The organism is Mycobacterium sp. NPDC003323 (assembly GCF_053589535.1).
This window is the reverse complement of sequence record NZ_JBSFSB010000025.1, coordinates 1-55,831: the sequence shown is the minus strand read 5'-3', so window position 1 is coordinate 55,831 and position 55,831 is coordinate 1. Positions and strand designations below refer to the sequence as shown.

Genomic DNA, 55,831 nt, shown 5'->3' with positions numbered 1-55,831 from the left:
GTCGATCGCCTGGCTCCACCGTCGGACGTTGTCCGAGTCGTACTGCTTGTTGGCGGCCGCGGGCGGGACCGGTGCGGTCAGCAGGGGCACGTCGAAGGCCTTGAGGTCGATGACCTCGAAATCGGTGCCCTCGCGCCGCGACGCGTGCTCGTGGACCCAGTGCGCGACGGCCTCGCCGGCGCGGCCCTCACGGATGGTTCCCAGAATGATGCCGATTGTCATATCCAGTACATGCCCAAACTCGGCCGGATTCATCCCGACCGCTACTGTCGTCGATACGGTACGGTCGCCGGTATGCGCAAGGTAATGGAGGGTGTCCGCGTCCTGGAGGTCGCACAGTTCACCTTCGTCCCGGCGGCCGGGGCGATCCTGGCCGACTGGGGCGCCGATGTCATCAAGATCGAGCATCCCGTCCGCGGGGACACCCAGCGCGGATTCATCAACATGGGCGGATTCCAGCTCGACCCGAACCGCCACCCGCTCATCGAGCATCCCAACCGCGGCAAGCGCAGCGTCGGTGTCGACGTGTCCACCCCGGGCGGGCAGGAGGTGCTCTACGAGATCGCCAAGACCGCCGATGTCTTCCTCACCAATTACCTGCCCGCGCAACGGCAGAGAAACAAGTTCGACATCGAGCACATCCGGGCGGTCAACCCGAACATCATCTACGCGCGCGGCAGCGCCTATGGGGACAAGGGACCCGAGCGCGATACCGGCGGTTTCGACGGCACCGCCTTCTGGACGCGCAGCGGTATCGGCCATGCGCTGACCCCGGAACGTCTCGACGGCGCACTGTCGCAGGGGATCCCGGCGTTCGGTGATTCGATCGGCGGGATGAACATCGCCGGGGGTATCTCCGCGGCACTGTTCCATCGGGAACGCACCGGGGAGGCCGTCGAGATCGACGTCTCCCTGTTAAGCACCGCGTGGTGGGCGGCCGGTGCCAGCGTGACGCAGGGCATGGAGACCGGTGAGACCATGCGGTCGGTGATGCCCGACGACGTCACCTCGGTCAACCCGTTCATGGCCAACTACGTCACCTCCGACGGCGGCATCATCAACCTGTGCATCGTCAGCCCGACGGGTTACATCCGCGACGCGTTCGAACATCTCGGCCTGCCGGAGCTGGCCGATGACCCGCGCTTCTGCGAGGTCATGCCGCTGATCCAGAACGCCTCCGACGGTGTACAACTCATCGCCGAGGCCATCCGCAGCAAGCCGTTCGAGTACTGGCGCAATCACCTCAAGACCATGCGTGGTCAGTGGGCGCCGTTCCAGAGTCTGGTGGACCTTGGCGATGACGAGCAGGCGCTGGCCAACGACATGGTGGTCGAGGTCGAACCGGCCGACGGGGGCAGACCGTTCAAGGTGGTGCGCGGGCCGGTGCAGTTCAACCACGAACCGCTGCAGACCACCCGGGCACCGCAAGCGTCCGAGCACACCGAACTGGTGCTGATGGAGATCGGGATGGGATGGGACCGGATCGAGGAGTTGAAGGACTCCGGCGCGATAGCCTGAGCGGTGTGCCAGCGGACATAGCCCTCGAATGCCTACACCGAGATCGACGCGAGGGTCGTCCGGTACGGACTGTCCTGCGCGATCAACGACCCTGATGTCGATCTCGCTCGAGCATGCCCGCGGGTACCTTTCCGGGTCTAGCCCGTCGCCACCCGCGGTGCCTTCGCCTCGGCGGTGTCCAGCACCAGCTCGGCCACCCGATTACGGTGCGCCTCGGCACTTCCCAGCAGCGCGGCGTCGGTGGTGGCCCGCTTGAAGAACAGGTGCGCCTGGTGCTCCCAGGTGAATCCGATGCCGCCGTGCACCTGGATGGTGTCAGTCGCGATGCGACTGAACGCCGCCGATGCCACGGCTTGGGCGATGCCGGCCGCCAGCGCCGGATCGTCGGAGCCGTCACTGAGTGCCCATGCGGCGTGATAGGCCGACGAGCGGGCATGCTCCAGATCGACCAGGTCCTCGGCCAGTCGGTGCTTGACCGCCTGGAAGGAGCCGATGGGCCGCCCGAACTGCAACCGCGACTTGGCGTACTCCACCGACAGGTTCAGCAGATGCTGTGCGGCACCGACCTGTTCGGCCGCCAGCAGCGCCGAGCCGACCTGCAGCGCGTGGGTGATCACCCGCTCGGCCTCGTCTGGACCGGCGATCAGCCGGGCCGGCGCGCCCGTGAGTTCGATGGTGGCTTGTGGCCGGGTCAGGTCCAGGGTGACCAACGGGGTGCGGGTCACCTCGGATCCATCCACGGCGTATAGCGACACGCCATCGGGACCCGTTGCGGCAACCAAGAGTTCATCGGCGGCATCGGCGTCGACGACGCGTTCCACGGTACCGGTGAGCGCGTCGGTTCCGGTGACGGTCACGGCGGTCGCGTCGAACGCACCGGCCCGGTCGGGTACGGCGAACGCCGCAGTGCGGGTGCCCTCGACCAGAGCGCCGAGCAGTTCATCGCGGGCCGGACCGGCCGAGGCCGCCACCAGCGCCGGGATGGCCAGATAGACCGTGCCGAACAGCGGCCCGGTGGCCAGAGCGGCACCGAGTTCCTCGACCGCGACGGCCTGGTCCACCAGGGTGCCGCCGACGCCTCCGTCGGCCTCCGGCACGGACAGGCCGAGCACACCGAGCTCGGTTCCCAGCCGCTGCCAGACCTTGCGGTCGAAACGCGGCTCGGACTCCATGAGTACCCGGGCCGCCTGCTCACCGAAATGTGCTGCACTGAACTTGCTGACGGCAGCACGAAGGGCGACTTGCTCCTCGGTGAACGCGAATTCACTAGCCACGCGGGATCTCCTTCCACGCCATACCGGCATCGGCCCGCAGATCACCGGGCAACCCGAGGATCCGCTCGGCCAGGATGTTGCGCATCACTTCCGATGTCCCGCCCTCGATGGTGTTGGCCTTGCTGCGCAGGAAGCGCTGCTGAATCGGGCCGCGCCAGTCGCCGTCGTCATCGCGGTCGAGTTCGTAGCCGTGGTACAGGATGCCCTCGGGCCCGAGGAAATCCATGCACCACGTGTAGATGTGTTGATTCAGCTCGGCGCCGACCAGCTTGCCGATCGATCCTTCCGGGCCGGGCCCGCCGACGGTCGCGGTGGCGCGTGAGCGCTGCGCGGTCAGGCGCTGGGCCTCCGAGCGCAGCCACAGCTGCGTCAACCGGTCGCGCAGCACCGGGGTCTGCAGATCCGGACGCGAAGCCCACAACCCCACCGCCTCGGCGATGGTTCCCGCGCCGCGCCGCGACCCGCTGCCGCCGAGCGCGCTGCGCTCGTTCATCAGCGTCGTCATGGCCACATTCCAACCGTTGCCGACGTCGCCGAGCCGGTGGGAATCCGGGATCCGGGCATCGGTGATGTAGACCTCGTTGAACTCGGCCTGCCCGGTCAGTTGGCGCAGCGGACGGGTCTGTACCCCGGGGGCGTGCATGTCGAGCACGAAGTAGGTGAGCCCCTTGTGCTTGGCCACATCCGGATCGGTGCGCGCCAGCAACAGACCCCAGCGGGCGCGGTGGGCCAGGCTGGTCCATACCTTCTGCCCGTTGATGACCCAGTCATCACCGTCGCGCACCGCCGAGGTGGCCAGGCCGGCCAGATCGGAACCGGCGCCGGGCTCGGAGAACAGCTGGCACCAGATGTCCTCGGTGCTGGCCAGCGGCCGCAACCAGAACTTCTTGAGCTCCTCGGACTGGGCATGCTCGCGCACCGTCGGCGCGGCCATGCCATAGCCCATCGGGTTGAGCCCCAGAGGCATCGGGCCGCCGGCGCCCTGCAGGATGCCGTCGGCCACGGCCTGCAGACCGCGCGACACCCCGAGCCCGCCCAGGCCCTCGGGAAAGTGCACCCAGGACAGGCCGGCGTCATAACTGGCCGTCAGGAACTCCGGGACGGGCACCTTCTTGGGGTCGTGCTCCTCGACGACCTGCCGGGCCAGATCGGCGACCCGGTCCGCATCAGCCACGCTGCTCATCTCGCCACCATAGGCATACGTGATCGGCGTCACGTATGCGGGTCTACCAACCGGTGGGGCAGGATGTCCCCCATGCATGTGACAGCGAACGCAACCGTCGATGTTCCGATCGAGACGGTATGGGCGACCCTCACCGATCACGTCGGGATGGCGAAGTGGGGACCGGGGATCAGCGTCAGCCTCGGCACGCCGGGCACCCCCGAACCCAATGGCCTCGGCGCGGTCCGCCGGATCAGCACGCCGGGACCGGGCCCGGACATCGTCGAGGAGGTCACCACCTTCGAGGCCCCGCACGTCTTCGGCTACAAGGCGCTGTCGGGCACCCCGTTCCCCGGCTACACCGGTGAGGTGCGGCTGACGCCGTCCGGCGCCGGCACCAGCATCGCTTACACCATCGGGTCGACGGCCACTTTCCCGTTGGTGAAGCTGCCGCTGGCCGCCATCGGCCAGGTGCTGCTGCGACTGTTGATCCGGGCCGCCTCGCGCGCCTGAGCTTCAGCCCAGCCCGGCCACCTGCGCCACGGTCAGCGCCGACGTCAGCTGCAGCAGATCGCGTGGCCGGGCCACCTGTAGACCGGTCAGCTCCTCGATTCGCTTGATGCGCTGGGCAACGGTATTGGGGTGCAGGTGCAGGGCGGCTGCCGTGGCGCGCCGGTCCAGTCCGAGCTCCAGATGGACCCGGGCGGTGCGGATGAGCTCGGTCTGCCGGGCGCGGTCGTAATCGAGCACACCGCCGAGCACGGTGCGGGCGAACACCCGCAGCCGTCGCGGATCGTCGAGCTGCAGCAGCAGGTGGTCGATGGTCACGTCGGCCAGATCGACGACCCTGGTCGCCCCGGCATCGAAGGCGAGAGTGATTGCGCCACAGAGTGTCCGATACGCGTCGGTCAGATCGGCGAGCGGTACGGCCGGTGACACCGCCGCCACGGCATAGTCGATATGCGCTGCGGCCGTGAGCGCTTCGACGAGGCGGCGGGCCAGCGTCGGCGCCGCCGAGCGTTCGGAAGCCGGCCACACCAGCACCAGATCACCGCGGAACACGGCGGCCAGCGGGCGGACCGGCCCGTTAGCGGTCACCCGATCGCCGATGGCCAACGCCCGATCAGCCGTCGGACGGCCCTGCGGCGCCGTGCCTTCCGGCCATCGGACGGTGATCAGCGTCTGCGCACCGGACAGATCCCAGCCCAGCCGCCGGGCACGCTCCAACAGGGCTTCCATCGCGGTGGCGTCACCGCTGTCGGTGGTCAGCAGGTCGGCGATGAGTGAACCGCGCAACCGCTGCTCCACCTCCGCGGCGGTCCGGGCCCGCATCAGCTCCAGCGCCGTCACCACCCCCGCATGCTCGACGGCGCGGACATCCAGTGCCGACAGATCCTCGCTGCCGGCCACCTCGATACGGGCCACGACCGTCCCGTCCAGCACCACACCGGACACCCAGCGACCGTCGGCCGGGGTCACCGCCGCAGTGAGGTCCTCACCGTGGGCATCCTCGATCAGCACCGCACGGTCCAGCAGTTCGGCGAGCGCGTCGGCCACCCCGGCGACACCCTCACCGCGCAACGCGGTCGCCATCAGCAGCCGGTGCACCTCCTCGGCGCGCTGCAATTCGCGGATGGTCGCCTGTTCCTGGGCCCGCAACTGGGCGGTGCCCAGCGCGATGGCCACCTGCGTCGCCAGAGTGGTGACAAGGCTGATCTCGGCCGCGTCGAACCGGTGCGGCCCGGCCCGATATCCGTTGAGCGCGCCGATGATTGCGCCCGCCCGGCGCAGCGGAACGGAGATCAGCGCGCGGTAACCCTGTTCGTGGGCGACACCGCCCCAGCCGAAACCCGGCACCAGGTCGATGTCCTGCAGGGTCACCACCTCTCCGGTCCGGTAGGCGACACTCGTCGGCGCCTCCTGCTCGCCGGCACCGTCGAGCAGGATCGGCCGCTCGGCGTTGACCTGCGCGATGTACTCGCCGGACAGACCGTGTGACCCGACGATCGTGAGCACTTGCTGGGCGTCGTCGGGAAGGAACACCGCGCAGAAGTCGTAGTCGAGCAGGGTGCACGCCGTCCGGGCGACACGGTCCAGCAGTGCGGTGACGGGCTCGTTCCCGCCGACCGCCTCACCGATCCCGGCTAGCGCGTGCAGCCAGCGCTCCAGCGTCGATCGATCCTCTGAAGGTGTATGCATCGACATAGGTGTGAGCCTAAGAGTGTTCGCCGCAACATTGTCGAGCGGTGTGGCTCACCCGCATCGTGTACTCGTGATCGCCATCACAGGAACCCGACTTGTCAGGATCGCCGTTGCGCTCGCTTCGGTGCTGACCATCGCGCTCAGCACGGCCTGTTCGGCCGGACTGGGCGGCCCGGCCTCGTCACGCTCTGCCCAGGACGGCGTCATCCGCTTCACGTTCGCGCCGGACCCGATCTGGGATTACATGCACGACACCGGCGTAATCGACGAGTGGGAACGCGACACCGGCTACACCATCGAGACCAGCGCGACCTGGGACGAGTTCGGGCTGTTCGCCGGCGGCCACGCCGACATCATCTCCTCGGCCTCCTTCGAGGTGCCCGCGCTGGAGGAGCAGACCCAGCGCGACACCGTGATCATCGGGCGCTACAACGCCGAGCGCAGCCGCATTCTGGTGCGCGCCGATGACCCGGCCCGGTCGCTGGAGGATCTGCGCGGCCGCCGGCTCGGCGTATTCACCACCGTCTCGGGCACGCTGGTGTGGAGCGCGCTGGTGCAGCAGATGCACGGGATGAACGTCGTCGCCGCCGGCGGCCGGCCCAGCGACTTCGACGTGGTGGTCGCCGACATCCAGAACTTGTCGAATCTGTTGGCGCGCGGTGAGATTGATGCCTGCATCTGCTACCCGGACCTGTCGGCGCGCGAATTGCGCAGCGGCTCGGTACGTCCGCTGTACGAGGGGAAGTCCTCGGCCGATCTGTTCGCCGATCTGCAGGCACCCGGCCACGACGGCCCGATGGGCAATGTCTTCGTCGCGCGCAAGGACTGGGTGGACGGACATCCCGGTGAGGTCTCGGCATTCCTGGACCTGTGGGACCGCGGCCTCGCCGAATGGCAGACGCACCGCGACGACATGATCGAGCAATACCCGCAGCACTTCGCCGTGGCGACGCCCGAGGACATCGCCTTCATGAAGGACTATGTCGCCCAGCACGACTGGGTGGTCGACGAGGTCCGCTTCGACCAGCAGTGGGCCGACGACGAAAGCTCGATCTTCGACCTGATGCGCACCACCGGCGTCATCGGCAGCGACATCGCCGACCCGCAGTTCCTGCCCGCAGAAGGAGTCCAGCAGTGACCCAGACCGTCATCCGTCCGGCACCGCCTGCCGTCGGCAAGCCCGCTCGCGCACCCATTCAGCATCGCCGCTGGCTGGTGTCGGGTCTGGCGCTGCTCGGCGCGCTCGGTGTGTGGGCGTCGGCCGCGATCATCGTCAACGACCCGATCCTGCCCAACCCGCTCGACGTGGCGCACCGGGTCATCGACATCGTGGTCTCGGGTGCGGCGTTCGCCAACTTCGCGGCCAGTATCGTCAAGATCGCGGCCGGCTTCGCCATCGCCATGGTCGCCGGGCTGGTCATCGGTTTCCTCATGGGCCGTTCGCGTTTCATGACGTCGTACTTCTCACTGCCGCTGTTCGTACTGGGCAACATGCCCGGTCTGACCTACGCGGTGTTCGGCCTGCTGATCTTCGGTGTCGGCGCCGGCGGACCGATCGTGGTGTCGGCGCTGGTGGCCACGCCGTTCATCGCGATGAACGTGGCCGAGGGCGTGCGCTCGGTGGACGGGAATCTGCTGTCGATGTGCGCGGCCTTCGGGCGAAGCCGCACCGACATCCTGCGCCATCTCTACCTGCCCGCCCTGACGACGTTCGTATTCGCCGGGGTGCGTTACGGATTCGCGATGGCCTGGAAGGTCGAGGCGCTCACCGAGGTGTTCGGAGCCAGCAACGGCGTCGGGTTCATGATCCGCAAGGCGTATCAGGAATTCCAGGTCGACGACATGCTCGCCTGGACGGCGCTGTTCATCGTGACGATGGTCGCCATCGAGCGCGGCCTGGCATACCTGGAGACCCGGTTCTTCGCCTGGCGTAAGGAGATCGCATGACCACCATGACCGTTCGGCAGTTGCGTGCCCGAACCAGCACGGCCGCAGCGGTTTCACTGGCCGTCATCACCATCGTCGGTGCCTGGCAGCTGGCGGTGCTGTTCGGCAACCGGGTGCCATCCTTGACCGACAGCATCGGCCGGCTGGGCTCCGAGGCCGCCATCGGTGAGCTGTGGGGGAACCTGGCGATCAGCATGAACCGGTTCCTGCTCGGGCTGGCCGCCGCGCTGATCGCGGGTGCGGCCATCGGTGTACTGATGGGGCTGTCGCGCATCGCCGATCTGGCCTTCTCCGATCTCAACGCGGCCGCCCTGGCCATCCCGGCCGTCATCTGGGCGCTGCTGACGACGATGTGGTTCGGATTCGGCTGGCTGACCCCGGTGGTGACGGTGTTCCTGTCCGGGCTGCCGTTCGTCATCGTCAACATCGCCAAGGCCACCCGCGCCGTCCCCGCCGAACTGGTGCTGATGGCGCGCGCCTTCGGGGTGTCACGGACTCGTGTGCTACGCGAGATCGTCGCGCCCGCTGTCGCCGGGTCGACCGTTGCCGCCGTGCGTTTTGCCATCATGAGCGCCTGGAACGGTCTGCTGCTGGCCGAATGGTTCGGCTCCACCTCCGGGGTCGGTTGGCGTTCGCGCTACTGGTATGACGCCAACCAGCTCGACGGGTTCCTGGCCTGGGTGCTGGTCTTCATCCTGCTGCTCGTCATCGCCGACCTGTTGATCCTCGGACCCATCGAACGGTACGCCACCCGCTGGCGCACCGCCTGAGAAGAAGGAAAACCCATGGCCTCCATCGAAATCCAGAATCTGGTCAAGGAGTACACCGACCGGCGCGGCGCGGTCACCCGCGTCATCGACGACGTCGACCTGACCATCTCCGGCGAGACGTTCGTCTCGGTCGTCGGACCGTCCGGCAGCGGTAAGACCACGCTGCTCAACATCGTCTCCGGTATCGAACCGCGTACCTCGGGCAGTGTGCGACTGCGCTCCGGTGATCGTGACGCCCGGGTCGGCTACGTGTTCCAGGACCCGCGTCTGCTGCCGTGGCGCACCGTGATGGCCAATCTGGGCTTCGTTCAGCACGAGCGCGACGGTTGGCAGCAGCGCGCCGAACACTATCTCGACCTCGTCGGACTCGGGCACTGTGCCAACAGATTTCCCGCGCAGCTGTCGGGTGGGCAGCAGCAGCGCATCGGGATCGCGCGCGCCTTCGCGGTGGAACCCGATGTGCTGCTCATGGATGAGCCGTTCAGCCACCTCGACGCGATGACCTCGCGGACGCTGCGCGAGCACCTGGAACGCATCTGGCTGGAATCGCGGCGCACCGTCATGTTCGTCACCCATGACGTCACCGAGGCGGTCCAATTGTCGGACCGCATCGTCGTGCTGGCGCCGGGCGGACGCATCCACGAGATCATCGATGTCGACCTGCCGCGTCCCCGCAAGGCCTCCGACCCGGCGGTGGCGGTGCTACAGGCCGAGGTGCTGGCCCGCTTCGAGGCGCTGGAGGCGATGGCGGCGGTCTAGATCCTGGGGATCTCGGCGTTGATCCGATCCAGCAGGGCCGGATAGCGTTTGGACTCCGGATGCCCGCCGGGCTTACCGCTGCTGATCACCGCCACCGACAGCGCGCGCTGCGGGTCGGCCCACATCGCGATGTCGGTCAGGCCGGTGTGCCCGAACGCGCCGGTGGCGTCACGGCCGAACGGACCGAACCGCTTGGACCCCAACATGTACCCGGTTCCCCAGCGCATCGGCATCATGCCGGTCGCCAGATCCGGGCGCAGCCGGCGGGCCTCCGCCGACGCCGCGCGCAGGGTCTGCGCGGACAATACCCGGTGGCCGTCGAGTTCCCCACCGCCGGTGAGGATCTCGGCAAAGCGGGAGAGCTCGAACGCCGTCGAGACGGTGTTCGAGGACGGGATGACTCCGGTGAGGAACTCGGGGGTGTTGGAAAACGGGATGATCTGTTGCGGCGTGCCGCCGACGGCGGTCTTGAAGGCCTTGGCGATCGGTGCAGGCAATGGCTTGCCGGTCACGTGACTGGGGGCGACCTTCGCGACATCGTGCGGCGCCACACCGTAATTGGTCCAGCGGAAGCCCAGTGGGTCCAGGATCTCGGTGGCCAGGATGTCGCGGATGCTGCGCCCGGTGGCCGCCGAGATGATCTCGCGCATCAGCGGACCCCACGTCACCCCGTGGTAGATGTGCACCAGTCCGGGTCGGTACACCGGCTTCATCCGGCCCAGCATCTCCCGGGCGTATTCGCTGTCGTCCATCCGCTTGAGGTCGGGTCGGGGGCCGGTGGCGAACGGGATACCGGCGCTGTGGGTGAGGACGTGCCGGATGGTGGTGCGGTCCTTGCCGTGACTGGTGTAGGTGGGTAGGTAGTCGCACACCCGGTCCTCGAGGGAGAACGCCCCGCGCTCGACCAGCATGTGGGTCACCGTGGTGGTGATCGCCTTGGCGGCCGAGTAGACGCAGTACGGGGTGTCGGTGGACACCGGGACCTGTTCGGTCCCTTCGGGATCGGCGGGTCCATTACCCCAGGAATGGCCGATGGCGCGGTTGAGGATCACCTTACCGTTGCGGCGCAGGCACACCTGGATGGCCGGATGCATCCCAGCCGCGTACCAGTGCCGGACCGCAGCCCAGATGCGTTCCACCGCAGCGGGATCGACCTCACCGGCATCCTCGGGCCCACGGTCGGTGACCACGTCCAGATCGGCGGGCACCCGGATGCGGCCGTCGGCGGTCACGATTCGTCCTTGTGCAGCACGGCCGACAGGTGATGCTGCAGCGGTTGGCCGACCGCGGCCATCTGCACGGTGTAGCTCAACTCGTCACCGCGCAGGGTGAACGTGCGCGCCATGGCGCTGACATCTTTGGCCGACGAGGAGCGCCCGATGGTGGAGGTCATCTCCATGGTCAGCGTGCCGTCGGCGTCGATGAGCAGAGTGCCCTCCATCACCTCGACGATGCCGGTGGGATGTGCCAGCACCCACTCGACCCGGCCGGCTTCGGGGATGCGGAGGTAACCCGTCTCGGCGTGCAGCGGCCGACCGTCGGCCCGTGAGCGGGTGTGCTGGTTATAGGACAGGAACGGCTTGCCCACATGCCCGAACGTGATCGACTCGATGTACTCGAAGGACGGGATGGTGGGGTACTCACCGGTGCCCGGGCCGGCCCAGATGCCCAACAGTGGCTCCAGGACCGTCATCGCGGGGTGCAGGTCGACCATTCTCGTCACCCTACGTCGTGTTGTACTTACGCCGATATGACCCAGTATGACCAGCCCCTCGCGGCCGCCGCGCAGCGTCCGCACCCGTCGCGCTCGTCGAAGGCGCTCTATCCGGTGACCGGGTTGGCCATAGCCCGATTCGGCGACGTCGACGCCAACGGCCACCTGAACAACCTGGCGTTGGAATCGCTGCACGAGAACGCCCGCGCCGAGTTCAACGATCGGATCTTCCCCGGTATCTACCAGCCGGCCGCGCGCACCATCCGTCTGGTGTCGGCCAGCAATGTCGTGCACTTCCTGGCCGAGGTGCACTGGCCGGCGAGGATCGAGACGGGGTTGGGCATCGGGCGACTGGGCCGCACCTCCTATGTGGTGTCCACGGCGCTGTTCGTCGGCCAGACCTGCGTCAGCCTGTGCGACACCGTGCTGGTGATACTCGACGACAACGGGCCGACGCCGATCCCTGCGGATGCGCGCACGCGACTCACCGAATACCTACTGGCCTGACGCGGCCGAGAATGACGAAATGGTGGTAGATTCCTGGGGATTTACCACCATTTCGTACATTTGGGCGGACTAGAGCGCGGCGTCACCCTCGCTGAGCGCGGCGTCCAGGATGGCCAGGCCCTCGCGGACCTCGTCATCGGTGATGTTGCAGGCCGGCACGGCGTGGATACGGTTGAAGTTCGCGAACGGCAACAGCCCACCGGACTTGCACGCCGCGATGACGGTGTTCATCGCCGGGCTCGATCCGCCGTAGGGCGCCAACGGTTCCCGGGTCTGCTGGTCGGCCACCAACTCGACCGCCCAGAACACGCCCAGACCGCGGACCTCGCCGACGCAGCGGTGCCGGGCCGCCAGGTCGCGCAGGCCGGGGCCCAGTACGTCGGAGCCGATGCGCTTGGCATTGGCGACCATGCCCTCGTCCTCCATCGCGTTGATGGTGGCCACCGCCGCCGCGCACGCCAGCGGATGCCCGGAGTAGGTCAGCCCACCCGGGTAGGCGCGGTCGGCGAACGTCGCGGCGATCTTCTCGCTGATCGCGACACCGCCCAGCGGCACGTAACCCGAGGTGACACCCTTGGCGAAGGTGATCAGATCCGGCGTCACGTCGAAGTTCTGGATGGCGAACCATTCACCGGTGCGGCCGAACCCGGCCATCACCTCGTCGGCGATCATGACGATGCCGTACTTGTCGCAGATCTCCCGCACACCGGCCATGTACCCGGGCGGCGGCACCATGATGCCTGCGGTGCCGGGGACCGACTCCAGGATGATCGCGGCGAACGACGTAGGCCCCTCGTGCTGGATGAGACGCTCCAGGTACTCCAGCGCGCGCTCGGATTCCTGCTGCTCGTTCTCGGCATGGAACGACGAGCGGTACAGGAACGGCCCGTTGAAGTGCACGACGCCGGCGCTGGCGTAATCGTTGGGGTAGCGGCGCGGGTCACCGGTCAGGTTGATCGCGGTATCGGTGCCACCGTGGTAGGAGCGGTAGCGTGAGAGCACCTTGTAGCGGCCGGTGTGCAGCCGCGCCATCCGCACGGCGTGCTCGACGGCGTCGGCGCCACCGTTGGTGAAGAAGATCCTGTTCAGATCGCCGGGGGTGCGCTCGGCAATCAGCCGGGCCGCCTCCGAGCGCGCATCGTTGGCGTGCTGCGGCGCGATGGTGCACAGCTTGGCCGCCTGGGCTGCGATGGCCGCGACCACCTTCGGGTGCTGATGCCCGATATTGGTGAAGACCAGCTGACCGGAGAAGTCGAGCAGCTTGTTGCCCTCGCCGTCCCAGACATAGGAGCCGTCCGAGGCCACGATGGTCATCGGCTTGATCTGCGCCTGCGCGGACCAGGAATGGAATACGTGGGCACGGTCGAGTTCGTAGGTGCGGGCGGCTTCGGCGCGGGCCTCGTCGACGGTCAGACCGTTCGGGAGGGTCGCGGTGTCGGGGGTGGTCGTCATGCGTCCATCTTTCACTCAGTACGGCGGCGGTGGGTAACGGATTCCCTCCGGCGAGCGTGCGTGAACTCGGGTGCGAGCTCGGCGTGTGGGGGTGCAGACACGCACGCTCGCCGGAGATGGGTCAGGCGTTTTCGGGGAAGCCGAGGTTGATGCCGCCGTGGGAGGGGTCGAGCCAGCGGGTGGTGATGGCTTTGGTGCGGGTGAAGAAGTGCACACCTTCCATGCCGTGGGCGTGGCTGTCGCCGAACAGGGAGGCTTTCCAGCCGCCGAAGCTGAAGTAGGCCATGGGGACGGGGATGGGGACGTTGATGCCGACCATGCCGACCTCGACCTCGTTCTGGAAGCGTCGGGCGGCGCCGCCGTCGTTGGTGAAGATGGCGGTGCCGTTGCCGTAGGGGTTGGCGTTGATGAGCTCGAGGGCTTGGTCGTAGGACTCGACGCGCAGGACCGACAGGACGGGGCCGAAGATCTCGTCGGTGTAGACGCTCATGTCGGGGGTGACGTTGTCCAGCAGGGTGGGGCCCAGCCAGAATCCATCCGCACCGCCGTCGGCCTGTACCTGGCGGCCGTCGACGACGACCTTGGCGCCGTCGGCTTCGCCGGCGTCGATGTAGCTCGCCACCTTGTCACGGTGTGCCTTGGTGACCAGCGGGCCCATATCGGAGTCGAGGGTGCCGTCGCCGATCTTGAGGCCGACGGTGCGCTCACGGATCTTGGCGACCAGCTCATCGGCGATGGGCCCGACGGCCACGGCCGCGGAGATGGCCATGCAGCGTTCCCCGGCGGAGCCGAATCCGGCGTTGACCATGGCGTCGGCGGCCAGGTCCAGGTCGGCATCCGGGAGGATGACGGCGTGGTTCTTGGCCCCGCCCAGGGCCTGCACGCGTTTGCCGGCCGCGGTGGCGGTGGAGTACACGTACTGGGCGATGGGGGTGGACCCGACGAAGGACACGGCCTTGATCTTGGGGTTGGTCAGGATCTCGTCGACGGCGGTCTTGTCGCCTTGCAGGACGTTGAACACGCCGTCGGGCAGGCCGGCTTCCTTCCACAGGTTGGCCAGCCACAGCGAGGCGGACGGGTCCTTCTCCGAGGGTTTGAGGACGACGGTGTTGCCGGCGGCGATGGCGATGGGGAAGAACCACATCGGGACCATGGCCGGGAAGTTGAACGGGGAGATGACCCCGACCGGGCCCAGCGGTTGCAGGATGGAGTGCACGTCGACCTTGGTGGAGGCGTTCTCGGTGAACCCGCCCTTGAGCAGGTGGGGGATGCCGCAGGCGAATTCGACGACTTCCTGGCCGCGGGCGACTTCGCCGAGGGCGTCGGAGACGACCTTGCCGTGCTCGGCGGTGATGATCTCGGCGAGTTCGCCCTTGCGGGCGTTGAGCAGTTCGCGGAAGGTGAACAGGATCTGGGTGCGCTTGGCGAGGCTGGTGTCGCGCCAGGCCGGGAACGCCGCGGCCGCGGCCTCGATGACGGTGCGGGCGTCGGCGACCGAGGCCAACGCGACCTGACCGGTCACCTGACCCGACGCCGGATTCGTCACCGGGGCGGTGGAACCGGAGGTTCCCTCGAAGAAGGTGCCGTTGAGCCAGTGCTGAATGGTGGCCTGCATCGTGATGCGCTCGCTTTCTATCGGGTTTGATCTCAGTCTGCGGCGTCCGCCACCCATCTGCTGAGACAATCTGTCTCGAATTTCGCGCTTCTGGTTACAGTGTGTAAATGCAGCTGACCGTCGCCGAAGTCGTCGCCCTTCCGGTGCTGCAGCGTGGCGCACCCGAGGTCCTCAGCGCGCGCAGATTCGACGAACCCATCCGCTGGGTACATGTCAGCGATATCGCCGACCTGTCCTCGCTGGTCGAGGGTGGCGAGGTGGTGCTGACCACCGGAGCGGCCCTGCGCGCCGATCCGCGCCGGTACCTACAGGGCATGGCGGACGCCGGTGTGCTCGGCGTGGTCGTCGAACTCGGTGGTGCGCAACTGCCCCGGGACGCCGGCCGGTATGCCGAGCAGTTCGATGTGGCGCTGGTGGCGCTGCACCGCCAGGTGCGCTTCGTTGATGTGACCGAGGCCGTGCACCGGATGATCGTCACCGACCAGTTCGATCGGGTGGACTTCGACCGGCGCGTGCACGAGACGTTCACCGACCTGAGCATGAAGCGGGCATCGGTGAGCGGCATCGTCGACGCCGCCGCGGCGATCCTGGACGAACCCGTCGTGCTGGAGGATCTGGCGCACCGCGTGTTGGCGGTGTCGGCGCGCGGGCAGACCGCGGAACTGTTGCGCGACTGGGAACGTCGCTCCCGGCGCGCCGCCGAGACCGAGCAGTGGACGGTGACCGCGGTGGGTCCCCGCACCCAGGAGTGGGGACGGTTGATCGTGCCGCGCACACCCGCCGACGCGTCACGCTCGCAGATGGTGCTGGAGCGGGCCGGGGTGGCGTTGGCGCTGCACCGCATGATCGAGCGGGACCGCTCCGGACTGGCGCAGCAGGCGCAGACCGGGCTGATCGACGATGTCCTGCGCAGCCGCATCACCGATGAGGGTGAGGCCGCCGCGCGGGCGCATGCGCTGGGACTGCGGTCCGCGGCCCGGTACGTTCCGGCCGCGGTGCGCATCGACCGGCGCATCGCCGTGGCTGATCCCGTTGCCGGACAACGCCACAACGTATCGCTACTGGACACCGTGATGCACGCAGTGAACGCGTCCGGGCACAGCGGGCTGTTCTCGGTCCGGCGTGACGGTGAGATCGGTCTGGTGTTGTCGCTGAGCGTGACCCGGCCCGCGGATGCGGCGCTGTCCGCACTCGGCGCCGAACTGCGTCGCGAGATCCGCCGAGTCGAGGGCGTGCCGGACGCCGTGCTGGCGGTGGGTGAATCGGTGAACCGGGTGATCGACGCGATCCACGGGATGGGGGAGGCGGCTCATATCGCCGAGGTAGCGCTCGCGATGGAAGAGTCCACCGGCAAACCGCTGGACTACTACCGCGCCGCCGACGTCCGGTTGCGCGGATTGATCGCCCTGCTGCGTAACGATCATCGGGTGCAGGCCTTCGCCGAGACCGAGCTCAAGGCCCTGCTGGCCGATGACCCCGCCAACATCGCGGTGTTGCAGGAGTATCTGCGGCTGGCCGGGAACAAGGCCGCGGTCGCCGCGCGCCTGCACATCAGCCGGCCCGCGCTCTACAAGCGGCTGGACACCATCGGTGCGGCGCTCGGCGTCGACCTCGACGACGGCGAGTCCCGCACCTCGCTGCACGTCGCGCTCATGGTGCTCGACGCCCAGCGACTCAGCCGACCCGTCGGTGTCACCCCCGAACCGGCTCCCGTCGAGATCATCGATCCCTACACCTGAGCCGCGCACTGCGGATAGGTTCGGACCGTGACCATGCTCGACACCGCACGCAAGGTGCTGCGCTACGAGATGCGGGTCGCGGAGTGGATCGGGCTGTCCGCGCTGCTGGCCATCCCGTATCTCGCCTTCGGGGTGGTCTGGGCCGCAACGCATTCCGGGCCGGTGCCCGGATCGGTGCTGGCCTGGCCGTTGCTGTTGCTCTACAGCCTCTGTGGGCTGTAGCGATGGCGCGTCCGACGGCCATCCTGAGCCGGCCGGTGACGGTCGAGGCGATGATCGAGGTGCTGATGTGGCTCACGCTGCCCTATATCGTGATCGGACTGGTGTTCACCATCGCCAATCCCGATGACGTGCGCGCTCTTGAGGATCAGGTGCAGACCCAGCTGCCCGCCGGCGCGGATGTCGCGGCCTTCGGGGCGACGACCGTACTGTGGCCGATGATGTTGATCACCGGCCCCGTCGAGGAGCATTGCCATGTCCCATGATGATCTCGGCGACTTCGAGCAGTCGGAGTTCACCCACGACGGCAAGACCCGCGCGGTCTTCCGGCGGGGCAGCGGTCCGGCCGTGATCGTGATCGCCGAGATCCCGGGCATCACCCCCAAGGTCCTGGACTTCGCCAGGAAGGTCGCCGATATCGGTTGCACCGCCGTGCTACCGCACCTGTTCGGGGTTCCCGGACGCGACCCGTACCCGAATTACCCGGTGGCACTGCGCAATATGGCGACCACCATCGTCCCGGCCTGTGTCAGCAAGGAGTTCGTCACGCTGGCCACCGGGCGCACCTCGCCGGTGATCGGCTGGCTGCGTGCCCTGGCCCGCGCCGAACACGCACGCTGCGGTGGCCCGGGCGTGGGCGCGGTCGGCATGTGCTTCACCGGTGGCTATGCGCTGGCGATGGCCGCCGACGACGTGCTGCTGGCGCCGGTGCTGTCCCAGCCGTCCATGCCGCTTCCGGTGACCCCGGCGCACAAACGCACCATCGACATCTCGCCGGCGGACCTGGACATCGTCAAGGCACGCTGCGCGCGTGGGCTGACGGTGCTCGGATTGCGCTTCGACTCCGACAAACTGGTCCCGCCGGAACGGTTCGCCTTCCTGCGCGAACAACTCGGGGACGCGTTCGTGGCCGTGGAACTGTCCGAGGCGGATGCCAACCCCGAGGCGCTGCTGTCGGCGCATTCGGTGCTCACCGAGCATCTGATCGACGAACCGGGCCAGCCCACCAGGGCGGCCCTGGATCAGGTGCTCGACCTCTTCCGTGACCGTCTTTTGACGGCCTGACCGGGCGGGATGACTGCGCGGCGGTCGCGTGTTGTGGTGATCATGTTGACCACAAGGCGTTTCGTCCAGTCGCTCGTCGTGTCGGTGGCCGCGCTGGTGGCCATGGCGATACCGACCGTCGCGCTCCTGCAGGACGGCGAGGTGCCGTTCCCGATCCAGATCACCGTCACCGTCCCCTGACGGCGGGCCGCCGGTCAGTCCCGATGGCCGGTCACTGACGGATCGTCGGGATCATCACCGTCGGTGGTGGCCAGCGTCGGCGACAACAGCAACCGGAACTGGTTGCCGCCGGACTTGCGCGCCTCGTACATCGCGCCGGTGCCGATGGTCAGCAACTCGTCGAGCACGTCGTGGGAGGCGTGCTCGGTCAGCGGCTTGAGCGGGGTGCTCACCACCCCCAGGCTGGCGGTCAGCTGAAACGGTGCCGACTTGATGGTGCCCAGGATGCGTTCGGCCAGTGGGGTCGGATCCGGGGTGGTGAACACGTCGGCCACCCAGAACTCCGAGTCGCCCTGATGCCCGACCACCGCGTCCCCGCGCACCGTCTCACGCAGACGCTGCCCGATGGCGACGCGCGCCCGGTTGCCGCCGGTCTTGCCGGACATGGCGGTCAACAACGAGAAGCTGTCCAGATTCACCACGATCAGGATGAGATAGCGGTCGTCGTAGCGGCTGCGCGAACCGATCAGGGTGGCGACGCTGTCGTAGAACGTCTCGCGGTTGAGCAGACCGGTCAGCGGTTCGATCTCACCGTGGAAATTCTCCGCGCCGATGATGCGCAGCACCAATTCGCAGGCAAAGGCCATGAACGCGTTGATCAGCGCCACGAACACCACGCTGGCCAGCGCCAGCGCGTAATCGACCGCCAACAACCGCCAGGCCAGCACGATCAGCGTCGCCAGTTGCACCGCCCAGATGCCGACCAGCCACCGCCGGGAGTGGAACAGCACCGCATAGCCGGTCGTCACGGTGAACGCGGCCGAGCCCAACAGGCCGAGGACCGGATCGGGATCGGACATCGCCGTCGCGGCGATCAGTCCGGTACCCGCGATGAGACAGATGTGGGACTGCCGACGCGAGGGCCAATCCGCACGTAGCCAGATGACGACCATGGCGGCGCACACCACGAACAGCACTGCCGCCAGGGCGAAATGGTAATTCTGCTCGCGCCCGAATGATGCCGCGGTGACCAGGACGGAGACGACGCCCAGGCTGGCGATGATGCCGGCGACGACCCGGGATGTGGCGACCTGAAGATCCCGGGCGGCCAGGAATGCGGTCAGCCAGTCATAGTGATCGCCCTGGTCCCGACCCCAACGCATCAGCGAACGGTACCAGGCACGGGCCCGTCTAGCCTGGGCCTATGGCAACCACATGGAACCCGGCCCGCCTGCAGGACATGACGGGCAAACGCGTGATCGTGACCGGTGCGACCAACGGTGTCGGGCTGGCGACCGCCGCCGCACTGGCCGAGGCCGGCGCCCATGTGGTGATGGCGGTGCGCAACACCGATCTGGGCGCCCAGCGCGCCGAGGAGATCGGCGGGCAGGTGTCGGTCATCCGGTGCGATCTGTCTGACCTCTCCTCGGTGCGGGCCTTCCCCGGGCTGCTCGACGATGCGGGCATCGACAGCATCGACATCCTGATCAACAATGCCGGCACCCTGATGCAACGCCGCACCGACACCGCCGACGGTTTCGAGGCGACCATCGCCACCAACCTGCTCGGGCCGTTCGCGCTGACCAACCTGCTACTGGACCGGGTGCGGTCACAGATCATCAACGTCGGCTCGCAGGCGCACGAGTCGGCGACGCTGCGACTGTCCGACATGCACCTGCGCACCCACAAATGGACGGTGATGGGCGCCTACGCGGCCTCCAAACTCGCCGTCATGCTGTGGGGTCTGGAACTGGACCGGCGACTCCGCGCGGCCGGGTCGCCGATCGTCAGCCAGCTCACCCACCCGGGGTGGGTCGATTCGAACCTGCCCGCGCTGTCGGAGACACCGCTGATGGGTGTCATGGCGCGCGGGGTCAAACTGGTGGCCGGAGTGCTGGCCAACGACGCCGCCGCCGGCGCGGCGACCACGCTGTACTGCATCACCGAACCGATACCGCCGGGCAGCTACGTGGGGGTCGACGGCCGGTTCGGGCTCAAGGGCGTGCCGGTGCTGATCGGGCGGTCCGCGGTGGCCTGCGATTACGCCATCGCGGCGCGGGTCGTCCAGTTCGCCGAGCAGGAAACCGGGACAACACTCACCCTTTCCGTTGGTCGGTAGATAACGGAGCCGTCACCTGCCGATGCCACAGTGAGGGCGTGACGGTCGGATCGGCGCCGAACGGCATCATCGAACGGTTCCACCGGTTCTGTGAGGCCGTGACCGCTCGGCTCCCGTTCGGGCTGAGTTCGCTTGTCGCGCCGACCTTTCTGGGCTTCGCCCTGATCGCGGGTTTCACGTTCAGCATCGACATGGCGCTGCTGACGCTGCTGTACAGCGGCTTCGGGGTGGCGCTGCCGGTCGCGCTCACCGTCGGCTACGTGTGCGCCTTCGCGCTGGCCTACCTGTTGAACCGGACGCTGAACTTCCGGTCGCACGCCCCGGCCGGCCCGCAGGTGGCCATCTACATCGTTGTGGTCGCCGTCAACTACGCCGCGTTCATCGTCGCGCTGCCCACCTCGCTGGTCGACGCGGGATTGCAGTATCACCTGGCCCGCCTGGTGGCCGGCGGCTGCGAGGCGATCTACATGTACACCGCGCTGCGGCTGGTGGTCTTCCGGCACTGACCGGCGGCGCTGCGGTCACAGTCCGGGTCGATTCGATGGTCAGCGCCGCGATGGTCGTTACCATCAGCGCTCGTGGCAGAGGACAGGGGCGCACAATCCGGCGGCGGTGCCGCCGAAACCCCGTGGTACGAGGAATCCTGGGCCGTCGTCACCGCGGGTGTGGCCGGGCTGCTGGTGATCGGCGTGCTGATCTACGCCGTGGTGCAGACCGCGCAGAACTCCGTCGACCCCTCCGACGGGCCCGGGTACTACAGCACCTACCCGACGAGCACGTCGTCGTCGACGACGACCTCGCGCACGATCAGGTCCTCGACCACCACGACGACCACGACGTCGGAGACCACCATCACGGAGACGGCCACCTCGGAGACCGCCACCTCGGAAACCACCGCGACCACGGAGACGACCACCACGGAAACGACCGAGGACGAGACGACCGAGGACGACACCACCACCACGACGGTGCCGACGCTCGGCGACGACAACCCCTTCATCTTGAACCCGTTCGACGAGGGGTAGCCAGCACGGCCCGATTAGCTCAGGATGGGATCGTCTGACAGAATCGGCTCCGAGGGGAGTACTCCTGCGCTGCGGTGTCGCCATCACGTCATCTGAAATCGGATGACCGGTGCCGTGGGCCCGCGTTCACGTTGCGCAGGCGGAAGAGACCTCGGCCGTTTCATCGACGACCGGAGGTTTTCGTATACATGAACGTGTCCACCCTCGAGTGGGGGATCACCCTCGCCGTCACCCTGGGCGTCCTGCTCGTGGACGTGCTGGTGTTCGGCAGACGACCACATGAGCCGTCCACCCGGGAGACCGCGATAGCGCTGACGTTCTACGTCGGCCTGGCCATCGCGTTCGGCATCTGGACCACGATGTTCCACGGCAGCCAATACGGTGTCGAGTTCTTCGCCGGTTGGCTCACCGAGTACAGCCTGTCGGTGGACAACCTGTTCATCTTCTTGATCATCATGGCCAGCTTCAAGGTGCCGCGCATCTATCAGCAGCAGGCGCTGCTGGTCGGCATCATCCTGGCGCTGATCTTCCGCGGCATCTTCATCGCGCTCGGCGCGGTCGCCATCGAGCAGTTCTCCTGGGTCTTCTACCTGTTCGGCGCGTTCCTGATCTACACCGCCATCAAGTTGGCCAAGGACACCGATCACGACGACGACGGTGAGAACGGCGTCGTCCGGTTCGCCCGCAACTACTTGAACACCACCGACAAGTGGCACGGCCTGAAGCTCACGGTCAAAGAGGGCTCCAAGCGCGTCATGACGCCGATGTTCCTGGTGATCGTCGCGTTGGGCACCACCGACCTGCTGTTCGCGCTGGACTCCATCCCGGCGATCTACGGGCTCACCCAGGAGCCCTACCTGGTGTTCACCGCCAACGTGTTCGCCCTGATGGGTCTGCGCCAGCTGTACTTCCTGCTGGGCGATCTGCTCAAGCGCCTGGTGTACCTGTCGCAGGGTCTGTCGTTCATCCTCGGGTTCATCGGCGTCAAGCTGGTGCTGCACGCCCTGCACGAGAACGAGTTGCCGTTCATCAACGGCGGCGAGCCCGTGCACGTGCCGACGATCCCGACGCTGGCCAGCCTGGGCGTCATCATCGTCACGCTGGTCATCACCACGATCGCCAGCCTGTACAAGACCCGGTCCGACGCCAAGAAGGCCGACGAACCCTCCGAGCAGAAGACCGACTGACCCGCCTCATGTCGGGCGGTGGCGACAGCCCCGCCACCGCCCGACTAAGCGCCTTGCTCAAACCCGTTATCCCGCGGGGCAATTCACTAACGTAGGTCGGCATGCCGACCGCTCATTCTCGTCGCCCGGAAACAGCGGCCGTCCGTAAGGCCGTCATCGGTGCATCCATCGGCAATGCCGTGGAGTGGTTCGACTTCGCCATCTACGGGTTCCTGGCCACCTATATCGCCGCGAACTTCTTCCCGTCCGGCAATGACACCGCGGCGCTGCTGAACACCTTCGCGATCTTCGCCGCGGCCTTCTTCATGCGCCCCCTCGGCGGTTTCGTGTTCGGCCCGCTCGGCGACCGGATCGGCAGGCAGAAGGTGCTGGCCCTGGTCATCCTGCTGATGTCGGCGGCCACGCTGCTCATCGGCCTGTTGCCGACCTACGCCGCGATCGGGGTCGCCGCTCCGATGCTGCTGCTGGTGCTGCGGTGTCTGCAGGGCTTCTCCGCCGGCGGTGAATACGGCGGCGGTGCGGTGTACCTGGCCGAGTACGCCCCCGACCGCCGGCGCGGATTCATCGTCACCTTCATGGTGTGGTCGGGGGTGCTGGGCTTCCTGCTGGGATCGATCACCGTGACGGTCCTGCAGGCCGCGCTGCCGGCCGCCGCGATGGACAGCTACGGCTGGCGCATCCCGTTCCTGCTGGCCGCACCGCTGGGGCTGGTCGGGCTCTACATTCGGATGCGCCTGGACGACACCCCGGAGTTCACCGATCTGAGCCGCGCCGATGACGTCGCCGAACAACCGCTGCGGGAGGCCGTCACCACGTCGTGGCGCCCCATCCTGCAGGTCATCGGGCTGTTCCTGATCTTCAACGTCGGCTACTACGTCGTGTTCACCTTCCTGCCGAACTATCTGATCAAGACACTGCAGTTCGACAAGACGGCATCGTTCGTGTCGATCACCCTGGCCAGCCTGGTGGCCCTGGTGCTGACGCTGCCGCTGGCGATGCTGTCCGACCGCATCGGGCGACGGCCGATGCTGATCGCCGGGGCGGTGGCCTTCGCGGTGCTCAGCTACCCGTTGTTCCTGCTGCTGACATCGGGTTCGCTGGTGGCGGCCATCGTCGCGCACTGCACGCTTGCCGCCATCGAATCCATCTACATCTCCGCAGCCGTCACCGCGGGCGTCGAACTGTTCGCCACCCGGGTGCGCTACAGCGGTTTCGCGGTGGGCTACAACGTGTGTGTCGCCGTCTTCGGCGGTACCACCCCCTACGCCGTCACCTGGCTGACCGCAGCGACCGGCAACCCGCGGGCTGCCGCCTTCTATCTGGTGATCGCCGCGGTGCTGTCCCTGGGAACCGTGCTGACACTGCGGGAATCGGCAGGCAAGCCGTTGGCGGCGACCAACCTGCAATGATGTCGAGATGAACGCGCGGCCGACGAAGGCGGACGTGGCTCGGCTGGCCAACGTCTCGTCGGCGACGGTCAGCTATGTGCTCAACAACGTCAAGGGGCAGACGATATCGGCGCAGACCCGCGCCGCCGTGCAGGAGGCCGCGCGCCAACTCGGGTACCGCCCGAACCTGGCCGCCCGCAACCTGGCCCGCGGCGCCAGCGGTGTGGTGCTCTACGTGGTGCCGCGATTCTCGTTGGGGGAGTTGCTGCTGGAGGTCGGCAGCAGACTGACCACGGAACTGGGCAGGCACGGCATCGTGCTGTCACTGCAGTTCGAGACCGACGACGGCCGCAATGTCGTCGACGCCGTCGCCGACCTGAACCCGATTGCGGTCACCAGTGTCTTCCCGCTCTCCGGTGCGGCGGCCGAAGCGGTTGTGGCAGCACGGGTTCCGCAGATCCATCTGGGTAGCGCGCAGCTGCACGCGATGGGAGATCTGCACCTGAGCGTCGGTGCGATGCGGGTTCGGCATCTGGTGTCGCGTGGGCACCGCAAGCTGGCGTTCGCCTATGCCGAGGCCGCGGCGCTGCGCCCGCTGGGGGATTACTGGCTGTCGGGGCTGCAGGTGGCCGCCGCGGAATTGCCCGAGATCGTCACCGGCGCGGTGGCCGCCGACGGCAGCGATGCCGCCGCTGTCGTCTCGGCGTGGGTGCGCGCCGGCGTGACGGCCGTGTGCGCCCAGAGCGACGAGACGGCACTGGTCGTGCTGCACGGCATCCGGGAGGCCGGCCTGCGCTGCCCGCAGGATCTGGCGGTCATGGGTGTGGACGCTATACCGCTGGGCGCGGTCAGCGGACCGCCGCTGACCTCGGTCGGCTTCGACGCCAAGACCATCGTCGAGGTGTCGGTGGCGGCGATGATGTCCGAGCTCGGCTACCCCCGCGGCCGGGAACCCAGCGCCGCCAACGTCGCTCATCTGATCCAACGCGCCAGCACCTGAGGTCGGCTTTCGGCCTGGGCGGAATCCGCACTTGATCGAGATGCTGTGACCCGCGTAACTTACGCGAGTAAGTAATCGCGGTGTGGAGAGGTGGCAGATGACCGTCGAGGCAACCAGGGGCGTGTACTTCGACCCGTACAACGTCGAGATCAACGCCGATCCCTACCCGGCGTTCGCCCGGCTGCGCGAAGAGGCGCCGCTGTACTACAACGAGGAATTCGACTTCTACGCGCTGAGCCGGTTCGCCGATGTGAACAAGGCGCTGATCGACCACGAGACCTTCAGTTCGGCCCGCGGGGCCATCATCGAACTGATCAAGGCGAACATCGACATCCCCTCGGGCGCACTGATCTTCGAGGACCCGCCGATCCACACCACGCACCGCAAGCTGCTGGCCCGGATGTTCACCCCACGCAAGATCGCCGCCCTGGAACCCAAGATCCGCCAGTTCTGCGCCGACGCGCTGGACCCGCTGGTGGGCAGCGGGAAGATCGACTTCATCACCGACTTCGGCGCGATCATGCCGATGCGGGTGATCAGTGCGTTGCTCGGGATCCCCGAGGACGACCAGGAGATGATCCGCGATCACGGTAATGACCAGATGCGCACCGAGGCGGGCCAGCCGATGAAGGCCGCCAAGGAGGGGTTGATCGACGGCTCGATCTTCGAGACATATATCGACTGGCGCAAGGACAACCCGTCCGACGACATCATGACCGACCTGCTCAACGTCGAATTCACCGATGAGCACGGCGTGACGCGCAAGCTGACCCGCGAAGAGTTGCTGATCTACATCAACGTCGTCGCCGGTGCCGGTAACGAGACCACCACCCGGCTGATCGGATGGGCGGCCAAGGTGCTGGCCGAACACCCCGACCAGCGCCGTGAACTCGTGCAGAACCCGGCCCTCATCCCGCAGGCGATCGAGGAACTGCTGCGTTTCGAGCCGCCCGCGCCACATGTCGCGCGCTACGTCACCCGCGATGTCGAGTACTACGGCCAGACCGTGCCCGAGGGCAGCGTGATGATGATGCTGATCGGCGCGGCGGTCCGCGACAGCCGCCAGTTCCCGCCCGACGGCGAGATCTTCGACATCCACCGCGAACAGCGTCAGCACCTGGCCTTCAGCGTCGGCACGCACTTCTGCCTGGGCTCGGCCCTGGCGCGGCTGGAGGGCCGGATCGCGCTGGAGGAGATCCTCAAGCGGTTCCCGCAGTGGTCCCCGGACCTGGCCAACGCCGCCCTGTCGCCGACCTCGACGGTGCGCGGCTGGGATTCGATGCCGGCGTTCATCCCGTGACCGCCGCGCTGAATGTCCCGACATCGTGGGAGGGCATCGGCGCCGACTGGATGACCGATGCGCTGGACCGGGACTTCCCGGGCGTGCGGGTCACCGAGGTCACCGTCGCCATGCGTGACGACGGGACCAACCGGCGGGCCCGACTGCAACTGCGCTACGCCCCCGGCCCGGCGGGCCCGGCGACCGTGTTCGTCAAGGCCGTCGACCCCGACCACCGCGAGCTGATCAAACTGACCAGCGGTCTGCTGCACGAACCGCGACTGTTCAACGCCGATGTGGATCTGCCGTTGGAGCACCCCCGGGTGTACGCCGCGGCCATCGACGAGGCCGCCGAGGACTTCGTGCTGGTCATGGAGGATCTGACCGCTCGGGGTGCCGACCAGCGCGATGGCACCCGACCGCTGACGATCGAACAGGCCGCTGCGGCGGTGCGCGGGCTGGGCCGGTTGCACGGCAGGTACTGGGGAGCGCGCATCGCGGCGTCGCCGGGGCTGGACTGGCTGGAACCGTTCTTGCCCTGGGACGGTATGCAGTACGCACCGCTGCCCGCCGCGCTGGAACGCCTGGGCGCCGACGCGCCGGCGTCGGTGCACGCGCTGACCATCGACGAGTTGGTCGAGGGCATCTGGAAGCCGTTCATCCGAACCCTGACCGCCCCGGGTACCGCCCAGACCCTGCTGCACGGCGATCCGCACATCGGCAACACCTACCTGACGCCGAGCGGTGACATCGGGTTCCTGGATTGGCAGGTGGCCAGACGCGGCAACTTCTCGGTGGATCTCGGCTATTTCCTGCAAGGCGCGCTGGTGACCGAGGACCGCCGCATGAGCGAACGGGACCTGCTGGCCGAATATCGCGACAGCCTGGGATTGCCGGCCGACGAGATGCCGACGGTGGAGGAGGTTTGGCTGCGGTATCGCGCGTCGGTCGCGCACGGGCTGACCACCTGGCTGGCCACCGCCAGCGCCGGTGAGCTGTGGCAGCGCCCGGACATCGCGCTGGCGCTGGCGCAGCGCTACAGCTCGGCGTATGAGGACCTGCAGACGGCGGAGGCGTTGCGTGACCTGAGCACCTAGGGTGGTGGCGTGACGAGAGGGCCACGCCGGTGATCGACCAACTGCTCGTCGTCGTCTTCGCGTTGTGCGCAGCCGTTTTCGCCGCCGTCGGCATCGTGGTGCGGCAGCGCGCGACGCTGGACGTTCCCGAGGAGCACGGCGTCAGCACCGTCATGTTCGCGACGCTGCTGCGCCGCCCGCTGTGGTGGGCCGGTACCGCCGCCGCGGTGGCCGGGTTCGTCTTCCAGGCGCTGGCCCTGGACAACGGGTCGCTGATCGTGGTGCAGCCGCTGCTGGTGTCGGCGCTGTTGTTCGCCCTGCCGCTGAGCGCGCGGCTCGCGCACCGCCGGGTGACCCGCGGCGCCTGGCTGTGGGCCGTGCTGTTGACGGTGTCGCTGGCGGTCTTCGTGCTGCTGGCCCACCCGCGGGTCAACGATCAGGTGGCGCCGGCACCCACCATCACCGTCGTGGTGGCGGCCTGCTCGGTACTGGTGATCGGCTGCGTGATCATCGCGGTGCGCACGTCCGGGTGGAAGCGGGCCGTGCCGCTGGCGGTGGCCGTCGGAGTGATGTTCGGTCTGGTCGCGGTGCTGACCAAGATCCTGATGTTCCTGCTGGAGCGCGGCAGCGCCGCCGACGTGCTGGCCACGCCGGTGCCGTACGCGCTGGTGTTCCTCGGTGTGGTCGCGACACTGCTGCAGCAATCGGCGTTCCATGCCGGATCGCTGCAGATGTCGGTGCCCACGATGATCGTGATCGAGCCGATGGCGGCGGTGCTGCTGGGGGTCTTCATCCTGGGGGAGACCCTGAACGCCAATCGGTGGGAGACCGTGGTGCTGACCGTGGCCGTGGTCGCCATGACGGCCGCCACCATCGCGCTCGGCCGCGACGAGGGCGCGTACGAGGACGAGTTGGAGGCGCAGATCCAGCAATCCTGACCGGCCGCGGCTGCCCGCTGCGATCGCACTGTCAGGCTGACATTGCGGGGCGCTTTCACAGGAAATCTGCAGCTGAGACACAGCGCGGCATATCTTTAGTTTTGCTAACGTTGTATTCGGTGGCCGGTGCGGACGTCGAGGTCCCCGGCCATTCGAACCGTCAGCCAGAACCGAGGAAGTGCCATGTCCGCCCACACTCTCGACCAGCAGCGCCTGGCCCACCTGTACGCAACCGACCCGGAATTCGCGGCGGCCGCCCCCGACCCGTCGGTGGTCGACGCCGTCAATGCGCCCGGCCTGCAGCTGCCCGACATCGTGCGAACCGTGCTGACCGGATACGCCGACCGTCCGGCGCTGGGCAGCCGGGCCGTCGAGTTCGTCACCGATCCCGCCACCGGCCGCACCCGCACCGCCCTGCAGCCCCACTTCGACACCATCACCTTCGGCCAGTTGTGGGACCGGGTGCGCGCCGTGACCAATGCGTGGCGGGCCGCGGGCGTCCAACCCGGTGACCGGGTCGCGATCCTCGGGTTCGCCAGCGTCGACTACACCGTGGTGGACATCGCCCTGACCCAACTGGGCGTGGTGTCGGTGCCGCTGCAGACCAGCTCGGCGATGACCGCGCTGGCGCCGATCATCGCCGAGACCGAACCCGTGCTGATCGCCGCCGCTGTCGACCACCTCGAGGATGCCGCGACGCTCGCGCTCGGATCGACCGCAGCCACCGTGGTCGTGTTCGACCAGCACGAGCAGGTCGACGACCACCGGGATGCGATCGCCGCCGCCCGCGCGCGCCTGGGTGAGCACATCGGTGTGCAGACCCTGGACGAGGTCATCGCGCGTGGCGCACGGCTCCCCGATGCCGACACCGCAGTGACCGAGCAGAATTCGCTGGCCCTGCTGATCTACACCTCCGGCAGCACCGGCGCGCCCAAGGGCGCGATGTACCCGCAGGACAAGGTCGCCGACATCTGGCGGCCCGCCGCCCACGCCCACTGGGACGACAGCCAGGGCCGGGTGCCCTCCATCGTGTTGAGCTTCATGCCGATGAGCCACGTCATGGGACGCGGCATCCTCTACAGCGCGCTGGCCAGCGGCGGTACCGTCAACTTCGCGGCGCGCGCCGACCTGTCCACGCTGTTGGATGATCTGGCACTCACCCGGCCGACGCAGTTGAGCTTCGTCCCGCGCATCTGGGACATGCTGTTCCAGGACTATCAGAGCCGGATCGCCCACGGCGCCGATGATTCGGCGGTGCTGGCGGACATGCGCGATAACCTGCTCGGTGGTCGGTTCATCAGTGCGCTCACCGGATCGGCACCCATCTCCGCAGAGCTCAAGACATGGGTGGAGCGGCTGCTGGAGATGCACCTGGTCGAGGGCTACGGCTCCACCGAGGCCGGCGCGGTGTTCGTCGACGGCCGTATCAGCCGCCCGCCGGTGCTCGACTACAAACTCGTCGATGTGCCCGAATTGGGTTATCACCTCAGCGATGTGCCGCACCCACGCGGTGAGCTGCTGATCCGATCGGACCAACTGTTCCCCGGCTACTACAAGCGCCCCGAGGTCACCGCGGCGGTCTTCGACGAGGACGGCTTCTACCGCACCGGCGACATCGTCGCCGAACTCGGACCCGATGAGGTGGCCTATATCGACCGTCGCAACAACGTGCTCAAACTGTCCCAAGGCGAGTTCGTCACGGTCTCCAAATTGGAAGCGGCGTTCAACACCGCGCCGCTGGTGCATCAGATCTACATCTACGGCAACAGCTCCCGCCCGTACCTGGTGGCCGTCGTGGTGCCCACCGACGCGAACGCCACCAAGGCCGAGATCGCCGCATCGCTGAAGGCCACGGCCAAGGCAGCACAGTTGCAGTCCTACGAACTACCCCGCGATTTCCTGATCGAGACAACGGCATTCAGCACCGAGAACGGCCTGCTCACCGGTATCCGCAAGCTGGCGTGGCCGAAGCTCAAGGAACGCTACGGTGCACAACTGGAAGCGCTTTACACCGAACTGGCCGACGGACAGGCCGACGAACTGCAGGCACTGCGGACCAGCGGGGCGCAGGCGCCCGTGCTGGAGACCGTCGGCCGCGCCGCCGCGGCGCTGCTGGGCGCCGCGAGCACCGATATCGCCCCGGATGTGCACTTCACCGATCTGGGCGGCGACTCGCTGTCGGCGCTGACGTTCGGCAATCTGCTCGCCGACATCTTCGGCGTCGAGGTTCCGGTGAGCGTGATCGTCAGCCCCGCAGCGGATCTGGCCTCCATCGCCACGCACGTCGAGGCGCAGCGCTCAGGTACGGCGCTGCGGCCGACCTTCGCATCGGTGCACGGCAAGGATGCCACGGTGGCGCGCGCCGCCGAGCTGACCCTGGACAAGTTCATCGACGCCGAAACACTTTCTGTCGCAAACAGGTTGGCGGGGCCGGCCGATAATGTCAGGACCGTGCTGTTGACCGGCGCGACCGGATTCTTGGGTCGCTATCTGGCACTGGAATGGCTGGAGCGGATGAGCCTGGTCGACGGCAAGGTGATCTGCCTGGTGCGGGCCCGCTCCGACGCCGAGGCCCGGGCCCGGCTGGACGCCACCTTCGACAGTGCTGGACCGAACAGCGGGGGCGACCCGAAACTCGTTGCCCACTATCGAGAGTTGGCGGAAAAGCATCTGGAGGTGCTGGCCGGCGACAAGGGTGAGCACGACCTGGGCCTGGACCCGCAGACCTGGCAACGCCTGGCCGACACCGTCGACCTGATCGTTGACCCGGCCGCGCTGGTGAACCACGTGCTGCCGTACAACGAGTTGTTCGGGCCGAACGTCGTCGGCACCGCCGAATTGATCCGGGTCGCGCTGACCACCCGCATCAAGCCATTCGTCTACGTCTCGACGATCGGTGTCGGCGCCGGTATCGCGGCGGGGCGGTTCGTCGAGGACGCGGACATCCGCGAGATCAGTGCCGCCCGGGTGCTCGACGACTCCTACGCCAACGGCTACGGCGCCAGCAAGTGGGCCGGCGAGGTGTTGTTGCGCGAGGCACACGAGAAGTTCGGGTTACCGGCGTCGGTGTTCCGTTGCGACATGATCCTGGCCGACACCACCTACGCCGGCCAGCTCAACCTGCCGGACATGTTCACCCGGATGATGCTGAGCCTGGTGGCCGCCGGTATCGCACCGAAGTCCTTCAACGAACTCGACGCCCACGGCGAGCGGCAACGCAGCCATTACGACGGGCTGCCGGTGGAGTTCATCGCCGAGGCCATCTCCACCCTCGGCGCCCAGGTGGCCGACGGCTTCGAGACGTATCACGTCATGAATCCGCACGATGACGGTCTGGGCATGGACGAGTTCGTCGACTGGCTCATCGAGGAGGGCCATCCCATCCAGCGTATCGACGACTACCGGGAGTGGTTCGACCGGTTCGGCAACACCCTGCGCACCCTGCCGGACCGGCAACGCCAGGCCTCGCTCCTGCCGCTGCTGCACAATTACGCCACCCCCGGTGTCCCGGTCAACGGTGCGATGGCGCCGACCGACGTGTTCCGCACCGCGGTGCAGGACGCGAAGATCGGGCCGGACAAAGATATTCCGCATGTCAGCCGCGAGGTGATCGTCAAGTACGTCACCGACCTGCAGCTGCTCGGGTTGCTGTAGATCAGGCGTGCCAGGAGGCCCAGTGGTGCACCGTGATGGTCACCACTGGGCCGTCCAGCGCGGTGCGTTCGTATTGAACGTATTTGCGCCGCAGCAGGCCGTATCCGATGGCCATCTGCTCGCCCTCGTGATGCACGGCGGCCACCCCGTCCGCGCGTACCCACCACAGCTGCTGCCAGTCCTCGGTGTAGTGGTCCACCAGCAAGCTCACCCGCGGGTTCACGGCGATGTTGGCCAGCCGCCGCAACCGTTGGGTGGATTTCCGTTTGGCGTCCACCGCGGTGTACACGGTGTCACCTTCGACGGCGAAGACCACCGGAACCAGATGCGGCACCGCCTGAGCGTCGGCGGTGGACAGCGCGGCCACCGGTGCGGCGGCGAACAACTGACGTGGATCGGCCATCCCCCGATGGTAGAACCGGTAGCGTCGAGCCTCGTTCACCGAGATGTCAGATCACGGCCACCAGCTGGTCGTCTGTCCATCGGAAGGTTCGCACATGTTGAATTCGATGGTCGGTTCCGCCGCCGCGGTCGTGCTCCTCGCCTCCGGACTCGTCGCCTGCGCCCCGCCGCCGGCGCAGGAACAGTCCGATGGTGGCAGCGATGCCCGTACCGCCACCTCGGCCGCCGATTTCGGCGGTATGGAGGGGCTGATCGAGGCCGCCAAGGCCGAGGGTGAACTCAACGTCATCGCCCTTCCGCCGGACTGGGCCAACTATGGCGAGATCATCGAGACCTTCAGCCAGAAGTACGGCATCAAGGTCAACTCGGCGCAGCCCGGCGCCAGCAGCCAGGAGGAGATCAACGCCGCCGAACAGCAGAAGGGGCGCAGCACCGCACCGGATGTCTTCGACCTCGGACAGTCGGTGGCCCTGGCCAACACCGACAAGTTCGCGCCCTACAAAGTGGAGCACTTCGCCGAGATCTCAGACTCCTTCAAGGATCCCGAGGGCCGGTGGGTCAACGACTATGGCGGCTACATGTCCATCGGTTACGACTCGACCAAGGTGCCGGCGATCGCCGGTGTCGACGACCTGCTCAAGCCGGAGTTCGCGGGCAAGGTGGCGCTCAACGGTGATCCGACGCAGGCCGGTGCGGCATTCTCCGGTGTGATGATGGTGGCCGTGTCCCAGGGCGGCTCGCCCGAGGACATCGCTCCGGGCGTCGACTTCTTCCGAAAACTCAAGGAGGCGGGCAACTTCCTGCCGGTGGATCCCACCCCGGCCACCATCGCCTCCGGCCAGACCCCGGTCGTGCTGGACTGGGACTACCTCAATGTCGAACAGTCCAAGAAGGTTCCGGGCTGGAAGGTGGTCATCCCGCCGAACGCCGCCGTGGCCGGCTACTACTACCAGGCCATCAACGCCGATGCTCCGCACCCGGCCGCGGCCCGGTTGTGGCAGGAGTTCCTGTACAGCGATGAGGGACAGAACCTGTATCTGGCAGGCGGAGCGAGGCCGGTGCGCGCGGACTGGATGGTCACCCACGGCACCATCGACCGTGAGACCTACGGCACCCTGCCGCCGGTCGACGGAGCCGCCACATTCGTGACCGTCGAGCAGAACGCGGCCGCGACCGAGTATCTGGAAGCCAACTGGGCCAAGGCCATCGGCTGAGGCGTGCGGTTCCTTCGGCGCGTCCCGGCACTCCTGCCGCTGCTGCCCTTCCTGGCAGTGGTCACGATCTTCCTGCTCGTCCCGACCGCAACCGTCATCGTCAACGCGTTCGTCGTCGACGGACGGTTCTCCCTCGCCCTGATCGGTGCACTGTTCGAGGCGGCACCGCTGAACGCGTTGTGGCGCAGCGTGCTGCTCTCGGCGGTCAGCGCGGTGATCGGTGCGGTGGCCGGAGCGGTGCTGGCCTGGCTGATCCTGAGCAGCCCACCCCGCTCACTGGTCCGTCGCGCTGTGCTCGCCCTGAGTAGCGTGCTGGCTCAGTTCGGCGGTGTGGCACTGGCATTCGCGTTCCTGGCCACGATCGGCATCAACGGTGTGCTGACACTGTGGCTGCAACACCTGCTCAGCATCGACATCGCGCCCGGCGGGTGGTTGTACAGCCTGCCCGGATTGATCCTGGTGTACACCTACTTCCAGATCCCGCTGATGGTCATCGTCTTCCTACCCGCGCTGGAGGGGCTGCGCGAACAGTGGCGCGAGGCGGCGGTCAGCCTGGGCGCGGGCACCTGGCAGTACTGGCGTGAGGTCGCGCTGCCGCTGTTGACGCCGGCCTTCCTCGGATCGATGCTGCTGTTGTTCGCCAACGCCTTCGCCGCCTATGCGACCGCGGCGGCGTTGGTCAGCCAGGGCAGTCCGATCGTGCCGCTGCTGATCAGGGCCGCATTGACCAGCGAGGTGGTGCTGGGACAGGCCGGCCTGGCGTATGCGCTGGCGCTGGAGATGATCGTCGTCGTCGCGCTGGTGATGATCGTCTACAACATGCTGGTGCGGCGCACGTCGCGGTGGATGCGATGAACCGTGTTGTGCGCGTCGCACTCTGGCTGACGTTCGGCGCCTTCTTCCTGTTCCCGCTCTACGCGATGGCGGATTTCGCCACCCGTGACCCATTCGGCGGGGGCCGGACGATGGCGGCCTGGGCCAATCTGGTGACCGAAGATGCGCTGTTGACCGCGATCGTCACGTCGTTGCTGCTGGCCGTGCTGACCGTGACGGCCATGCTGGCACTGCTGGTCCCCACGATGATCTGGGTCCGCCTGCGCGCCCCGTGGGCAAACCGGATCGTCGAATTCCTGTGCCTGCTCCCGCTGACGATTCCCGCGCTGGTGGTCGTCGTCGGCCTGCGCAACGTGTACCTGTGGGTGACGTATCTGCTCGGTGAATCGGCGTTGACGTTGACCTTCGTCTACATCGTGCTGGTGTTGCCCTTCGCCTACCGGGCGCTGGATGCGGCCCTGTCCTCGATCGACCTGAAGACGTTGTCGGAGGCGGCCCGGTCGCTGGGGGCGGGCTGGACGTCGACGATCGTGCGGGTGATCGTGCCGAATATCGGCACCGGAATCCTGTCGGCGGCCTTCATCTCGATCGCCGTGGTACTCGGCGAATACACCGTCGCCTCGTTGTCGGGGTTCCAGACGCTGCCGGTGCAGATCGTGGAACTCGGTCGCAGCGACGGTCCGACATCGGTGGCGGCATCGCTGGCCACCCTGATCTTCGGCTTCGGACTGCTGGTGGGGCTGTCGTTGCTGACCGGACGGAAGAGGCGGCGCTGAGTGTCTGTTGCTGTTGAATTCAATGATCTGACACGCACTTTCGGCTCGGTACACGCGCTCGACGGATTGAACCTGCGGATCGAGCCGGGTGAACTGGTGGCGCTGCTGGGCCCGTCGGGCTGCGGCAAGACCACCGCGATGCGCATCCTCGCGGGACTGGAGGAGGCCACCTCGGGGTCGGTGGTGGTCGACGGGCGCGATATCAGTCGGGTCCCGGCCAACAAGCGCGATATGGGCATGGTGTTCCAGGCCTACAGCCTGTTCCCGCATCTGACGGTGCTCGACAACGTCGCCTTCGGTCTGAAGATGCGCGGTGTCGGCGCATCCGAGCGCCGTAACCGGGCGGCCGAGATGTTGGATCTGGTCGGGCTTTCCGCGCAGTCGGGTCGGTACGCCGACGAGCTGTCCGGTGGCCAGCAGCAGCGGGTGGCCCTGGCGCGGGCGTTGGCGGTGCGGCCCCGGGTGCTGCTGCTCGACGAACCGCTCTCGGCATTGGATGCCAAGGTGCGCACGCAACTGCGCGACGAGATCCGCCGGGTGCAGCTGGAGGTGGGGACGACGACGCTGTTCGTCACCCACGATCAGGAGGAGGCGCTGGCCGTCGCCGACCGGGTCGGGGTGATGAACGCCGGTCGGCTGGAACAGCTGGCGTCACCGTCGCAGCTGTACGCCCATCCGGCGACCCCGTTCGTCGCGGACTTCGTCGGGCTCAGCAACAAGGTGTCCGCCATGGTGCGCGGCGGCACGGCAGCGCTGCTGGGGTGCTCGGTGCCTGCGCTGCCCGGGTCGGTCGGCGGTGCCGGCGTGGCGATGGTCCGGCCAGAATCGGTGACCGTGCACGCCGACCCCGCGGGGGCGGCGACGGTGGCCTCGGTGGCATTCCTGGGTGCGATCTCGCGGGTGAACGTCACGCTGGCGGACGGCTCGGCGCTCTATGCCCAGATGAACAGCTCGGCGGCCCGGGCCTTCGCGCCCGGCGACCGCGTCACGGTGGGGCTGGAACCGGGCGGGGTGCTCGTCGTCGCGGGATAGGGCCCGGCCGGCCCGCCGAGATTGACGTTCTGCCCGATCGCACTCGCAGTTTTTCGCCGAAACGTACAACTGGGCGGTAGTCAGACCGCCTTGACGGGGTCGATGCCCAGGTCCTGATAGGTGACAAGCGCGACGAACGGCACACCGAGCCCGCCGAACAGTTCGGTGGCGACGTCACCACGGTCGACCATCGGGATCACGCCGGACACCGTCACGCCGACCTCCAGGACACGGTCGTAGGCCTTCTTCGTCGAGCCTCCGGTGCTGATGACATCGTCGACGAGCAACACCCGGTCGCCGGGTTGCAGCCTGGTGCCCTCGATCCACTGCTCGCGACCGCGCTGCTTCTGCTCCTTGCGCACCGAGAACCAGGCCGCGCCGGTCACCATGGCGATGCCGTGCGCCAACGGGTCGGCGCCCATGGTCAAGCCGCCGACGGCGTCGAACTCGATACCGTGCGCCGCCGCCAGGTCGGCGACCGCCCGGCTGACGGTCGTCAGCCGCTCGCCGTTGTCGATGGCGAACTTGCCGTCGATGTAGTCGTGGCTGAGTTGCCCGCTGACCAGCTTGAACGGCTGCTCGCGGCGCTCGTGGGCGCGGGTGCGAATCAGATCGAAGGCGGCCTGCCAGCTGTCCGGACGTTGCATACCGCGATCGTATTGCACGCCGTCGGCGCCGGTCAGCCCTGCCGCGCGCGCCGGGTCAGTTCCACTGCCGCCGAGCGCAATTCGCCGATCGAATCGATGGGCGCGGCGTAGCCGGCGCGGGTGTAGGCGATCCCCCGGGGAGTGTCGACGCGCAGGTCCAGGCCGTAGCGGTCCGCTGCGGTACAGGTCGCGGCCGTGGCGTCGGGGTATCCGCCGAGCTTTTGCGCCATGGCCGTCAGCGCATCGGCGTGGTCGGCGTTGAGGTGCGCGACGGCGCCTGCGGCGTGCGGTGCGACCGGATCCGGCGTGGCCGCGGTGTAATCCGTGCCCGTGGTGGAGTCCATCCGGCCGTACCCGCCGACCCAGCGCACCCGCGCCACCTGCAGCACCCACAGGGTGAAGTCGCTGTAGTCGCTGTAGTACTTCGCGGCGGGCACCGCGTCGAGGTGCGCCTGCCGGGCGGCGTCGAGGTCCGCGCCGGTCGGGCGGGTCACCACCCCGGCCAGCGTGATGCGTCCCGACGCGAGCGGGTCATCCACGGATTCCGGCGCCACGACGGCGATGCTGGCACGCTGGTCGCCGGCCAGGTTGCGGCCGTGTTCGGCCAGGTTCGACACGCACAGCACCGGGGCGCCGTCGAGCAGGCCGTAGGTGACCAACGACGCCCACGGATCCCCGTCACCGGTCAGGGTGGCCAACGTGCCGGTATTGGTGGACGCGGCGATGGTGCGGGCCTCTTCGGCGGCCGACGGCCGTTTCGGATTCTGCACCGGGGCCAGCGGAGGCGGCACCGAAGGGGCGTCCCCCGGATCGCCGTGATCACGCAGCACAGAGTCAGCCATTGGCGCACCATACCGAACCGGATCCGGGCCGCGGGTGTACGCCGACGCGCACCCGGGTACGAGATTCACAGGGTCGGCACCAGGCTGCCCGCACGAGTACGTTGGAGAAGCGATGACGTTGCCGTTCCACCAGTGGCTGCCCCGACAGCGGTGGTATGCCGGCCGGGGCCGTGAACTCACCGGCGTGCGCCCGACGTCGGTGCAGCTGGCCGCCGACCTGGAACTGATGCTGTTGCAGGTGGACTACGCCGACGGTTCCGCCGACCGCTATCAGGTGGTGGTGCGCTGGGACACCGGCGCTGAACACACCGCCATCGGAACCGATGCCGGACGCACGGCCTACGACGCGATCGGCGATCCCGAGGTGGCCGCCCGGCTGCTGGGGCTGATCGCGGAATCGGCCGAGATCGGTCCCGTGTCGTTCCGGTGCGAGCCGGGTGCCGAGCTCGGTCCCGCCGGCCCGGTCCGCACCATGGGGGCCGAACAGTCCAACACCAGCGTCGTGTTCGGTGACCAGAGCATCCTCAAGGCGTTCCGACGACTGACCCCCGGCATCAACCCCGATATCGAGTTGACCCGCGCGCTGTCGGGCAACTCGCATATCACCGCCTTGCTCGGATCATACGAGATCACCTGGGACGCAGAGCAGTACACGCTGGGCATGGTGAGTGTGTTCGCGCGGGACTCCAGGGACGGATGGTCGGTGGCCGAGACCAAGACCCGCGACCTCACCTCGCCCGACGCCGATTTCGCCGACGAGACGTACCGCCTCGGCGAGGCCGTCGCCTCGGTGCACCTGTCGCTGGCCGAGAAGCTGGGCAGCCGGATGTCGGCGTTCCCGGCCGAGACCTTGATCGAGCGGGCCCGGTCGGTCGCGGCGCTGGTTCCGCAAGTGCGCGAACGCATCTCGCAGATCGAGCAGCGCTACCGGCAGGTTGCCGACGAGCCGACGGCCGAACAACGCGTGCACGGTGATCTGCATCTGGGACAGGTGTTGCACACGCGGGCGGGTTGGCTGATCATCGATTTCGAGGGTGAGCCGGGCCAGCCGCTGGCCGAGCGTCGGCGCCCGGACTCGCCGCTGCGCGATGTCGCCGGCATGCTGCGGTCCTACGATTACGTCGCCTCGCAGCGGCTGCTTTCCGACCACGGCGGCGATCTGACCTCCGCCGCGCGGGACTGGGTGCAGCGCAACCGCAAGGCGTTCTGCGACGGGTATGCGTCGGTCGGCGGGCTGAATCCCTGGGATTCCGCCGGTGTCCTGCTGGCCTACGAACTGGACAAGGCGATCTACGAGGTCGGCTACGAGGCGCGTTACCGGCCGACCTGGCTGCCCATCCCGTTGGGCGCGGTCGACCGATTGCTGGGCAACTGAAGTCGACACGGTGAGGGCGCGTTCGGTGCCATGATGTGCCCGGACCGAAGGAGCGCCCCGTGTTGCCGCAGTACCGCACGCTGCTGACCACCGTCGAGGACGGTGTCGCCACCATCACCCTCGACCGGCCCGAGCGGCGCAACGCCGTGGGCGACGGCATGCGCGACGAACTGGCGCACGCCCTGACCGCGTGCAACGCCGCCGACGATATCCGGGTGGTGGTGCTGACCGGGACACCGCCGGCCTTCTGCGCCGGAGCGGACCTGGGCGCCGGTGAGCACACCTTCACCGGCCCGACGGAAGGTTTCCGCGCCGCCGGTTTGGCCGTACCGGCCTGGACGCTGTCCAAACCGGTGATCGCCGCAGTCAACGGGCATGCCATCGGTTTGGGGCTGACACTGGCGCTGCAGTGCGATATCCGGTTCTTCGCCGCCGATGCCCGCTACGGGGTGGTGCAGGTGCGTCGCGGCGTGGTCGGTGATGCCTACGCGCACTGGGTACTGCCGCGGCTGGTCGGTATCGCCAATGCCGCCGAGATCCTGCTCACCGGAACGACTTTCGACGGGCACCGCGCGGTGACGCTCGGGTTGGGCAGCAGGGTGCTGCCGGCCGAGGACGTGCTGCCCGCCGCGCTGGAGGTTGCCGCCGAGATCGCGACGTACACCGCGCCGATGTCGGTGGCCGCCAGCAAGCGGCTGCTGTGGGATTCGTTCGACATGACCCGCGAGCAGGTGGGGGACCGGGAAACGCAGATCCACCTGGCGTTGATGGCGCATGACGACGCGGCCGAAGGGATGCGCGCCCGGATCGAGGGCCGGGCGCCGCGATGGACGGGCCGGCCGGTGGACCCTACTCGCTGACCTCGACCCCGCGGGCCCGCAGCAGCGCCACCGCCTCGGTGGTGGATTCGGCCGCCACGCCGGCGCACAGCGGCAGCAACACCCGGGTACGCAGGCCGGCCGCCGCGGCGTCCAGCGCCGTCGCGCGCACGCAGTAGTCGGTGGCGATGCCGACCACGTCGACCGCGCCCACCTGACGCTGGGCCAGCCAGTCGGTGAGGGTGGTGCCGTCGGCGTCGGTGCCTTCGAAACCGCTGTAGGCCGCCGAGAATTCGCCCTTGGTGAAGACTGCCTCCACCGCCGCGGGGTCCAGGTTCTCGTGGAAGTCGACGCCGGGGGTGCCCACCACACAGTGCCGGGGCCAGGACACCCGGTAATCGGGCTCATCGGAGAAGTGCTCGCCCGGATCGATGTGAAAGTCCATCGTCGCCACGACATGGTCGTAGTCGTGCTCGGCGAGCAAGCCGGTGATGGCGCTGGCGACGGCGGCACCGCCCTCGACGGCCAGCGATCCGCCCTCGCAGAAGTCCTTCTGTACATCGACCACGATCAGCGTGCGCATCCCTCAACCGTAGTCCTGATCAACCACCGAAGAGCAGGTACAGCCCCAGGAACGTGTAGCCGACCATCACCAGCATCATCGCCAGCTGGCCGGTCATCTGATGGCCCTTGGGCAGGATCCGCAACGCCCGGTCGTGCGCGGCGATCACCCCGGCGACGTGTCCGGCCAGCACGAAACCGACCTTGATGGACGCCAGTAACGACGGATGCGTCGACAGCAGGTAGTACACCTGCGCGTCGTCGAGCCACAGCAGCGCGTGCACGGTCTGCTGGCCCTTCTCCACGAGATAGGTCAGGTAGTGGGCGAATACATAGCCGATGACGATCGGGATCAGCGAATGTGCCATCAGTCCCGGCAGTTCCCGGCGGCGTCGGCGATCGACCCCGCCGGTGGCGGCGGCCGCGAGGCTGAAGGTCACGCCCACGGTCAGCACGAACACCAGCAGTCCCACCGTCTTGATCGCGCAGGCCTGCCACACCGTCGCGGCGTGCTCGTCGACGAAGCCCCGCCACCCGGGTATCGCCGAGAAGCTGTCGAATGCGGTCGAGCCCAGCAGCACCGCCAGCACGGCCACCACACCGGGACGCACCGGCAGCGACAGCAGCCGGTTGAACGGATTGCCGATCGCGATCCGGCCGTCGGCGTTGCGCTGCCAGGGTGCACAGCGCGAGGCCACCATGCTGTACACCTCGAACGGGTCGGCACGCGCGCACCAGCGCGGGCCACACACCAGCGCGCCGGCCAGGGTGACGGCCAGATAGACCAGCAGCCAGGTCTTCACCGCGGACAGCGAGCCGGGGTCCGGGCTGGCCAGTTCGAGCCAGACGAAGGCGAACAGGCCGGCCGCGGCGGGCCAGTACCCCAGCCGCGCGGGATAGCCATCGCGGCGGGCGCGCAGTATCCGCAGCACGGCGCGTACCGGGGATATCGCCGGCCAGACCGGACCGCAGAACAGCGACAGCGCAACCACACCGACCCAGAGCAGGACGTAGAACACGCCGGGCAGCGCATTGGCCGAATCCTGCGGACCGAGCACCGCGGCGGCGGTCACCCAGATGACGAATCCCAGTCCCGCGGCGGCGGCCGACCATCGGGTCACCGGGGCGTCGACGATGCGGGTCACCCGCATCGGCAGCGGCCGTCCCGGAGCATCGGCGTCGAACCGTGGTGTCCGCCAGGCCAATGCGACGACCGCGAAGGTGAAGGTGAGGGTCCAGGCCGCCCCGACCACGGCATAGCTGAACGGGATGGGCAGATCGGTCGATCCGCCCAGGCCGTGTGCCAGTACGGTCACTGCACCGTCACGGTGGCCACGACCCGATGTGCATCGTGCAGTTCGACGTCGACCTTGCCCGGTACCTCCACGGTGAACTGGAAGGACTGCAGCGGTTCGGCTTTCACCTCGAAGGTGTGCTCGGGTGAGGCGTGCACGTGCAACTCGTCGGGCGCGTCGCTGCTGACCCGGACCAGGATGGGTTGGCCCACGCTCGCCTGAATCTGCTGATTGGTCGGGCTGACCTGACCACGCTCGATCGTCACGTCGATGACGACGCGGTCCGGGGGATCCTGTCGGTCGGTCATCGCCGGAATCCCGGTGGGGGACGCGGTCTGCGTCGTCGCGGTGGGTTCGGAACCCCCACATCCCGCGGTCAGCAGCGCGGCGGCGGCCAGCACGAGCAATGGCTTCACGTCAGGTCCTCATCTTCGGTGTCGTCGGGACTCTCGGGGGTGCGCCGGTCCCTGATCGCGACCCATGCCACCACGCCGGCGACCACCACCGCCGGAGCGAAGGCGGGAAGCGCCAGCAGCAGCGAATGGTCGGCCAGAAAGGTCATCGGGTTGGTCAGAGTTGGGGCACCGGTTGTCTGGGCGTGGATCGGGTGTCGGCACGCATCTCCCGATCGTTGATCCGGCCGGCACCCCAACTCAGCGCGGCGATCAGGAGCAATGAGCAGAACAGCACCACGAACGATGCCGCGGTGAACAACCAACTCGGCACGTCGAGATTGCGTTCCCGTTGCAGCACACTGATCTCGGCGGTGAACTCCCGGTCCATCGACTGCTCGGCCGGCAGTTCGGTGGCGCCGATACCCGGGTCGGCGGGCAGGAACACCGGCACGGCGGCCATGGTCCGGCCATCCTGCACGCGGATCAGCGTCTTCCAGGTGCCCCACACCGGCATCGGTCGGGTGGTGCGGTAGTGCCCGGGGCCGAGCCGTTCCAGCTTGTCGACGATCAGGCCACGGTCGTTGTCCGGCCCGCCCTGCCAGGACAGCATCGACACCCATTCGGGATCGTTACTGATGAGATCGGCAGGGGTGACGCGGATATCGGCGCTGACCAGTCGCTCACCGGCCGGGCTCGGCAGCTCGGTGAGCGTGATCTGCGCGCGGGCGTTCTGCGGCACCGAGATGTTCAAACCGTTGCCCACCGCAGCCCCGATGGTCAGCACGGTCGCCACGATGACGCCGATGCTCATCGACCGGCGCGGCAGCGGCCGCCCCGTGAGCACGATGGCCAGCAGGCCACCGCACATGCCCATCAGGACGGCGACCGGCACCGAGGTGATCAGCGCCTCGGCCCACATCGACGACGGCCACGGGTACATGAAGACCGCGTCGATCCAGAACGACTCCAGCCACAATCCCACGGTGCCGATGCCGGCGCCGGCGACTGCTCCGAACAGGATGGGCCGCTTGATGAGTGGGGTGAGGGCGAGCAGTTCGACCACCAGGGCCGGCCCGAGATAGAGCGCGAACCAGCTGTACGGCGCACTGAGGACCGGGCCGACGGCCAGCGCGACGATGCCGCGGATCAGCAGCGCGAACAACACGGCCGCGATCGCCGCTCCGCGACCCATGGTGACCCGGGCGGCGATGAGCGCCAGCGCGGCCGCCGCGGCCACCAGCATGGGGTGCAGTACCAGGCGGAATTGCTCGATGCCGAAGTCGTATTCGACCGGGAACACCGACATTCCGATGACCAGGCCGCCGAAGGCGAAGTACCGCAGGATCTTCGGGAATTTGCTGTCGTCCTCGCCGGTGCCCGCGGCGAGTCGACCCTCGTGTTCGAGCAGCAACACCGCCACCAGCGACAGGCCCGCACCGCCGATCAACATCAGGTGCGTGGGCCCCCACAGGGTGACGTCCTGCCCGAAGATCCGGTGCCAGACATCGTCGAGGGGGAACCCGATGAGGGCGTACAGACCGCACGCGGCCATCAGCACCCCGCCGACCGGGGCGTACCAGGTCCGCGTGATCTTGATGGCGGCCGGGCCGGGCTTCTCGTGGGGCATGATGATCGCCATCGATCCGGCGATGAACAGCAGGAACAGCCCGATCAGGATGAAGTAGTGCGCCGGGTTGGCCAGCGGGCCGGAGTCACGGCCCTTGCCGATGTGCAGGCTGACATCCCAGATGAAGCCGAACATCGCGCAGATGATGGTGGAGGTGAACAGCAGCGTCGGCAGCGCCACCCAGGACGGCCGGTTCATCTTGGCGCCGACCTTGTTGCCCAGGGTGTCCAGCCAGGTGATCCGGCGGGTCCGGTGCAGGATGCCGATCCACAACAGTCCGGCGGTGATGATGCCGGTGGCGATCGAGATGCCGATGATCTGATCGAGATCCGCACCCCCGCCCTCGGTGGCCTCCACTGCCAAGACCGACAACGTGCCTGCCACGCCCACCCCCTGGTATCCGTCCCCGTCGGCGACTTCTTACTGGCCGGTAATGTTGCCAGAATCGAGTATCCGAAACCAGGGGTACCGCGGCCGAATTAGCCTGGACCGCGATGAAGCCTGCCGGTTACCGACTACGGCAACGCGATGGGATCAGCTGCGGACCCACCGTGGCGGTGGTCGCCGGCGCGTTGCTGGACGGGCGCTATCGACGGGGCCTCGACGCCGGGCCGGACTGGTTCGCGGCCGAACAGGACCGCGTGCATCGTCGGGTGAACCGGCTGTGGCCGCGCCGGCTGGGCATGACCCCGGCCGGTCTGGCGGCCGCGATCGACGCGCGCGCGGTGCTGCGATACCGATGGCGGCTGTGCCGGGGGCTGTTGCCTCTGCGGCGGGATGCACTGACCGACGTGCTGGCCGCGGTGCGCGCCGGTCACCCGGTGGCGATGCTGATCGGGCACGTCATTCCGCGGCACTGGGTGCTCATCGTCGCGGCGGCCGATGACCGGCTGCGGTGCTTTGATCCGGCATCGGGGAATCACCGCGAGGTGACGGTCGCGGCGGTCCGGCATGCGCAGATCACGGGGCTCGGATTCGACAGACCGTTCGCTTTCGTGCTGCCGCGACGGCCCGGGACGCATTGCGTCCCCTAGTTCGTCAAACTATAGTCTGGACACATGTCCAGTGTGCTTCCGCCGCAGTTCAGCGGATTGAGCTGACGTGCGTATCGCCTTACTGTCGTATCGCAGCAAGACCCATTGCGGTGGCCAGGGTGTGTACGTGCGGCACTTGTCCCGCGGTCTGGCCGAACTCGGCCACGATGTCGAGGTGTTCTCCGGTCAGCCCTATCCCGACGGGCTCGACCCGCGGGTGCGGCTGACCAAGGTGCCCAGCCTGGACCTGTACCGCGAACCCGACCCGTTCCGCGTCCCGCACCCGCGCGAGATCCGCGACCGCATCGATCTGCTCGAGCTGGCGACCATGTGGTCGGCCGGGTTCCCCGAGCCGATGACGTTCTGCATGCGGGTCAGACGGATCATGGCCGAACGCCGTGACGAGTTCGACGTGGTGCACGACAACCAGAGCCTCGGTGCGGCCCTGCTGGACATCGCCGATCTGGGGCTGCCCCTGGTGGCCACGGTGCACCACCCGATCACCCGCGACCGGGTGCTGGAGGTGGCCGCCGCGAAGTGGTGGCGCAAGCCGCTGGTGCGCCGCTGGTACGCCTTCGCCGAGACGCAGAAGAAGGTGGCCCGGGCGATTCCGGACCTGTTGACCGTCTCGTCGACCTCGGCGGCCGATATCGCCGAGGACTTCGGGGTCAGCGCCGACCAGTTGCACGTCGTGCCGCTCGGGGTGGATACCGAGCTGTTCAGGCCGGCGCAGCAGCGGGTGCCGGGCCGGATCATCGCGATCGCCAGCGCCGATGTGCCGCTCAAGGGCGTGGGCAACCTGCTGCACGCGGTGGCGCGGCTGCGCACCCACCACAATCTGGACCTGCAGTTGGTGTCCAAGCTCGAGCCCAATGGCCCGACCGAGAAGCTGATCGCCGAACTGGGCATCTCCGATATCGTGCACATCTCCAGCGGCCTGTCCGACGAGGACCTGGCCGATCTGCTGGCCTCTGCTGAGATCGCGTGCATTCCTTCGCTCTACGAAGGTTTCTCGCTGCCCGCCGTGGAGGCGATGGCCAGTGGCACGCCGATCGTGGCCAGCCGTGCCGGGGCGCTTCCCGAGGTGCTCGGCGAGGAGGGCGAGTGCGCCCGCCTGGTGCCGCCGGCCGATGTCGATCAGCTGACCGGGGTGCTCGGCGAACTGCTGGACTCGCCGACCGAACGGCACCGGCTCGGGGCGGCGGGCCGCCGCCGCGCTGTCGAGGTGTACAGCTGGGAATCCGTTGCGGCGCAGACCGTCGCCGTCTACGAGCGGGCCGCCGAAAGGCTCCAGAAAGGACGTGCAGCGTGCTGACCGTCGACTACGACCGACTCGGCATCGGGCCGGGCACCTCGGTGATCGATGTGGGCTGCGGTGCCGGACGGCATTCGTTCGAGGCCTACCGGCGCGGCGCGGATGTCATCGCCTTCGACCAGAGCGTCGAGGATCTCAACGATGTCGACGCCATCCTGACCGCGATGAAGGAGCAGGGTGAGGCGCCGCCCGAGGCGCGTGCGGAGGCCGTCAAGGGTGATGCGCTGGACCTGCCCTACGCCGACGGCACCTTCGACTGCGTGATCGCCTCGGAGATCCTGGAGCACGTGCCCGCCGACGATGCGGCCATCGCCGAACTGGTGCGCGTGCTCAAACCCGGTGGTGCGCTTGCCGTGACCGTGCCGCGCTGGCTGCCGGAGAAGGTGTGCTGGCTGCTGTCCGACGAATACCACGCCAACGAGGGCGGACACATCCGGATCTACCGGGCCGACCAGTTGCGCGACAAGATCGTCGGCCGCGGGATGCGCTTCACCCACAGTGAGCACGCGCATTCCCTGCACTCGCCGTTCTGGTGGCTCAAATGCGCTGTGGGCGTCGACAAGCCGGATCATCCGGTGGTCACCGCCTATCACAAGCTGCTGGTGTGGGACATGATGAGCCGGCCGTGGGTGACCCGGCAGGCCGAGGCCGTGCTCAACCCGCTGATCGGCAAGAGCGTCGCCCTCTACTTCGAGAAACCTGCGGTGTGAGATGGCAGCCCCCGAGATCCCCGGTGTCCGTGGTGTTCTGACGCCTCAGCAGTGCCGTCAGACCGCGGTGTCCATCGCCGAGACCCAGGAATCCTCGGGCGCCATTCCGTGGTCGGTCGGCGGCCACACCGACCCGTGGGACCACGTCGAGAACGCGATGGCGTTGACGGTGGCCGGCCTGCTCGAGCCCGCCCGGGCGGCCTTCGAGTGGTGTCGCACCGCGCAACGCGCCGACGGATCCTGGCCCATCCAGTTGCGCGACGGTGTCATCGAGGACGCCAATATCGACAGTAACTTCTGTGCCTACATCGCGACCGGAGTATGGCATCACGTGCTGATCACCGGGGACCGCCGTTTCGCCCAGCTGATGTGGCCGACGGTCACGAGAGCCATCGACCTGGTGCTCACCATGCAGCTTCCGGGCGGTGAGATCGCTTGGGCCAAAAGCGATGCCGGCCTGATCGAAGAGGCGCTGCTGACCGGATGTGCCAGCATCTACCACAGCATCCGGTGCGCGTTGGCGCTGGCCAATTATCTCGACGAGCCGCAACCGGAGTGGGAGGTGGCCCTGGGGCAGTTGGGCCACGCCATCGTCGAGCATCCGGAATCGTTCACCGCCAAGGACACTCACGCGATGGAGTGGTACTACCCGGTGCTCGGTGGCGCCTTGCGCGGCCCGGCGGCGCAGGCGCGGATCGAGGAGCGCTGGGATGATTTCGTGGTGCAGGGACTGGGCATCCGCTGTGTGGATCACCGGCCCTGGGTGACCGGCGCGGAGACCTGTGAACTGGTGATGGCCCTGGACGCGATCGGGGACCGCACGCGGGCGCGCGAACAGTTCGCCGCCATGCAACACCTGCGCGAAGAGGACGGCTCCTATTGGACCGGACTGGTTTTCGCCGACGGTAAGCGCTGGCCCGAGGAGCGCACCACCTGGACCGGTGCCGCGATGATCCTGGCCGCCGACGCGTTGTCGAACACGACACCGGCCGCCGGGATCTTCCGGGCCGCCGATCTGCCGCGTGGGCTGGAGGGCGAGTTCGACTGCGCCTGTGATCGCGTCTAGACCCGCTCGAGCAGTCGCAGCGAACCCGTCGCCGAGACCTCGGTGAAATCACCGGAATCCAGAGCACGGCGGTAGATGTGAAACGGTGCCTGCCCGCCGTCGTTCGGGTCGGGGAACACGTCATGGATGACCAGGCCGCCGCCGGGGGCCACCCACTTGGCCCAGCCGTCGTAGTCGCGCTGGGCGGCCTCCTCGGTGTGCCCCCCGTCGATGAACAGGAACTGCACCGGGGTCGCCCAGACCTTGGCCACCACAGGGGATTTGCCGACGATGGCCACCACATGGTCGTCCAGACCGGCCAGGTCGAGCGTGTGCCGCATGGTCGGCAGCGTGTCGAAGCGGTTGGTGACCGGATCCACCAGCGTGGTGTCGTGGTACTCCCAGCCCGGCTGGTGTTCCTCGGAGCCGTGGTGGTGGTCGACGGTGTAGATGACCGCGCCGACCTGGGCGGCGGCGGCGCCGAGCAGCACCGTCGACTTGCCGCAGTACGTACCGATCTCGACGCCGACCCCGCCGGCCAGGTACCGCACCGCGGCGTCGTAGAGCGCACGGCCCTCGTCGGCGGGCATGAACCCGGTGACCTGCTCGGCGAACGCGAACAGTCGGGCGGCCTCGGCGGGCAGGTCGGTCTGCGCGGTGCTCATGGCAGACAACCTACCGTTGCTGGTGACCGGGGGTTGCAGTAGTGTCTGGACACGTGTCCGATGCGGCTCTGGAGTCGACTCGTCGCCGGCTGAGCGCCAAACAGGCCGATACCGTCGACCGCCTCGGCAAGGCCGCGGTCGACCTGTTGGGTCGCGAGGGGTTTGCGGCGTTGACCGTGCGGCGGGTGGCCGCGCAGGCCGGCGTCGGGGCGGCCACCGCCTACACCTACTTCTCGTCGAAGGAACACCTTGTCGCCGAGGTGTTCTGGCGCAGACTGGCAGATTCCCCGCCCGCCGAACACGAGTCCGCGGACCCGGCGACCCGGGTGCTGGAAGTGCTCGAACACATCGCCTCACTGGTGGCCGGTGAACCCGAGTTCGCCGGTGCGGTGACCAACGCGTTGTTGGGCAAGGACCCGGACGTGGACGTGCTGCGCGGACGCATCGGCGCCGATATCCGGGCTCGGTTGGTCGCCGCGCTGGGACAGGCCGTGGACGCCGATGTCATCGAGGCCCTGGAACTGCTGTACGCGGGCACGCTGGTGTGGGCCGGGATGGGATACGAGGCGTATCCGGATATCGCCCACCGGCTGGTGAAATCGGCCCGGCTGATCCTGGGCTAGGTGTACTGGCAGCTAGGTGTCACGAACTCCGAGCACGGCCCCGGCCGCAGTGATGGCGGGTTCCAGGATGGTGGCCACCGGCCGGTCGTCCTCCACCGTCAACGCGGTGAGTTCGCGCAGGCCGCCCAGCAGGATGACCGCCAGTTCCGGTCGGACCGGCGCCAGTCCGGACCGCCGGAAGCCCGGACTGCTCGACAACTCGACCAGCATCTCGGTGAGCCCACTGATGGCAAAGCGCTGAATGGAACGCACCGTGGTCCCGAGCGCCGGCAGTTCCCGAATCCAGCTCAACGTGACGGCCGGCCGCGCCCCGATGTGGTCGACATAGGCCGTGGCGGCCTGCTGGATCTGGGTGCGCCACGGCGCCTCGGGATCGACGGCACCACGGATCTCGGCGATCAGCCGCTCGTGGTCGGCGCGCAGCAGTTCGACGAAACACTGTTCCTTGTCGCCGAATTCGCTGTAGAAGGTGCGCTTGGAGGTGCGGGCGTGGCGGACGATATCGGCCACCGTGGTGGCCCGGTAACCGCGTTCGGCGATCGACGCGGCCAGCCCGTCGAGCAGTCGGGCGCGGAACGACGTGTCGTCACGCATGCCCACTCCCGTTCAAAACACCTATTGCCCCTGCCGGTACCACGGAGTACCGTAACCCACACACCATTGGTACACCGCAGTACCAACAGCCGTCTGGAGCGTGTCTCATGAGCGAAGCAACCGCCGAGCGGATCGACATCCCGGAAGTGAATCTGCCTCCCGGTCCCACCTTCAACAGAGCGGTCCTCGGCATCGGGTTCGCACTGTTCCGCCGCCCCGTGGTGGCCCGCCTGGCCACCAAGTACGGACCGGCGTTCAGCATGCAGCTGCCGGTCTTCGGGCCCACGGTCATCGTCTCGGACTCGCAGCTGGCCAAACAGCTGTTCGCGGCCAACACCGATGACGTCGGCAACATCCAGCCCAACCTGTCACGCATCCTGGGTCCGGGTTCGGTCTTCGCGCTCGACCGCACCGAACACCGACGCCGGCGCAAACTGCTCACACCGCCCTTCCACGGCAAGAGCATCAAGAACTACGAGAAGATCTTCGAAGAGGAGACGCTGCGGGAGTCGGCGAACTGGCCGGTGGGTCAGGAGTTCGCGACCCTGGAGCCGATGATGCGCATCACGCTGAACGCAATCCTGCGCGCGGTTTTCGGCGCCGACGGTGCGCACCTGGACGAGTTGCGCCGGATCATCCCGCCGTGGGTGACCCTGGGTTCGCGATGCGCCACGCTGCCCACTCCCAAGCGCGAGTACGGCCGCTGGCACCCGTGGGGACGGCTGGCCGAGTACCGCCGCCGCTATGACGAGGTGGTCGGCCGACTCATCGACGATGTCGCGGCCGACCCGCGGCTGACCGAGCGCGATGACGTGCTGGCGCTGTTGTTGCGCAGCACCTACGAGGACGGCACCGCGATGTCGCGCAAGGACGTCGCCGACGAGCTCTTGACGCTGCTGGCCGCCGGCCATGAGACCACCGCCTCGACACTGGCATGGGTGTTCGAACAGATCAGCCGACATCCGCGAGTGCTTGCCGAGCTGGTCGCCGAGGCCGAGGGCGAGTTGAATGAGTACCGACAGGCCGTCATCCTGGAGACGCAGCGGGCCCGTACCGTGATCGACTTCTCCGGTCGGCACGTCTACGCCCCGACCTTTGAACTCGGGGAATGGGTGATCCCGCAGGGACATTCGATCGTCGTCAGCCTGTCACAGCTGCACGAGCGGGAGTTCGACGATGCGGACCGCTTCGACCCGCAGCGGTTCATCGGCAACCGGCCCCCGCTGGCGTGGGTGCCCTACGGCGGCGGCACGCGCCGCTGTGTGGGTGCGGTGTTCGCCAATGTCGAGATGGACGTCGTGCTGCGCACCGTGCTGCGGCATTTCACCATCGCCACCACCACCGCGCCGGGGGAGAAGGTGCACTCACGCGGAGTCGCCTTCACCCCCAAGCGCGGCGGCCGGGTCGTGCTGCACCGGCGGGCAGGAGCGTAGCGACCGGAAAATCGATCCGGCGCTAGTCAGACCTCGGCGCGCTTGGGCAGCTTCCAGCCCGCACGCGGGAAGTGGCACGTATAGCCGGTGGGGTAGCGCACCAGATAGTCCTGGTGTTCGGGCTCGGCCTCCCAGAAATCGGCCTCCGGCACCACCTCGGTGACGACCTTGCCCGGCCACAACCCGGACGCGTCGACGTCGGCGATGGTGTCCAGTGCCACGGCCTTCTGATCGTCGTCGACATAGAAGATCGCCGACCGGTAGCTGGTGCCGACATCATTGCCCTGGCGGTTTTTGGTCGACGGGTCGTGGATCTGGAAGAAGAACTCCAGCAGCGCCCGGTAGTCGGTCTTGGCCGGGTCGAAGATGATCTCGATCGCCTCGGCGTGGCCGGGGTGGTTGCGGTAGGTCGCGTGGGCGTTCTCGCCGCCGGTGTAGCCCACTCGGGTCGACACCACGCCGGGCTGCTTACGGATCAGATCCTGCATGCCCCAGAAGCAGCCACCTGCCAGAATTGCCTTCTGGAAGTCGCTCATGCGCTATCCCTCCTTCGCGTCGGTTCAGCCTCCATTGTGCTCCGCCGTTACGGTGGAACCCATGCCTAGAGCTGTAACAACAGCGCTGGTCTGCGTAATCCAGGCAGGTGTGCTGGTGGCGGCCGGTTTTCCGACGGCGTCGGCCGAACCGACGGATCTTCCGCCGGAGGTGCCCGCCGATCCGAGCCGGACCGTCTTCGTCGACGACCCGCAGATCCTCAACCCGCACGCCACCCATGTCGAATCGTGGAGCCGCAGCGGTGAGGGCCTGATGGTCAACTTCGCATCCGGGGCGCCGGACTGCTTCGGGGTGCATGTGCAGGTGCGCGAGACTCCGGAGGAGGTGACCGTCGATCTCAGCGGCGGCATGCCGCCCCGGTCGATCGGCCGGATGTGCATCGCGCTGGCGGTTCCGGGCAGCGTCGCCGTCCCGCTGCAGGGCCCGCTCGGCCACCGACGCGTGGTGGCGGTGGCGCACGGTCTCGACAAACCCAGCTAGAACGTGTTCTAGTTCATGATGTGACGTCGTTCACCCGTGACGAATTGACCGAGGCGTACGCCACCTTCGAGCAGACCGTGGCGCGCGCCGCCCTCACCCGGGACTGGGATCCGTGGGTGGACCAGTACACCGCCGACGTCGAGTACGTCGAGCACGCCGCGGGCACCATGCGCGGCCGCGACGAGGTGCGCCCGTGGATCTGGAAGACCATGGAGAGCTTTCCCGGCAACCGCATGACCGCATTCCCGTCGCTGTGGTCGGTGATCGACGAGTCCACCTCGCGGGTCATCTGCGAACTGGACAACCCGATGCGCGACCCCGGTGATGGCACCGTCATCAGCGCCACCAACATCTCGATCCTGACCTACGCCGGTGACGGCCTGTGGCGGCGTCAGGAGGACATCTACAACCCGCTGCGGTTCGTCTCGGCGGCGATGAAATGGTGCAAGAAGGCACAGGAGCTCGGCACGTTGGACGACGACGCCGCCGAATGGATGAAGGGTATGGCCCGATGAGTGTCCTCGTCATCGGGGCCAACGGTTACCTGGGCTCGCACCTGACCCGGCAGCTGGTCGCCGACGGTCAGGATGTCCGGGTGATGGTGCGGCAGGGTGCCAACACCATCGGCATCGACGATCTGGACGTGCACCGCTTCGTCGGCGACATCTGGGACGACGACGTGCTGCGTGCGGCGATGACCGGTGCCGAGGTCGTCTACTACTGCGTCGTGGACACTCGAGGCTGGTTGCGTGATCCGTCCCCGCTGTTCCGTACCAACGTCGAGGGCACCCGCAATGTGCTCGATATCGCTGTCGAACCCGAGATTGCCGCCGGCTTACGAAGATTCGTCTTCACCAGTAGCTACGCCACCGTCGGCCGGCGTCGCGGCCGGGTCGCCACCGAGAACGACATCATCGGTGGACGCGGTCTGACGCCATATGTCCGTTCGCGGGTGCAGGCCGAGAAAATGGTGCTGTCGTATGCCCGTGAGCGCGGTCTGCCCGCGGTCGCGATGTGCGTGTCGACGACATACGGCGGGACCGACTGGGGTCGCACGCCGCACGGTGCCATCATCGCCGGTGCCGTCTTCGGGAAGCTGCCGTTCGTGATGAGCGGTATCGAGCTGGAGGCCGTCGGGGTCAACGACGCCGCCCGCGCAATGATCCTGGCGGCGGACAAGGGCCGGATCGGTGAGCGATATCTGGTCTCGGAGAAGATGATCAGCAATGCCGAGGTGGCCCGGATCGCCGCGGACACCGCCGGGGTGCCGGCGCCGGCCCGTTCGATCCCGTTGCCGCTGACCTATCTGCTGGCCACCATGGGAACCCTCAAGGGCAGGCTGCGCAAGACCGACGAACGGCTGTCGTTGGCCTCATTGCGGCTGATGCGGGCCGAGGCGCCGGTGGACTGCAGCAAGGCGCGCAACGAACTCGGGTGGACGCCAACGCCGGTGGAGCAGTCCATTGCCGAGTCGGCCCGGTTCTGGATGGGCCTGCGGGATGCCCGAAAGCGATGACCAGGTCCGCGTCGACCTGACCGGCGCGCCTGCCACGATGCTGGCCACGCTGTACGCGAAGGCTCTGGATTACGGTCTTCCACAGCCTGTGCTGGGTGACCGCTGGGCGGCCGAGATCGTCGCGCGTATCGACTACGACTGGGCGCAGACGACCATCGACGCGCGCCGCTCCCCGGCGGTGACCACGCGCAGCGCCCACTTCGACACCTGGGTCCGCCAGTTCCTGGCTGTGCACCCGAATGCCGTTGTGCTGCATTTGGGTTGCGGTCTGGACAGCCGGTACCTGCGGGTTGCGCCGAGCCCGGAGGTGGAGTGGTTCGATATCGACTACCCCGAGGTGACCGGGTTGCGGCATCGGTTGCTTCCGCCCGGCGGCCGAGGTCATCACACCGTGGCGGCCTCGGTCACCGATCCCGGGTGGCTGGCCGACGTCCCGGCGGACCGTCCGGTGCTGGCGATCGGCGAGGGACTCACGATGTACCTGACCCGGGATGACGGGGTGGCACTGCTGAACCGGATCGTCAACCGATTCGATCGCGGGGAGTTGCAGTTCGACGCCTTCAACCGGCTCGGCATCCGGGCGCAGTGGACCAATACGGTGGTGCGCCGCTCGGGTGCCACGTTGCACTGGGGTATCGACGATCCCGCCGAGATTCTGGCGGCGGTGCCGGGAACGCGTCTGCTCGCACGGGTCAGTGCGTTCGACGCGCCGTCCTTCGAGCGGATTCCCGCCGGTTACCGGGCGATGGCGCGGGTCATGTCGATGCTTCCGGCGCTGCGCTATATGGCGTCATATCACCGCTACGCATTCTGAACTGACTCAGCCGTTTTCGTCGTCTTCGGGGTGGCTGAGGAGTTCTTCGGGGTGGAAGTGGTGGTTGATGGTGTCTTGGCCGGTGTCCATCAGTGGTGGTGGGTGCCAGTGCACGCGTCCGGTGTCGGGGTCGATGCGGGTGGTCCAGCCCAGTTCGGCGAGTTGGTTGTCGGGCCCGCAGCCCAGTCCGAGGGTGTCGGCGTCGGTGAGCCCGCCGTGCGCCCAGCTGGGGTCGGCGTGATGGGCCTGGCAGTGGTTGGCGCATTTCGTGCAGCCTGGCCGGGTGCAGCCGCGGTCACGGTTGTACAGCAGCAGGCGCTGGGCTTTGGTGGCCAGGCGTTTGGTGCGGCCCATGTAGAGCGGTTCGGCGGTGTGTTGTCGATACACCACCAAATAGTGATGGGCGTGCTCGGCCAACCGGATCAGGTCCGGCATCGGCATCAAGGTGCCGGTCCCGGTGACCGCGATCCCGGCCCCGGACTCCAACTCACCCAAGGTGGTGGACACCACCACGGTGACCGGGAGCCCGTTGTGCTGGCCCAGGCGCCCCGAGGCCAGGATCTCGCGCAGCACGGCTTTGAGTGCGTCGTGTTGGCGCTGGGCGAGGGTGCGGGTGTCGCGGAAGGCGGGCCCGGTCAGCGGCGGCAGCGACGGCGCCGGAGTCTGCGCGGCCGCGGCGGCGGCCTCGACCGCGTCGATGCGCTCGGCGAGCTCGTCGAAGGTGGTGGGCAGCGGTAGCTGTTCCCACACCGACGCCGGATCATCACACGGTGCGGGCGGTGAGGACGGTGGGTTGTGCGGCTCGGGTTGCGCCTCGGCATCGTTCTGCGGCGCCTGCGCTTCAGCGGCAGCCGTCTCTGCGTCCGCTTCCGCGTCGGATGCGGGAGTTGCCTGCGCTTCCGCCTCGGCTTCGGCGTCGCTCTCCGGCGCTTCCGGTTCGGTGCCCGGCGCTGCCGGCTCGTCGGCTTCAGCCTCCGGCTCGGGGTTGGCCGGTGAGTCCGGGTCCTCGGGATTGTTGATCCCGGGACGGGCCCAGGTGTCATTCACCGTACCCAGATAGGCCGCCAGCTCCGGATCCACCCAGCCGGTGATCCGGGTCAACCCGTCGGCATCCTGCTGACCGATGCTGATACCGCGCTTGTGACGCACGATATCGGGGCCCGAGCCATTCTGATTCATCAGATACAACGCGGACACCGCGGTGGCGTGCACCGTCTCGGGCGGGCTGGCATGGGCCAGGGGCACCAGGATGGCCTCCAACTCCGCACACTCGGCGGCATCGACATACTTGGCCGCCAACCGCACCGCCTCGGCGATCACCGCCACATGACCCTCACCGATAGCCCCCTGCGCCAACGCCTGGGCACACAACCCCAACGCCGGCTCCAGCGTCTCCCCCGTGATCGACTGCCTGGGGGCCAGTTCTTCGGCGCGGCGCACCCGGCGGGCGGCCTCGCGCCC

General features: G+C 67.8%; 59 protein-coding genes (1 of these 59 cut by a window edge). 38 read left to right on the top strand and 21 right to left on the bottom strand.

The genetic code is table 11. The annotated features are described in order from the left end of the window. Positions 1-222, bottom strand: partial view of an NADPH-dependent FMN reductase gene (locus ACWDUN_RS28750; RefSeq protein WP_449934132.1) — the 5' portion only. 336 nt of this gene lie to the left of the window's left edge; only the first 222 of its 558 coding nucleotides appear in the window; the start codon lies at positions 220-222; the stop codon falls past the left edge of the window. Positions 223-294: 72 nt separating this feature from the next. Here ACWDUN_RS28750 and ACWDUN_RS28745 point away from each other — a divergent pair, with 72 nt between their 5' ends. Beyond that, positions 295-1,518 (top strand): CaiB/BaiF CoA transferase family protein, encoded by a 1,224-nt coding sequence (locus ACWDUN_RS28745; RefSeq protein WP_449934131.1) that lies wholly within the window; start codon positions 295-297, stop codon positions 1,516-1,518. Between the two features lie 137 nt (positions 1,519-1,655). Here the strand turns inward: ACWDUN_RS28745 and ACWDUN_RS28740 are convergent, their stop codons facing one another. Both ACWDUN_RS28740 and ACWDUN_RS28735 read right to left on the bottom strand, forming a co-directional pair. After that, the gene (locus ACWDUN_RS28740) at positions 1,656-2,822 is read right to left on the bottom strand and encodes an acyl-CoA dehydrogenase family protein (protein WP_449934129.1); all 1,167 of its coding nucleotides are present in this window, start codon (positions 2,820-2,822) and stop codon (positions 1,656-1,658) included. Continuing rightward, complete coding sequence (locus ACWDUN_RS28735; protein ID WP_449934128.1) at positions 2,785-3,975, bottom strand: acyl-CoA dehydrogenase family protein; 1,191 nt, start codon at positions 3,973-3,975, stop codon at positions 2,785-2,787. Before ACWDUN_RS28735 ends, ACWDUN_RS28740 begins: the two co-directional genes overlap by 38 nt. 72 nt (positions 3,976-4,047) lie before the next feature. Here ACWDUN_RS28735 and ACWDUN_RS28730 point away from each other — a divergent pair, with 72 nt between their 5' ends. Further along, entirely contained in the window at positions 4,048-4,467 is a 420-nt protein-coding gene (locus ACWDUN_RS28730) for an SRPBCC family protein (protein ID WP_449934126.1), read from the top strand. Between the two features lie 3 nt (positions 4,468-4,470). Here ACWDUN_RS28730 and ACWDUN_RS28725 read toward each other — a convergent pair whose 3' ends face one another. Beyond that, positions 4,471-6,153 (bottom strand): helix-turn-helix domain-containing protein, encoded by a 1,683-nt coding sequence (locus tag ACWDUN_RS28725; protein ID WP_449934124.1) that lies wholly within the window; start codon positions 6,151-6,153, stop codon positions 4,471-4,473. A gap of 73 nt (positions 6,154-6,226) precedes the next feature. On the opposite strand from ACWDUN_RS28725, the gene ACWDUN_RS28720 reads away from it, so the two are divergent. From ACWDUN_RS28720 to ACWDUN_RS28705, 4 genes are read left to right on the top strand one after another with little or no spacing between them, the layout of a single operon-like run. Beyond that, positions 6,227-7,294 carry an ABC transporter substrate-binding protein gene (locus ACWDUN_RS28720; protein ID WP_449934123.1) on the top strand — a complete coding sequence of 356 codons (1,068 nt, stop codon included), beginning with the start codon at positions 6,227-6,229 and terminating at the stop codon, positions 7,292-7,294. Then, on the top strand, positions 7,291-8,103 hold the full coding sequence (locus tag ACWDUN_RS28715; protein ID WP_449934121.1) for an ABC transporter permease: 813 nt from the start codon (positions 7,291-7,293) through the stop codon (positions 8,101-8,103). The genes ACWDUN_RS28720 and ACWDUN_RS28715 overlap by 4 nt, the downstream gene beginning before the upstream one ends. Beyond that, a complete protein-coding gene (locus ACWDUN_RS28710; RefSeq protein ID WP_449934119.1) occupies positions 8,100-8,873 on the top strand; it encodes an ABC transporter permease in 774 nt (257 codons plus the stop codon). Before ACWDUN_RS28715 ends, ACWDUN_RS28710 begins: the two co-directional genes overlap by 4 nt. A 15-nt stretch (positions 8,874-8,888) precedes the next feature. Then, entirely contained in the window at positions 8,889-9,632 is a 744-nt protein-coding gene (locus ACWDUN_RS28705; RefSeq protein ID WP_449934117.1) for an ABC transporter ATP-binding protein, read from the top strand. On the opposite strand, the gene lipE is transcribed toward ACWDUN_RS28705, so the two are convergent. Together lipE and ACWDUN_RS28695 are read right to left on the bottom strand one after the other, a co-directional pair. After that, the gene (gene lipE / locus ACWDUN_RS28700; RefSeq protein ID WP_449934115.1) at positions 9,629-10,864 is read right to left on the bottom strand and encodes a lipase LipE; all 1,236 of its coding nucleotides are present in this window, start codon (positions 10,862-10,864) and stop codon (positions 9,629-9,631) included. The two genes, ACWDUN_RS28705 and lipE, sit on opposite strands and share 4 nt — an antisense overlap. After that, positions 10,861-11,346 carry a peroxynitrite isomerase gene (locus ACWDUN_RS28695; protein WP_449934114.1) on the bottom strand — a complete coding sequence of 162 codons (486 nt, stop codon included), beginning with the start codon at positions 11,344-11,346 and terminating at the stop codon, positions 10,861-10,863. The genes lipE and ACWDUN_RS28695 overlap by 4 nt, the downstream gene beginning before the upstream one ends. Positions 11,347-11,382: 36 nt before the next feature. On the opposite strand from ACWDUN_RS28695, the gene ACWDUN_RS28690 reads away from it, so the two are divergent. Then, positions 11,383-11,853 carry an acyl-CoA thioesterase gene (locus ACWDUN_RS28690; protein WP_449934113.1) on the top strand — a complete coding sequence of 157 codons (471 nt, stop codon included), beginning with the start codon at positions 11,383-11,385 and terminating at the stop codon, positions 11,851-11,853. 69 nt (positions 11,854-11,922) lie between these two features. Here the strand turns inward: ACWDUN_RS28690 and ACWDUN_RS28685 are convergent, their stop codons facing one another. Continuing rightward, positions 11,923-13,305 carry an aminotransferase class III-fold pyridoxal phosphate-dependent enzyme gene (locus ACWDUN_RS28685; RefSeq protein ID WP_449934111.1) on the bottom strand — a complete coding sequence of 461 codons (1,383 nt, stop codon included), beginning with the start codon at positions 13,303-13,305 and terminating at the stop codon, positions 11,923-11,925. 121 nt (positions 13,306-13,426) lie between these two features. After that, the gene (locus tag ACWDUN_RS28680) at positions 13,427-14,920 is read right to left on the bottom strand and encodes a CoA-acylating methylmalonate-semialdehyde dehydrogenase (RefSeq protein WP_449934109.1); all 1,494 of its coding nucleotides are present in this window, start codon (positions 14,918-14,920) and stop codon (positions 13,427-13,429) included. A gap of 107 nt (positions 14,921-15,027) precedes the next feature. On the opposite strand from ACWDUN_RS28680, the gene ACWDUN_RS28675 reads away from it, so the two are divergent. Genes ACWDUN_RS28675 through ACWDUN_RS28655 form a run of 5 tightly spaced genes read left to right on the top strand, consistent with a single transcriptional unit; the run spans position 15,028 to position 18,123 of the window. Continuing rightward, positions 15,028-16,659 carry a PucR family transcriptional regulator gene (locus tag ACWDUN_RS28675; protein ID WP_449934107.1) on the top strand — a complete coding sequence of 544 codons (1,632 nt, stop codon included), beginning with the start codon at positions 15,028-15,030 and terminating at the stop codon, positions 16,657-16,659. A gap of 33 nt (positions 16,660-16,692) precedes the next feature. Next, on the top strand, positions 16,693-16,881 hold the full coding sequence (locus ACWDUN_RS28670) for a hypothetical protein (protein WP_449934159.1): 189 nt from the start codon (positions 16,693-16,695) through the stop codon (positions 16,879-16,881). A 2-nt stretch (positions 16,882-16,883) separates the two neighbouring features. Continuing rightward, complete coding sequence (locus ACWDUN_RS28665) at positions 16,884-17,144, top strand: hypothetical protein (protein WP_449934106.1); 261 nt, start codon at positions 16,884-16,886, stop codon at positions 17,142-17,144. Beyond that, entirely contained in the window at positions 17,134-17,943 is an 810-nt protein-coding gene (locus tag ACWDUN_RS28660; RefSeq protein WP_449934104.1) for a dienelactone hydrolase family protein, read from the top strand. Before ACWDUN_RS28665 ends, ACWDUN_RS28660 begins: the two co-directional genes overlap by 11 nt. Before the next feature lie 42 nt (positions 17,944-17,985). After that, positions 17,986-18,123 (top strand): hypothetical protein, encoded by a 138-nt coding sequence (locus tag ACWDUN_RS28655; protein WP_449934103.1) that lies wholly within the window; start codon positions 17,986-17,988, stop codon positions 18,121-18,123. A gap of 14 nt (positions 18,124-18,137) precedes the next feature. Here the strand turns inward: ACWDUN_RS28655 and ACWDUN_RS28650 are convergent, their stop codons facing one another. Next, the gene (locus tag ACWDUN_RS28650; RefSeq protein ID WP_449934101.1) at positions 18,138-19,265 is read right to left on the bottom strand and encodes a GGDEF domain-containing protein; all 1,128 of its coding nucleotides are present in this window, start codon (positions 19,263-19,265) and stop codon (positions 18,138-18,140) included. Positions 19,266-19,306: 41 nt separating this feature from the next. Here ACWDUN_RS28650 and ACWDUN_RS28645 point away from each other — a divergent pair, with 41 nt between their 5' ends. The 10 genes from ACWDUN_RS28645 to car all read left to right on the top strand — a co-directional run bounded on the left by ACWDUN_RS28645 (position 19,307) and on the right by car (position 31,768). Further along, on the top strand, positions 19,307-20,221 hold the full coding sequence (locus ACWDUN_RS28645) for an SDR family NAD(P)-dependent oxidoreductase (protein WP_449934099.1): 915 nt from the start codon (positions 19,307-19,309) through the stop codon (positions 20,219-20,221). A gap of 38 nt (positions 20,222-20,259) precedes the next feature. Then, on the top strand, positions 20,260-20,727 hold the full coding sequence (locus ACWDUN_RS28640) for a GtrA family protein (RefSeq protein WP_449934097.1): 468 nt from the start codon (positions 20,260-20,262) through the stop codon (positions 20,725-20,727). Positions 20,728-20,799: 72 nt separating this feature from the next. Further along, the gene (locus ACWDUN_RS28635) at positions 20,800-21,246 is read left to right on the top strand and encodes a hypothetical protein (protein WP_449934095.1); all 447 of its coding nucleotides are present in this window, start codon (positions 20,800-20,802) and stop codon (positions 21,244-21,246) included. A gap of 188 nt (positions 21,247-21,434) precedes the next feature. Next, positions 21,435-22,433 carry a TerC family protein gene (locus ACWDUN_RS28630; protein WP_449934093.1) on the top strand — a complete coding sequence of 333 codons (999 nt, stop codon included), beginning with the start codon at positions 21,435-21,437 and terminating at the stop codon, positions 22,431-22,433. A gap of 101 nt (positions 22,434-22,534) precedes the next feature. Continuing rightward, positions 22,535-23,842, top strand: coding sequence for an MFS transporter (locus ACWDUN_RS28625; protein WP_449934091.1), 1,308 nt, complete (start codon positions 22,535-22,537; stop codon positions 23,840-23,842). A 7-nt stretch (positions 23,843-23,849) separates the two neighbouring features. Next, a complete protein-coding gene (locus tag ACWDUN_RS28620; protein WP_449934090.1) occupies positions 23,850-24,821 on the top strand; it encodes a LacI family DNA-binding transcriptional regulator in 972 nt (323 codons plus the stop codon). Between the two features lie 97 nt (positions 24,822-24,918). After that, positions 24,919-26,121, top strand: coding sequence for a cytochrome P450 (locus tag ACWDUN_RS28615; protein WP_449934088.1), 1,203 nt, complete (start codon positions 24,919-24,921; stop codon positions 26,119-26,121). A gap of 50 nt (positions 26,122-26,171) precedes the next feature. After that, entirely contained in the window at positions 26,172-27,197 is a 1,026-nt protein-coding gene (locus ACWDUN_RS28610) for a phosphotransferase (protein WP_449934157.1), read from the top strand. Positions 27,198-27,226: 29 nt separating this feature from the next. Next, positions 27,227-28,114, top strand: a complete 888-nt coding sequence (locus ACWDUN_RS28605; protein ID WP_449934087.1) for a DMT family transporter — start codon at positions 27,227-27,229, stop codon at positions 28,112-28,114. Positions 28,115-28,297: 183 nt separating this feature from the next. After that, entirely contained in the window at positions 28,298-31,768 is a 3,471-nt protein-coding gene (gene car, locus ACWDUN_RS28600) for a carboxylic acid reductase (protein WP_449934085.1), read from the top strand. Position 31,769: 1 nt separating this feature from the next. Here car and ACWDUN_RS28595 read toward each other — a convergent pair whose 3' ends face one another. Next, positions 31,770-32,171, bottom strand: coding sequence for a TIGR03668 family PPOX class F420-dependent oxidoreductase (locus ACWDUN_RS28595; protein WP_449934083.1), 402 nt, complete (start codon positions 32,169-32,171; stop codon positions 31,770-31,772). Positions 32,172-32,265: 94 nt separating this feature from the next. On the opposite strand from ACWDUN_RS28595, the gene ACWDUN_RS28590 reads away from it, so the two are divergent. From ACWDUN_RS28590 to ACWDUN_RS28575, 4 genes are read left to right on the top strand one after another with little or no spacing between them, the layout of a single operon-like run. Then, the gene (locus ACWDUN_RS28590) at positions 32,266-33,384 is read left to right on the top strand and encodes an ABC transporter substrate-binding protein (protein ID WP_449934081.1); all 1,119 of its coding nucleotides are present in this window, start codon (positions 32,266-32,268) and stop codon (positions 33,382-33,384) included. A gap of 3 nt (positions 33,385-33,387) precedes the next feature. Continuing rightward, positions 33,388-34,239: an ABC transporter permease gene (locus ACWDUN_RS28585; protein WP_449934079.1), complete on the top strand. Its 852-nt coding sequence runs from the start codon at positions 33,388-33,390 to the stop codon at positions 34,237-34,239. Next, a complete protein-coding gene (locus tag ACWDUN_RS28580; RefSeq protein ID WP_449934077.1) occupies positions 34,236-34,994 on the top strand; it encodes an ABC transporter permease in 759 nt (252 codons plus the stop codon). Before ACWDUN_RS28585 ends, ACWDUN_RS28580 begins: the two co-directional genes overlap by 4 nt. Continuing rightward, positions 34,995-36,026 carry an ABC transporter ATP-binding protein gene (locus tag ACWDUN_RS28575; RefSeq protein ID WP_449934075.1) on the top strand — a complete coding sequence of 344 codons (1,032 nt, stop codon included), beginning with the start codon at positions 34,995-34,997 and terminating at the stop codon, positions 36,024-36,026. 80 nt (positions 36,027-36,106) lie between these two features. Here ACWDUN_RS28575 and ACWDUN_RS28570 read toward each other — a convergent pair whose 3' ends face one another. Then, complete coding sequence (locus ACWDUN_RS28570; RefSeq protein ID WP_449934074.1) at positions 36,107-36,673, bottom strand: orotate phosphoribosyltransferase; 567 nt, start codon at positions 36,671-36,673, stop codon at positions 36,107-36,109. A 32-nt stretch (positions 36,674-36,705) separates the two neighbouring features. After that, positions 36,706-37,515, bottom strand: a complete 810-nt coding sequence (locus tag ACWDUN_RS28565; protein WP_449934072.1) for a HugZ family pyridoxamine 5'-phosphate oxidase — start codon at positions 37,513-37,515, stop codon at positions 36,706-36,708. Between the two features lie 112 nt (positions 37,516-37,627). Between ACWDUN_RS28565 and ACWDUN_RS28560 the strand changes: the two genes are divergently transcribed. Then, positions 37,628-38,890 (top strand): maltokinase N-terminal cap-like domain-containing protein, encoded by a 1,263-nt coding sequence (locus tag ACWDUN_RS28560; protein ID WP_449934070.1) that lies wholly within the window; start codon positions 37,628-37,630, stop codon positions 38,888-38,890. 59 nt (positions 38,891-38,949) lie between these two features. Beyond that, entirely contained in the window at positions 38,950-39,750 is an 801-nt protein-coding gene (locus ACWDUN_RS28555) for an enoyl-CoA hydratase/isomerase family protein (RefSeq protein ID WP_449934068.1), read from the top strand. Here ACWDUN_RS28555 and ACWDUN_RS28550 read toward each other — a convergent pair. Genes ACWDUN_RS28550 through ACWDUN_RS28530 form a run of 5 tightly spaced genes read right to left on the bottom strand, consistent with a single transcriptional unit; the run spans position 39,740 to position 43,958 of the window. Further along, on the bottom strand, positions 39,740-40,291 hold the full coding sequence (locus tag ACWDUN_RS28550) for an isochorismatase family protein (protein ID WP_449934066.1): 552 nt from the start codon (positions 40,289-40,291) through the stop codon (positions 39,740-39,742). The genes ACWDUN_RS28555 and ACWDUN_RS28550 overlap by 11 nt on opposite strands. A 19-nt stretch (positions 40,292-40,310) precedes the next feature. Next, positions 40,311-41,585 (bottom strand): hypothetical protein, encoded by a 1,275-nt coding sequence (locus ACWDUN_RS28545; RefSeq protein ID WP_449934064.1) that lies wholly within the window; start codon positions 41,583-41,585, stop codon positions 40,311-40,313. Next, the gene (locus ACWDUN_RS28540; protein ID WP_449934062.1) at positions 41,582-41,980 is read right to left on the bottom strand and encodes a hypothetical protein; all 399 of its coding nucleotides are present in this window, start codon (positions 41,978-41,980) and stop codon (positions 41,582-41,584) included. Before ACWDUN_RS28540 ends, ACWDUN_RS28545 begins: the two co-directional genes overlap by 4 nt. Further along, positions 41,977-42,126, bottom strand: coding sequence for a hypothetical protein (locus ACWDUN_RS28535; protein ID WP_449934060.1), 150 nt, complete (start codon positions 42,124-42,126; stop codon positions 41,977-41,979). The genes ACWDUN_RS28540 and ACWDUN_RS28535 overlap by 4 nt, the downstream gene beginning before the upstream one ends. An 8-nt stretch (positions 42,127-42,134) precedes the next feature. Continuing rightward, a complete protein-coding gene (locus ACWDUN_RS28530) occupies positions 42,135-43,958 on the bottom strand; it encodes a hypothetical protein (protein ID WP_449934156.1) in 1,824 nt (607 codons plus the stop codon). Positions 43,959-44,080: 122 nt separating this feature from the next. Between ACWDUN_RS28530 and ACWDUN_RS28525 the strand changes: the two genes are divergently transcribed. The 4 genes from ACWDUN_RS28525 to ACWDUN_RS28510 all read left to right on the top strand — a co-directional run bounded on the left by ACWDUN_RS28525 (position 44,081) and on the right by ACWDUN_RS28510 (position 47,711). Next, on the top strand, positions 44,081-44,620 hold the full coding sequence (locus ACWDUN_RS28525) for a hypothetical protein (RefSeq protein ID WP_449934058.1): 540 nt from the start codon (positions 44,081-44,083) through the stop codon (positions 44,618-44,620). 67 nt (positions 44,621-44,687) lie between these two features. Beyond that, positions 44,688-45,935, top strand: a complete 1,248-nt coding sequence (locus ACWDUN_RS28520; protein ID WP_449934056.1) for a glycosyltransferase family 4 protein — start codon at positions 44,688-44,690, stop codon at positions 45,933-45,935. Beyond that, positions 45,929-46,645 carry a class I SAM-dependent methyltransferase gene (locus tag ACWDUN_RS28515; RefSeq protein ID WP_449934054.1) on the top strand — a complete coding sequence of 239 codons (717 nt, stop codon included), beginning with the start codon at positions 45,929-45,931 and terminating at the stop codon, positions 46,643-46,645. Before ACWDUN_RS28520 ends, ACWDUN_RS28515 begins: the two co-directional genes overlap by 7 nt. A 1-nt stretch (position 46,646) precedes the next feature. Next, positions 46,647-47,711 carry a prenyltransferase gene (locus ACWDUN_RS28510; RefSeq protein WP_449934052.1) on the top strand — a complete coding sequence of 355 codons (1,065 nt, stop codon included), beginning with the start codon at positions 46,647-46,649 and terminating at the stop codon, positions 47,709-47,711. Here the strand turns inward: ACWDUN_RS28510 and ACWDUN_RS28505 are convergent. Next, positions 47,708-48,355: a class I SAM-dependent methyltransferase gene (locus ACWDUN_RS28505; protein ID WP_449934050.1), complete on the bottom strand. Its 648-nt coding sequence runs from the start codon at positions 48,353-48,355 to the stop codon at positions 47,708-47,710. The two genes, ACWDUN_RS28510 and ACWDUN_RS28505, sit on opposite strands and share 4 nt — an antisense overlap. Before the next feature lie 53 nt (positions 48,356-48,408). On the opposite strand from ACWDUN_RS28505, the gene ACWDUN_RS28500 reads away from it, so the two are divergent. Next, positions 48,409-48,978 carry a TetR/AcrR family transcriptional regulator gene (locus ACWDUN_RS28500; RefSeq protein ID WP_449934049.1) on the top strand — a complete coding sequence of 190 codons (570 nt, stop codon included), beginning with the start codon at positions 48,409-48,411 and terminating at the stop codon, positions 48,976-48,978. Positions 48,979-48,990: 12 nt separating this feature from the next. Here the strand turns inward: ACWDUN_RS28500 and ACWDUN_RS28495 are convergent, their stop codons facing one another. Beyond that, positions 48,991-49,572, bottom strand: a complete 582-nt coding sequence (locus ACWDUN_RS28495) for a TetR/AcrR family transcriptional regulator (RefSeq protein ID WP_449934047.1) — start codon at positions 49,570-49,572, stop codon at positions 48,991-48,993. Between the two features lie 107 nt (positions 49,573-49,679). On the opposite strand from ACWDUN_RS28495, the gene ACWDUN_RS28490 reads away from it, so the two are divergent. After that, positions 49,680-51,005: a cytochrome P450 gene (locus ACWDUN_RS28490; RefSeq protein ID WP_449934045.1), complete on the top strand. Its 1,326-nt coding sequence runs from the start codon at positions 49,680-49,682 to the stop codon at positions 51,003-51,005. A 26-nt stretch (positions 51,006-51,031) separates the two neighbouring features. Here ACWDUN_RS28490 and msrA read toward each other — a convergent pair whose 3' ends face one another. Beyond that, the gene (msrA, locus tag ACWDUN_RS28485) at positions 51,032-51,541 is read right to left on the bottom strand and encodes a peptide-methionine (S)-S-oxide reductase MsrA (protein ID WP_449934043.1); all 510 of its coding nucleotides are present in this window, start codon (positions 51,539-51,541) and stop codon (positions 51,032-51,034) included. Positions 51,542-51,602: 61 nt separating this feature from the next. Here msrA and ACWDUN_RS28480 point away from each other — a divergent pair, with 61 nt between their 5' ends. From ACWDUN_RS28480 to ACWDUN_RS28465, 4 genes are read left to right on the top strand one after another with little or no spacing between them, the layout of a single operon-like run. Continuing rightward, positions 51,603-52,040, top strand: a complete 438-nt coding sequence (locus ACWDUN_RS28480; RefSeq protein WP_449934041.1) for a hypothetical protein — start codon at positions 51,603-51,605, stop codon at positions 52,038-52,040. Positions 52,041-52,060: 20 nt separating this feature from the next. Next, complete coding sequence (locus tag ACWDUN_RS28475; protein WP_449934039.1) at positions 52,061-52,555, top strand: nuclear transport factor 2 family protein; 495 nt, start codon at positions 52,061-52,063, stop codon at positions 52,553-52,555. Next, on the top strand, positions 52,552-53,556 hold the full coding sequence (locus ACWDUN_RS28470) for an NAD-dependent epimerase/dehydratase family protein (protein ID WP_449934038.1): 1,005 nt from the start codon (positions 52,552-52,554) through the stop codon (positions 53,554-53,556). Before ACWDUN_RS28475 ends, ACWDUN_RS28470 begins: the two co-directional genes overlap by 4 nt. After that, the gene (locus tag ACWDUN_RS28465) at positions 53,540-54,370 is read left to right on the top strand and encodes a class I SAM-dependent methyltransferase (protein WP_449934037.1); all 831 of its coding nucleotides are present in this window, start codon (positions 53,540-53,542) and stop codon (positions 54,368-54,370) included. Before ACWDUN_RS28470 ends, ACWDUN_RS28465 begins: the two co-directional genes overlap by 17 nt. A 6-nt stretch (positions 54,371-54,376) precedes the next feature. Here ACWDUN_RS28465 and ACWDUN_RS28460 read toward each other — a convergent pair. Continuing rightward, positions 54,377-55,831: DUF222 domain-containing protein (locus ACWDUN_RS28460; RefSeq protein WP_449934035.1), on the bottom strand; the 1,455-nt coding region annotated here is incomplete at its 5' end.

Coding starts and splice junctions, on each gene's coding strand:
- ACWDUN_RS28465 (WP_449934037.1), top strand. CDS start 53,540: ATGCCCGAAAGCGATGACCAGGTCCGCGTCGACCTGACCGGCGCGCCT.
- ACWDUN_RS28685 (WP_449934111.1), bottom strand. CDS start 13,305: ATGACGACCACCCCCGACACCGCGACCCTCCCGAACGGTCTGACCGTC.
- ACWDUN_RS28550 (WP_449934066.1), bottom strand. CDS start 40,291: ATGCGCACGCTGATCGTGGTCGATGTACAGAAGGACTTCTGCGAGGGC.
- ACWDUN_RS28645 (WP_449934099.1), top strand. CDS start 19,307: ATGGCAACCACATGGAACCCGGCCCGCCTGCAGGACATGACGGGCAAA.
- ACWDUN_RS28505 (WP_449934050.1), bottom strand. CDS start 48,355: ATGAGCACCGCGCAGACCGACCTGCCCGCCGAGGCCGCCCGACTGTTC.
- ACWDUN_RS28610 (WP_449934157.1), top strand. CDS start 26,172: ATGACCGATGCGCTGGACCGGGACTTCCCGGGCGTGCGGGTCACCGAG.
- ACWDUN_RS28675 (WP_449934107.1), top strand. CDS start 15,028: ATGCAGCTGACCGTCGCCGAAGTCGTCGCCCTTCCGGTGCTGCAGCGT.
- ACWDUN_RS28735 (WP_449934128.1), bottom strand. CDS start 3,975: ATGAGCAGCGTGGCTGATGCGGACCGGGTCGCCGATCTGGCCCGGCAG.
- ACWDUN_RS28630 (WP_449934093.1), top strand. CDS start 21,435: ATGAACGTGTCCACCCTCGAGTGGGGGATCACCCTCGCCGTCACCCTG.
- ACWDUN_RS28560 (WP_449934070.1), top strand. CDS start 37,628: ATGACGTTGCCGTTCCACCAGTGGCTGCCCCGACAGCGGTGGTATGCC.
- msrA (WP_449934043.1), bottom strand. CDS start 51,541: ATGAGCGACTTCCAGAAGGCAATTCTGGCAGGTGGCTGCTTCTGGGGC.
- ACWDUN_RS28525 (WP_449934058.1), top strand. CDS start 44,081: ATGAAGCCTGCCGGTTACCGACTACGGCAACGCGATGGGATCAGCTGC.
- ACWDUN_RS28595 (WP_449934083.1), bottom strand. CDS start 32,171: ATGGCCGATCCACGTCAGTTGTTCGCCGCCGCACCGGTGGCCGCGCTG.
- car (WP_449934085.1), top strand. CDS start 28,298: ATGTCCGCCCACACTCTCGACCAGCAGCGCCTGGCCCACCTGTACGCA.
- ACWDUN_RS28650 (WP_449934101.1), bottom strand. CDS start 19,265: ATGCGTTGGGGTCGGGACCAGGGCGATCACTATGACTGGCTGACCGCA.
- ACWDUN_RS28730 (WP_449934126.1), top strand. CDS start 4,048: ATGCATGTGACAGCGAACGCAACCGTCGATGTTCCGATCGAGACGGTA.
- ACWDUN_RS28705 (WP_449934117.1), top strand. CDS start 8,889: ATGGCCTCCATCGAAATCCAGAATCTGGTCAAGGAGTACACCGACCGG.
- ACWDUN_RS28745 (WP_449934131.1), top strand. CDS start 295: ATGCGCAAGGTAATGGAGGGTGTCCGCGTCCTGGAGGTCGCACAGTTC.
- ACWDUN_RS28495 (WP_449934047.1), bottom strand. CDS start 49,572: ATGCGTGACGACACGTCGTTCCGCGCCCGACTGCTCGACGGGCTGGCC.
- ACWDUN_RS28590 (WP_449934081.1), top strand. CDS start 32,266: ATGTTGAATTCGATGGTCGGTTCCGCCGCCGCGGTCGTGCTCCTCGCC.
- ACWDUN_RS28565 (WP_449934072.1), bottom strand. CDS start 37,515: ATGGCTGACTCTGTGCTGCGTGATCACGGCGATCCGGGGGACGCCCCT.
- ACWDUN_RS28695 (WP_449934114.1), bottom strand. CDS start 11,346: ATGGTCGACCTGCACCCCGCGATGACGGTCCTGGAGCCACTGTTGGGC.
- ACWDUN_RS28725 (WP_449934124.1), bottom strand. CDS start 6,153: ATGCATACACCTTCAGAGGATCGATCGACGCTGGAGCGCTGGCTGCAC.
- ACWDUN_RS28665 (WP_449934106.1), top strand. CDS start 16,884: ATGGCGCGTCCGACGGCCATCCTGAGCCGGCCGGTGACGGTCGAGGCG.
- ACWDUN_RS28680 (WP_449934109.1), bottom strand. CDS start 14,920: ATGCAGGCCACCATTCAGCACTGGCTCAACGGCACCTTCTTCGAGGGA.
- ACWDUN_RS28625 (WP_449934091.1), top strand. CDS start 22,535: ATGCCGACCGCTCATTCTCGTCGCCCGGAAACAGCGGCCGTCCGTAAG.
- ACWDUN_RS28570 (WP_449934074.1), bottom strand. CDS start 36,673: ATGCAACGTCCGGACAGCTGGCAGGCCGCCTTCGATCTGATTCGCACC.
- ACWDUN_RS28580 (WP_449934077.1), top strand. CDS start 34,236: ATGAACCGTGTTGTGCGCGTCGCACTCTGGCTGACGTTCGGCGCCTTC.
- ACWDUN_RS28615 (WP_449934088.1), top strand. CDS start 24,919: ATGACCGTCGAGGCAACCAGGGGCGTGTACTTCGACCCGTACAACGTC.
- ACWDUN_RS28490 (WP_449934045.1), top strand. CDS start 49,680: ATGAGCGAAGCAACCGCCGAGCGGATCGACATCCCGGAAGTGAATCTG.
- ACWDUN_RS28655 (WP_449934103.1), top strand. CDS start 17,986: ATGTTGACCACAAGGCGTTTCGTCCAGTCGCTCGTCGTGTCGGTGGCC.
- ACWDUN_RS28470 (WP_449934038.1), top strand. CDS start 52,552: ATGAGTGTCCTCGTCATCGGGGCCAACGGTTACCTGGGCTCGCACCTG.
- ACWDUN_RS28510 (WP_449934052.1), top strand. CDS start 46,647: ATGGCAGCCCCCGAGATCCCCGGTGTCCGTGGTGTTCTGACGCCTCAG.
- ACWDUN_RS28710 (WP_449934119.1), top strand. CDS start 8,100: ATGACCACCATGACCGTTCGGCAGTTGCGTGCCCGAACCAGCACGGCC.
- ACWDUN_RS28535 (WP_449934060.1), bottom strand. CDS start 42,126: ATGACCTTTCTGGCCGACCATTCGCTGCTGCTGGCGCTTCCCGCCTTC.
- ACWDUN_RS28660 (WP_449934104.1), top strand. CDS start 17,134: ATGTCCCATGATGATCTCGGCGACTTCGAGCAGTCGGAGTTCACCCAC.
- ACWDUN_RS28620 (WP_449934090.1), top strand. CDS start 23,850: ATGAACGCGCGGCCGACGAAGGCGGACGTGGCTCGGCTGGCCAACGTC.
- ACWDUN_RS28480 (WP_449934041.1), top strand. CDS start 51,603: ATGCCTAGAGCTGTAACAACAGCGCTGGTCTGCGTAATCCAGGCAGGT.
- ACWDUN_RS28670 (WP_449934159.1), top strand. CDS start 16,693: ATGCTCGACACCGCACGCAAGGTGCTGCGCTACGAGATGCGGGTCGCG.
- ACWDUN_RS28690 (WP_449934113.1), top strand. CDS start 11,383: ATGACCCAGTATGACCAGCCCCTCGCGGCCGCCGCGCAGCGTCCGCAC.
- ACWDUN_RS28740 (WP_449934129.1), bottom strand. CDS start 2,822: ATGCCGGTATGGCGTGGAAGGAGATCCCGCGTGGCTAGTGAATTCGCG.